Source organism: Methylobacterium pseudosasicola, assembly GCF_900114535.1.
GTDB classification, from domain to species: Bacteria; Pseudomonadota; Alphaproteobacteria; order Rhizobiales; family Beijerinckiaceae; genus Methylobacterium; species Methylobacterium pseudosasicola.
Genome location: NZ_FOTK01000033.1, coordinates 1 through 57671, shown reverse-complemented (window position 1 = coordinate 57671; position 57671 = coordinate 1). Strand labels below are relative to the sequence as shown.

Genomic DNA, 57671 nt, shown 5'->3' with positions numbered 1-57671 from the left:
TGGCCTTCACCCGGCGGCAAACGCTATGGCGCATCATCCTGCCCCAGTGCGTGAAGCGCATGCTGCCGCCCTGGATGAATGTCTATTCGCTGATCGCGATGGCCACCGTGCAGGCATCGATCGTCGGGGTCACCGAGATGCTGACGCTGACCGGGCAGGTGCACGCCGCCGAGGGCGGGCGCCCGGAGCTGTTCGCCCCGCTCTACGGCTTCGCCCTGCTCTGCTTCTTCCTCTACTGCTACCCGATCGACCGGCTGACCGCCGGCCTGGAACGCCGCTTCGAGACCCGCTGAGCAGGATGCGCGCGACCATGGCCGGCACACCGTCCCAGGGCTGGACGCCCGATCAGCCGATCGTCCGCCTCGTCGACGTGCACAAGTCCTTCGGGACGTTCGAGGTGCTGAAGGGGATCAGCTTCGATGTGCGCAAGGGCGAGGTGGTCTGCATCATCGGCCCCTCGGGGTCCGGCAAGTCCACGCTGATCCGCTGCGTCAACGCGCTGGTGCCGGTCACGGCGGGCTCGATCCGGGTCGAGGGGATCGAGGTGACAGATCCGCGCCTCGACAAGCTGGCGCTGCGCCGCAAGGTCGGGATGGTGTTCCAGCAGTACAATCTGTTCCCGCACAAGACCGCGCTGCAGAACGTGATGATGGCCCCCATCCACGTCCTCGGGCAGGACAGGCGCGAGGTCGAGGCCCGGGCTCGCGCCCTGCTCGCCAAGGTCCGGCTGGCCGGCAAGGAGGACGCCTATCCGGGCGAGCTCTCCGGCGGCCAGCAGCAGCGCGTCGCCATCGCCCGCTCGCTCGCGATGCGGCCCGACGTGATGCTGTTCGACGAGGTCACCGCCGCCCTGGATCCGGAGACGGTCAAGGAGGTGCTGGTGACGATCCGGGAACTCGCCGAGGAGGGCATGACGTGCATGCTCGTCACCCACGAGATGAACTTCGCCCGCGACGTGGCCGACCACATCTACTTCACCGACCGCGGCGTCATCGTCGAGCACGGGCCGCCCGCGACCTTCTTCGCCTCCGCGAAGGACGAGCGGACGCGCCGCTTCCTCTCGCAGGTACTCTGACTGATCTTTGAGGAGGCGCCTGCGCCGAGAGGACAGACCAGGAGCGCATCGCCGCGGACATCGCGTCAGATATCGAGAGTCGTCTCGCGCTCCCAGGCGGTGAAATGGGCGCAGAAGCTGTCCCACTCGCTTCGCTTCAGCTTGAGATAGGCGGAGGAGAAGGCGTCCCCCAGGTTCGTGCGGAGGGACTCGTCGGCCTCGAAGGCGCGCAGGGCGTCCAGCAGGTTGAGCGGCAGGCGCGGGGCGCCGGTGATGGCGTGGCCCTCCCGGTACATGTCGACATCACTGTGCGGCCCGGGATCGGCCGCGTGCGCCAGACCGTCGAGGCCCGCGGCCAGGATCGCCGCCTGAAGCAGGTAGGGATTGGCCGCGCCGTCGGGCAGGCGCAGCTCGAACCGCCCGGGTCCCGGTACCCGCACCATGTGGGTGCGGTTGTTGCCGGACCAGGTCACGGCGTTCGGCGCCCAGGTCGCCCCCGAGATCGTACGGGGTGCGTTGATGCGCTTGTACGAATTGACCGTGGGGTTGGTGATCGCGGCGAGTGCCGGGGCGTGCCGCATGATCCCGCCGAGGAAGTGCCGTCCCCGGGCCGACAGGCCGAACGGCATCTCGGGATCCGCGAAGGCGTTCTCGGTCCCGGCCGCGTTCCACACCGAGACGTGGCAGTGGCAGCCGTTGCCGGTGAGGCCGGGGAACGGCTTCGGCATGAAGGTCGCCCGCAATCCGTGCCGCTCGGCCACCGACCGGACCATGAACTTGAAGAAGGCGTGCTTGTCGGCGGTGGCCAGGGCGTCGTCGTATTCCCAGTTCATCTCGAACTGGCCGTTCGCGTCCTCGTGGTCGTTCTGGTAGGGCTTCCAGCCGAGCGCGAGCATGTGGTCGCAGATTTCGGCGATCACGTCGTAGCGGCGCATCAGCGCCTGCTGATCGTAGCAGGACTTCTCCGCACGATCGTGGTGGTCGGAGATCGCCGCGCCGTCCGGCGCGAGCAGGAAGAACTCCGCCTCGACGCCGGTCTTGACCCGCAGACCCTCGGCGGCGGCCCGCGCCACGAGTTGCTTGAGCACCACCCGGGGCGCCTGGTCGACGGGGGCGTCCGCCATGGTGCAATCGGCCGCGACCCAGGCCACGTCCGGCTTCCAGGGCAGGCGGATCACCGAGGCGGCGTCCGGCATCGCGAACAGGTCGGGATGGGCCGGGGTCAGATCGAGCCATGTGGCGAAGCCCGCGAAGCCCGCACCGTCGCGCTGCATGTCGCCGATCGCCTGCGCCGGCACCAGCTTGGCGCGCTGGCAGCCGAACAGGTCCGTGTAGGAGATCATGAAGTAGCGTACGCCGTGTTCGGCGGCATAGGCGGAAAGGTCGGTCGTCACGGCAGCCCCCCTGAGCGCGGATCGGTAGGTGCCGACCGCGCCCGAACCGGCGCGACCGGCGGGGTTGAAGGGCCTTAGAAGCCCGCTTTGCCCGGGTACCAGTCGGTGCCGGCGAGGGGCACGCGGGCCATGGCGGCGGCCTCGAGGGTCAGCGCCACGAGGTCTTCCGGCTCCAGATTGTGCAGGTGGTTGTGGCCGCAGGCGCGCGCGATCGTCTGCGCCTCCAGGGTCATGACCTTCAGGTAGTTGGCCAGCCGCCGGCCGGCGCGCACCGGGTCGAGGCGGGCCATCAGCTCGGGATCCTGTGTGGTGATGCCCGCGGGGTCGCGGCCCTCGTGCCAGTCGTCGTAGGCGCCCGCGGTCGAGCCGAGCTTGCGGTATTCCTCCTCGTAGGCCGGGTCGTTGTCGCCGATGGCGACCAGCGCGGCGGTGCCGATCGAGACCGCGTCCGCCCCCAGCGCGATGGCCTTGGCGACGTCGGCGCCTGAGCGGATGCCCCCGGAGATCACGAGCTGCACCGTCCGGTGCAGGCCGAGATCCTGCAGCGCCTGCACGGCGGGCCGGATGCAGGCCAGCGTCGGCTGGCCGACATGCTCGATGAACACGTCCTGGGTCGCGGCCGTGCCGCCCTGCATGCCGTCGAGAACGACCACGTCGGCGCCGGCCTTCACGGCGAGGGCGGTATCGTAATAGGGCCGCGCGCCGCCGACCTTGACGTAGATCGGCTTCTCCCAGTCGGTGATCTCGCGCAGCTCGCCGATCTTGATCTTCAGATCGTCGGGGCCAGTCCAGTCCGGGTGGCGGCAGGCGGAGCGCTGGTCGATTCCCTTGGGCAGGTCGCGCATGGCGGCGACCCGGTCGGAGATCTTCTGGCCGAGCAGCATGCCGCCGCCGCCGGGCTTGGCACCCTGGCCAACCACCACCTCGATGGCGTCGGCGCGCCGGAGGTCGCGCGGGTTCATGCCGTAGCGGGAGGGCAGGTACTGGTAGACGAGGATCTCGGAATGGCCGCGCTCCTCGTCGGTCATGCCGCCGTCGCCGGTCGTGGTGGAGGTGCCGGCCAGCGTCGCGCCGCGGCCGAGAGCCTCCTTGGCGTTGGCGGACAGGGATCCGAAGCTCATGCCGGCGATAGTGATCGGGATCTTCAGCGCGATCGGCTTCTTCGCAAAGCGTGTGCCGAGGGTGACCCCGGTTCCGCAGGTCTCCCGGTAGCCCTCCAGCGGATAACGCGACATCGAGGCGCCGAGGAACAAGAGGTCATCGAGATGGGGGAGCTTGCGCTTCGTGCCGCCGCCGCGGATGTCGTAGATGCCGGTGGCCGCAGCCCGGCGGATCTCCGCCATCGTGTGGTCGTCGAAGGTCGCCGACTTGCGCGGCGGCATCGGCGGGTTCTGGTAAGTCATACCCGGTCTCCCGCTCAGTAGGCGTCGGCGTTGTCGATGTTGAAGCTGTAGAGCTGGCGGGCCGAGCCATAGCGCCGGAACTCCTCGGGCCGGGCGTCCGTGACCCCGGCCCGGTCCAGCAGGAGCGCCAAGTGCTCCAGATGCTCGGGGCGCATCGGCTTCTCGATGCAGTCGGCCCCGAGGCTCTTCACGCTGCCGCGCACGAACAGCTTCGCCTCGTAGAGCGAGTCGCCCAGCGCCTCGCCGGCATCGCCGAGCACCACGAGGGAGCCGGACTGGCCCATGAAGGCCGACATGTGCCCGATCGAGCCGTGCACGACGATGTCGATTCCCTTCATCGAGATGCCGCAGCGCGAGGCCGCGTTGCCCTTGATGACGAGGAGGCCGCCGCGTCCGGTCGCCCCGGCATATTGCGAGGCGTCGCCCTCGATCACGACGGTGCCGGCCATCATGTTCTGGGCCACACCCGGGCCGGCCGAGCCCTGCACGGTCACGATGCCGCCGTCGTTCATGCCGGCGCAGTAATAGCCTACCGAGCCGCGCACCGTGACGGTGACGGGGCCGTCGATGCCGACCGCTACCGCGTGCTGGCCGCGAGGGTTGAGGACTTCGAAGGCGGTGTCGTTGGCGCCGGCGGCGACGCCGTGAAGGGCCTGATTCAGGTCGCGCAGCGGCGTCGTCGCCAAATCGAAGACGGGCATGGACGAGATCCGTGATGAGAGGGCGGCGGCGCGGCTCAGGCGGCCTGCCGCTGGTCCCAGAAGTAGACGGTCGCCGGCTCGGGCTCCCAGACGCGGGCGGATTCGATCCCCGGCAGGCCGACCAGCGCCCGGTATTCCGAGCCGAAGGCGACGTAGCGCTCGGTCTCGGCCATGATCGCGGGCTTGCAGGCGATCGGGTCGCGCAGTACCCCGAAGCCGGATTTGGTGCCGACCACGAAGGTGAAGAACCCGTCCAGATCCTCCAGCGCCCCGGCGAGCGCTGCGCCGAGGTCTCGGCCCCGCGCCATCGCGGTGGTGAGGTAGGCGGCTGCCACCTCGGAATCGTTCTGGGTCTCGAAGGCCATGCCGTTGCGGGCGAGGCTCCGGCGCAAGTTGTTGTGGTTCGACAGCGAGCCGTTATGGACGAGGCACTGGTCGGCGCCCGTCGAGAACGGGTGCGCGCCCATCGTGGTCACGGCCGATTCCGTCGCCATCCGGGTATGGCCGATGCCATGGGTGCCGGACATGCCGGCGATGCCGAAGCGCGCGACCACATCTCTTGGCAGGCCGACTTCCTTGTAGATTTCGACGCTCTCGCCCGCGCCCATCACGCGCAAGTCGGGGGAGAGGTCCTTGAGGGCCGCGCGCGTCGCCCCGAGCCGGTCAGTCCCGACTGTGATCACCGCGTGCGTGCTCTTCACGGCAACGCGCGCGCTGCCGCCGGAGATCTCCGCGAGACGCTGCTCCAGCCCGGCGAAATCCGCCTCGGGCCGGGCCGACTGCACGGTGATCTTCGACTGGCCGGAAACCGGCGCCCCGTAGATCGCGAGACCCGCCGAATCCGGCCCACGGTCCGTCATCGTGACGAGCATGTCGGCGAGCAGCGCGCCCAGCCGCGGCTCCAGGGTGGGGTCCTTCAGGAACAATCCGACGATGCCGCACATGGCACCACCTCCGTCGCGGGTACGCCCGAACCATAGGCGCGCTTCGCAGCAAAAATCAACCTTCAAGAAATAAAATTTCTTCCTGGGAATGGTATCAGTGAGGTCAGGCCGTGGTGCCGGATTGCGGATAGGCGATCACCGAGAGGTAGCGGGCTGGCAGCACGAGCAACTCCGCCGGGCCGTGCGGCGCGTCGGCATCGAAGAACAGGCTGTCGCCCGGCTGCATGTGGAAGTGCCGGTCCCCATGCCGGTACAAGACCTCGCCCTCCAGCATGTACAGAAACTCCATCCCGGTGTGCTGGAAGGTCGGGAACACGTCCGAATCGGTCGTCAGTGTGATCAGGTACGGCTCGACCGTCACGCCGCTGGTGTTCTCGTGAATATGGCCGAGCAGGTTGTACTGGTGCCCGGCTCGCGTGCCGCGCCGCTCCAGCTCGATCCCCTCTCCGGCCTTGACGAAGACCGCGTTGCGGACCTCCTCGAAACCGCGGAAGAAGCCGGTGATCGGCATCCCGAGGGATCGCGCGAGCAGTTGCAGCGTCGTCAGCGACGGCGAGATGTTGCCGTTCTCGATCTTGGACAACATCCCGGGCGACAAGCCCGTGGTCGCAGCGAGGTCGGCGGAGGTAATGCCCAGCCGTTTCCGGCGCTCGCGCACCGCGTGGCCGATCGCCCGTTCGAGGTTGTTCTCCCGCGGCTCGCGGAGAGCGTGCGGATCCTGCGACAGGACCGGCTCGCGCGTCGGCTGGTTGGTATCACCCGCCGTCCGGTTCGAAGAGCCTGACGGCATGACGGAACCTTCTCCGGTGATGCGGGCTCCCGCCACGCGGCCTTGAGGGCGCCGTGCCGCGGCGTCAGACGCCTGTCAACGGCACGATCTTCGAGCCGTCCGAGAATCGCGAGAACCGGAAGGCTTTCGGATCGACCACTGGATGGGAACCGGTCACGAGGTCGGCGGCGAGGCGTCCGGCGCCGGGCCCGAGGCCGAAGCCGTGCCCGGAGAAGCCCGTGGCGACGACGAGACCGGGCCGCTTCTCCACCGGCGAGATCACCGGGACGGCATCCGGGGTCACGTCGATGAGTCCAGCCCAGTGCTGGGCGACCCGCGCCCCGGCGAAGACTGGTAAGGCCTTGGCGAGCTGGGCCAGCGCCCGGTCGGCCATGGCGGCGTCCGGCTGGGGATCGAGGATCCGGGTCTTCTCGAAGGGGCTGAGCTCGCCCGCCCGCGGACGCTGCGACTCGCGCCATTCCTGGACGAACCGGCCGCTGATCCGCGGCCGCAGGGCCGACCATTCCATCTTCAGGGCCGGCAGGAACTGGCGCAGGAACCGGAAGCTGTCCGGCGTCAGGTCGTAGATGTTCGCCGCGAGCGTCGAGATCGTGTAGCCGCCGTCGGCACGCTTGCGCACCGAGAAGTCGGGCCCGCGCACGGTCACCTCCGGGCCACCGGCGAGGGGCTCGGTGCGCAGGACGGAGTTCAGCACCTTGAGCTGCGGCAGGGTCACGCCGATGCCGCGCAGGAGGAGCCGCGACCACGCTCCGCCCGCCACCACCACCGCGCCCGCCGCGATCCGCCCGCGCTCGGTGATCACGCCGCTGACCGTTCCGCCGGTCGTCTCGATGGCGCGCACCGCACAGTGCGTGAGGATCGTCGCGCCCCGGGCCTGGGCGGCGCGCGCGATGGCCGGCGCGGCGCACTGCGGCTCGGCCCGGCCGTCCGTTGGCGAGTACAGGGCGCCGTCGTAGGCGAGATCCATATCGGGCACGAGGTCGCGCACGCTGGCATTCTCGATGGCCGAGACGCGCAATTGCGTCCCCTTGAGGTATTCGAGCCAGGCGAGGTTCTTGTCTCGGAAAGCGGCGCTGTGAAACGGCACGACGATGCCGCATTGCCGGTAGCCGACGTCATGGCCCACCCGCTCGGCCAGCCCCTTCCAGAGGCGGATCGAGGCCGCCATCAGGTCGATCTCGCGGGGATCGCGGCGGGACAGGCGCACCCAGCCCCAGTTACGGCTCGACTGCTCCCCGGCGACGACGCCCTTCTCACAGAGGACGACGGACAGGCCACGCTCGGCGAGCTCGAGGGCAGTCGAGACGCCGATAATGCCGCCGCCGACAACAACGACGTCGGCGCGCTTCCGCCATTCCGGCGACGGCTCCACGGGATCGACGACAGGTCCGGGCATGTGGGGCTCACTTCAGAACGTACCGGAAAGCGACCGCGAGGATGGAGCTGCCGACCCTGCGTGCCTACGCCCAAAGAGACGCTTTTTTGTCCCGATAGGACATCGCGAGTCATTCAGCAGCCGATAGGAGTTCGCTGGATCCCACGCTTCGAGATGTCGGAGTCGCGGAAAAGCAGGGAGGCCGGCTAGCCAAATCGAGGAGTTCGGCCGATCCACATTGGCCTGTCCTGGAGCGTGCCGTATCCACTCTCTCTGAAACCGCTAGGCCTCAGCCGAGCCATCGCTCTGGACACCGGGACGACGAGCTTAGTGGGCATTGTCCACACAAGCTAATAAATTTAGGCAAACCAGCTCATCGGTGCCGAGCGCGGCTGCCAAACGCGTTACGAACCTCCATCCCTGCCGCTGTTCGACCACGACTCTCGGGGTGTGCCTGCCGAGACCGGTTCGGCATTTATCCTACGCGCGGGAAAGCCTGCCGTCGTCGGTATCATCCCGGCCCCGGGATCGCTCGTCGGCGTGCTCACGGTACGGGATGAATTGGCCGATACGATCGCCATAGGTCTCCTCCAGGATCAGCTCTTACGGTCAAGCATGATGGCAGGATGAAGCTGCGCATTCCGGTCTCAAGCAGGAAGCCGGCGGAGAGTGATAACAGCTCGGTGCATTCGTGAGCTGCTGCCGCTAAGGGAGCCGGGGCGGTGGTCGTCCCGACCCCTGACGCACGCGCCGCACGGATCCGCACCCCCGGCCCGAGATGGATCGCGGAGGTCCGGCGATCGACTAGTCTTCACGCCATCTCTTCGCCGAGGGACGAATTTTCGCCACGATGAACACAATTCCACCGGTGTAACCGCCCCGTCTGTCGCACTGTTCGCGCGCCACTACTCTGATCGCAACACCACGGAACCGGGCGCCGGCCCGGCGGACCGTGGGCAGGACAAAGGGAGGCGGCCCGGTGGCGTTGAACCTGACGCAGAAGCTGGTCCAATCGCACCTCGCCGAGGGCGACCTCACGCCGGGCGGCGAGATCGCCCTTCGGATCGATCAAACGCTCCTGCAGGACGTGCTCGGCGGTCTCGTCATGCTCGAGCTGGAGGCGATGGGCGTCGAGCGCGTCAAGGTCGGGCTCGCGGCGCAGTACATCGATCACAACCTCGTCCAGAACGACCAGCTCAATGCCGACGAGCACATGTTCCTGCGCTCGGCCTGCCGCCGCTTCGGCGTATGGTACTCGCGGCCCGGCAACGGCATCAGCCATCCCGTCCACATGCAGAGCTTCGGCAAGCCGGGGCAGACTTTGGTGGGCTCGGACAGCCATACGCCCGCGGCCGGGTCGCTCGGCATGCTCGCCTTCGGAGCGGGAGGCGTCGAGGTGGCGCTCGCTATGGCCGGTGAGCCGCTGCAGCTGCGCATGCCCCGGGTGTGGGGGGTCAAACTCACCGGGACGCTGCCCGACTGGGTGAGCGCCAAGGACGTGATCCTGACGCTGCTCGGCCGCCACGGTGTAGAAGGCGGGTTCGGGCGGATCATCGAATATTACGGGCCGGGCCTGGATGGCCTGACCGCGATGGACCGGCACGTCATCGCCAATATGGGCGCCGAGATGGGCGCAACGACGAGCGTATTCCCCTCCGATGCTGCGACGAAGGCCTTCCTCGACGGCGTCGGGCGCGGCGGCGACTGGACGCCGCTGGCGGCTGACGAGGGCTGCGCCTACGACGACCACGAGGAGCTCGACCTGTCATCCCTCGTGCCGATGATCGCCAAGCCGTCCAGCCCGGGCCACGTCGTCCCGGTCTCGGAAGTCGCCGGCACCGAGATCTACCAGGCTTATATCGGCTCCTCGGCCAATCCGGGATTCCGAGACTTCGCCGTGGCGGCCGCGATCGTGAAGGGCCGCAACACCCACGACCGGGTGTCCTTCGACATCAATCCCTCGACGCGAGACGTGCTAGAGACGCTGATCCGAGACGGCCAGCTCTCCGACCTGATCCACGCCGGTGCGCGGGTTCACCAGGCCGGGTGCAACGGCTGTATCGGCATGGGCCAGGCCCCGGCCTCGGGGCGCAATTCCCTGCGGACGGTGCCGCGCAACTTTCCTGGCCGCTCGGGAACCCGCGAGGACAGCGTGTTCCTGTGCAGCCCGGAGACGGCCGCGGCCTCGGCGCTCACCGGCGTCATCACCGATCCGCGCACGCTCGACATGCCCTACCCGCGGATCATGCCGCCCGCGATGGTGCCGGGCAACACCACGATGCTGGTGGCGCCCTTGGCCGAGGCGGAGGCCCGGGCGGTGCGGCTGGAGAAATCCGAAAATATCACGACGCTGCCCGACCTCGGTAAGCTTGGCGCCGACATCCGCGTGCCGGTGATGCTGAAGACCGGCGACGATATCTCCACCGACGACATCATGCCGGCGGGCGCCCGGGTGATGCCCTACTGGTCGAACATCCCGAAGACGAGCGAGTTCACCTTCGAGCCGATCGACTATACCTACCCGAAGCGGGCGAAGCAGGGCGGCAAGGAGCGCGCCGGCCACGCCATCGTCGGCGGCCTGAACTACGGCCAGGGCTCGAGCCGCGAGAACGCCGCGCTCGCGCCGCGCTACCTCGGCCTGGAGACGGTGCTGGCCAAGAGCTTCGCCCGGATCCACTGGCAGAACCTCGTGAATTTCGGCGTCCTGCCGCTGACTTTCCAGGATCCGACCGACTACGACCGGCTGGAGCTCGGCGATACGGTCGCGATCGCCGGAATCGCCGACGCGCTGGCGGCCGGAAAAGAGGTCACGGCGACCGTCCGCGGGGGCAAGGAGACGATCCGGCTGCGCCACGACCTGTCGCCGCGCCAGATCGAGATCCTGCTCGCCGGCGGGGTCATCAACTGGCTGCGCGGGCGCATCCAGTCCGAGCCCACCCGCACTGTCGCCTGATGTTCGCGGTTCCCATTCGGGGCGGGGCGGCCCTTCGCGTCAGGCGCCGGCGGTGGTCGCGCCGAAGGCTATGTGCGGGACGTGGTGAACACGGGTGGCACCTGTGGGCCCGCGACATGACAATTCAGGCTAAGGGCTGCCCCGAGGGCGGTTCGGAAGCACCACGCCGTAGGAGGAGAACGGTATGAGGGCGGGCGAGGTGCTGCTGCGCGAGGACGCTGACGCGCCATGGTATGCGGGACTGACCCCGCGCCACTGGCGCATCCTCTGGGGCAGCTATCTCGGCTGGATCTTCGACGGCTACGAGGCCGTGGCCCTGGTCTACGCCCTGCGGCCGGCGCTGAACACCATTCTCACCCCCGAGCAGGCCCAGACGCCGGCCTTCTACGTGGGCGCGGCCATCGGCATCACCCTCCTGGGATGGGGCCTGGGCGGACTGCTTGGCGGGATTGCGGCCGACTATATCGGCCGCAAGCGCATGATGATGTTTTCCATCCTGGGCTATGCGATCTTCACCGGACTGACCGCGTTCGCGGAGAGCTTCACGCAGCTCGCGATCCTGCGGTTCATCACCGGGCTCGCCATCGGCTCCGAATGGTCCACCGGCATCGCCCTCGTGGCCGAGACCTGGCCGAACCGGGCGCGACCGAAGGGCTGCGGCTTCCTGCAATCGGGCTTCGGCGGGGGCGCGGTGCTCGCCGCCATCGTCTGGGCGGTGCTCGCCGCGACCAACCCGATGGGCGACCAGTCCTGGCGGATCATGTTCGCGTTGGGGGCACTCCCGGCCTTCGTCTGCCTGTACCTGCGAAGGGCTCTCGAGGAATCGGAGCAGTGGCTGCAGGCGCTCAAGGCCCAGCGCTGGGCGGCCACCACCGAGGATGCCGGCACCACGGCCAAGACCGCGCGACGTCCGTTCACGCTGGCGGAGATCTTCCGGGAGCGGGAGAGCCGCCGGCGGGTGCTCCTGGCAACCGCCATGTCCTTCGCGACCACGGTCGGCTGGTGGGCGGTGTCCTCGTGGCTGCCCGCCTATACCGAGGGGCTGGCCAAGCTCGCTGGCGAGCCGGCCAATGTCTGGGGCCCGCGCATGGGCATCATCTACAATGTCGGGGCGATCACGGCCTATCTGATCTCGGGCTTCGTCGCCGACGCGCTCGGACGGCGGGCGTTCCTGCTCGTCACCTATGTCGGCTGCATCGTCACCTCGCTCGCCTGCTATCTCTGGACCGGCGGCCTGGTGCCGTTCATGGGACTGGCCTTCCTCAACGGGTTCTTCACCCTGGGCTTCGCCTTCTCGTGGATGGCAATCTACCTCGTGGAGCTGTTCACGCCGGCGGTTCGGGCGACGGCGGCGAGCTTCGTGTTCAACGGCGCCCGGCTGATCGCCTGGATCTTCCCGATCATCGCCGGTCAGATCGTGACCTCATTCGGCGGCGTGGCCGCGGCGGCGCTGACGATGTCAAGCGTCTACCTCCTCGGCCTGATCATCCCCTGGTTCATGCCGGAGACCACCGGACAGCCGCTGCCGGAATAGTGCGGCGGCTCGCGGGCTCCCGACGAAGACGGGGCGCACCCAAAAATGCCGAGCGCTCCCGCGTCGGACATCCGAAGGGCGAAGCCCTGGCTGCCGTCCCTCCGCGCAAGCTCAGCGACGGCAGCCAGCGTATGACTACCGCGTGCGGCCAGGCGGAAGGATGATTGCCGTGTCCGGGTCGGAGACGTCGCCCTCCTGCTGCTGATCGAGGGTCAGCTTGGCTGCCAAATCCGGCGTTTGCCCGTTCTGCAGTTGCTGCTCCGCTGCGACCTGCTTCTCGCGCGCCTGCTCCGGCGTCAACTCGCCGCGCATAACGGCCCGGGCCAGGTTCAGGCTCAGCACGTTCTCGGCTTCGCTCGCACCGAAAGCGCTGAGCGTCCCCGCGTCCGGTCGGGGAACACGCTGCCGTTGAAGGTCGCAACTGCGCTGTAGAGGTTGAGCGGCACCCGGTAGGGCAGGCTCTGTTCCAGGACGTCGCTGTGCTTGGCCGGGAAGCGCTGGGTGTACGAAAGCGTCCTCGACGCGACGCAGGGCCGACTCGACCGGATGCCGGACGCGATGAAGGTCCGTCGGCAGGCCGTGGAACACCCGTTCGGGACCTTGAAGGCCTGGATCGGAGCGACCCAATTCCTGACCCGGACCCTGGCAAAGGTCAGAACCGACATGAGCCTCCACATTCCGGCCTACAACAGGAAGCGGATGATTTAGATCTTCCGTGTCGGCCCGCTGATCGCGGCCATCCCGGCTTGAAGGCCAACGCTTCGATCCGTGACGCTCCCACGCGTTTGCGACCGGTGTCGGTAGAGCCTCCGTCCTCACACGGCCTCCACCCCGAACGGTCATTCCGGTATCGACCCCTATAAGCCCTCCCGATGGCCCTCGCCGTTACCCGAAAGTGGCCATTCGTCGGCAACTTCGGCTCAGAGTGGCTTCCTACCAGTCCGGTTTTGAGTAGCAAAACTGGAAAAAGACGCTTGCTGCGAGAGCGACGCTTGGCGGCTTCGCGGTCGTTCTACCAATTCGAGGGCTTTAGAGCATTTTTAAGCCCGGACCTTGGAAAGAAGCGCTGCTCCTCCGTGCAACAAGAATCTCGACTATGTTGCGGTACGCGTTCCCGCGATCCGGGTACCACCGGGGTCTCATCCTCAGCGATACTCTTCCGAGTTCCAAGGCCCCTCGTCGGCGAGAGTGCGGCTGTTCGGCGAACCCTATCTGCAGTCTTGTCATTCGATGGAGCATATTGCATTCGCGCATCCGGCACGGCCGATGCGCGTGATATTGTGGTCGCCGAACTTTCGTTCCAGGGTGGTTTTTTCAGATCTCGCCTCAGTTATATCAACAGATGACGCTGGCTCATGTCCGAGAGAGACCCGAGCTTCGAGCGTCAGATGCGCGAGGCGGCAGGGCACGAGATGGTAGCCTTCGATACGGAGATGGCGCTGGGTGACGGCGAGCGTCAGCGCCTGATCGAGGCGATCGAGAGTAGTTCGGACGGTTTCGCTCTGTTCGATGCCGAAGAGCGCCTCCTGCTCTGCAACACTCATTTTCGCCAGCTTCATCCCGGCCTCATGGGCAAAATCGCTCCGGGCGCATCGTTCTCCGCGATCGCCCGAGCGGCCGCGGAACGCTGCATCGTCCGGGATGAGGGCGTCACCATCGAAGCGTGGCTCGAAGCTCGGCTCTCCCGCTACCGCAATCCCCGCGGCCCGATCCTCCAGCAGCAGATCGATGGGCGCTGGATACAGATCAACGAGCGCAGGACCCGGGACGGCGGGACTGTCGCGGTCTATACGGACGTCACCGGGATCATGCGCACCGAGCAGGCTCTGCTCGCGACGCAGGGGCGGCTGACCTACCTGCTAACCGCGTCGCCCTCGATGATCTGCAGCTTCGAGGTGGGCGGCCGGAACGCTCCGACCTTCATCAGCGAAAACGTGCGCGACCTCCTCGGTTACGAGCCGAGCGATTATCTCGCGGGCCCGGAATTCTGGCTGGACCGGCTTCACCCCGAGGACCGCGACCGGGTCCTGGCTGAATTCCCTCGCCTGCTGGCCATGGGCCACAACGTTATCGAGTACCGGTTCCTGCGGAAGGACGGGACCTATCGGTGGGTCCGGGACGAGCAGCGCCTCGTCCGCGGCCCGGACGGCGAACCCGTCGAGGTCGTCGAATCCTGGAGCGACATCACCGAGCGCAAGGCGTCCGAGTTCGCGCTTCGCGAGCAGACGGCCTTCGTCGAATTGCTGCAGGTGACCGCGGCCGCAGCCAACGAGGCCCTCACCGTCGAGGACGCCGTACGGTTCTGCCTGGATCGGGTCGCTGCCCATACCGGGTGGCCGCTTGGGCACGCCTACGCCCTGGCCGAGGACGGGAGCGGAACCCTGGTGCCCACCGGCCTCTGGCACGCAGATGCGCCGGAGCGCTTCGCACGCTTCCGGACCGTCACGGCCGACACGCGGCTTTCCGCCGGCATCGGGCTGCCGGGGCGCGTCCTGACCTCCGGCGCGCCGGTCTGGGCCCTCGATGCCGCACCGGAGCCCGGCCTGCCCCGGGCCGAGGCCGCCGCCGCGGACGGCATCCGGGCCGCGTACGCCTTCCCGGTCACGATCGGGCGCGAGGTCGTCGCGGTGTTGGAGTACTTTGCGTGTGAGGCGCAGGCACCGGATCCGGCGCTGCTCAAGGTCATGGTCAATATCGGCGCGCAACTCGGGCGGGTGATCGAGCGCAAACGCGCGGAGGAGAACCTGCGTCAGGCCAAGGTGGCCGCGGAGAACGCGAGCCGGGCCAAGAGCAGCTTCCTCGCCAACATGAGCCACGAGCTACGGACGCCGCTCAACGCCATCATCGGCTTCACCCGGCTGGTGATGCGCCGGGCCAAGGACGTCCTGCCGCAGAAGCAGTTCGAGAACCTGGAAAAAATCCTGACGAGTTCCGAGCACCTGCTGTCGCTGATCAATACCATCCTCGACCTCGCCAAGGTCGAGGCGGGCCGGATGGAGGTGAAGGCGTCGACATTCGCGCTCGAGCCCACCCTCGATCTCTGCCTCCGCACGGTCGAGCCCCTGGTCAAAAGCGAGCGCGTGCGGCTGGTGAAGGACGTGCAAGGCTTGCCGGAAACGGTCTTCACCGACCAGGAGAAGCTCAAGCAGATCCTCATCAACCTCCTCAGCAACGCCATCAAGTTCACCGAGGCCGGCTCGGTCACGCTCCGGGCTCGCGCCGTCGAAGACCGGATCACGCTCGCGGTGTCGGATACGGGTATCGGCATCCCGGATGCGGCGTTGACCGTGATCTTCGAGGAATTCCAGCAGGTCGATAACTCCGCGAGCCGCGCCCACAGTGGCACCGGGCTCGGCCTCGCCATCAGCCACCGCCTGGCCCGGATGCTCGGCGGCGACGTCGCCGTGGAGAGCCGGGAGGGCGAGGGCTCGACCTTCACGCTTACGATCCCGCAGCGGGTCGAGGGGGCCATTGAAGTCCAGCCTGGCCTACAAGCGCCGGCGCCCGCGGCGGACCCTGCGCCCCGGACCGGGTCCCGACTCGTGCTGGCGATCGACGACGACCCGAACGTCGTCTACCTGCTGAAGGAGAACCTGTCCGACGCGGGCTACGACGTGGTCGGCGCGCCAAACGGCGAGGACGGCCTGCGAAAGGCGCGCGAGCTCCAGCCCCGCGCCATCACCCTCGACATCATGATGCCGGGCACGGACGGGTGGCAGGTGCTGCACGCGCTCAAGACCGATCCGCTGACACGCGAGATCCCGGTCATTCTGATTTCGATCGTCGACCAGAAGGAACTCGGCTACCGTCTCGGCGCCAGCGATTACATCGTGAAGCCGTTCGAGCGGGAATCGCTGATCGGCGCCCTCGGGCGCGCAGCGCCTAACAGCGAGCGCATCCTCGTGGTCGACGACGACCCGAACGTGGTCGACCTCGTCCGCCAATTGATGGACACCGAGCGCTGCACGATCGACTGGGCCCCCGACGGCGTCGCAGGTCTCGAGCGCATCGCCCAGGCCTGCCCGAGCGTGATCCTCCTCGATCTCCTCATGCCGGTCATGGACGGCCTCACTTTCCTCGACCGTCTTCAGGCCGACCCCGTCGGCCGCACGATCCCCGTCGTCGTCCTGACGGCGGCGTCACTGAACGCGGCCGATCAGGGCATGCTCCGCGAGCGCGTGCGCGGGCTGATCGACAAGCAGGGCCTCGACCGCGATGCCCTGGTCCGAGAGGTCCGGCGGGCATTGCCGCTGACAGAGAGCCCGGTGGCCGAGGCGGTCCGATGAGCGCCGCCGCAGCCTTCGAAGGGGTGGCCGGATGAAGACCATCCTGATCGTCGAAGACGTCGAGCTGAATCGCGATCTGCTGACGCAGCTTCTGGAGGACGACTACACGCTGGTGATCGCGGTCGACGGCGGTGCCGGCGTCGCGATGGCCGCCAGCCACGCTCCGGATCTTATTCTGATGGACCTCTCGCTGCCGGTGATCGACGGCTGGGAGGCGACGCGGCGCATCAAGTCCGATCCGGCGACAGCGCGCATTCCCATCATCGCGATCACCGCCAACGCCATGAGCGGCGACGCGGACAAGGCCAGGGCGGCGGGCTGCGACGACTTCATGACGAAACCCGTCGACGAAGATCTGCTGTTCGCCAAGCTGCGGCATTGGCTCGACTGAGCGCGGGCGACCCCAAAGCGGCTTCGGCCCGGAGAGAGCGAGACCCGTGGACCCAGCGCGCATCCTCATCGTCGACGACGAAGCCTTCAACCTCGACCTGCTGGAGCAGGAACTGGAGCTTCTCGGGCACGCGAGCGTCCGAGCGGCGAACGGGCGCGTGGCCCTGGATCTTCTCAACGCCGAGCCGTTCGACCTAGTCCTGCTGGACGTGATGATGCCGATCCTCGACGGCTACGCCGTGCTGGACCGCATCAAGGCGCATGATCGGCTGCGTCATACCCCGGTGGTCATGATCTCGGCGCTGACAGAGATCAGCAGCGTCGTGCGCTGCATCGAGATGGGCGCTGAGGATTATCTGCCGAAGCCGTTCGAGCCGGTGCTGCTCGAAGCCCGGGTCCGCGCGTGCCTCGACAGGAAGCGCCTCCACGATCGGGAGATGGCGCATCTCGACGCCATCGAGCACCAAAGGAAGCGCGCCGACGAATTGCTCCACGCGATCCTGCCCGTTGCGGCCGTAAGCGAGTTGATGACGACCGGGCAGGTCAAGCCCCGGCTCTTCGACGATGTCGCGGTGCTGTTCATCGATCTCGTCGGGTTCACGGCTTGGTGCCATGCCCAGAGCCCCGAAGCGGTCGTGGCCGAAGTCCAGCGTCTTGCCGAAGCCTTCGAGGTGGTGGCACACCGGCACGGCATGGAGAAAATCAAAACGATCGGTGATGCCTTCATGGCGACCGCTAACCTCTTGTCACCCCATGCCGACCCGGTGACCGCGGCCGTCCGCTGCGCGGAGGACATGGTCGCCATCGCAGCGGATGGCTCCACCGGCTGGCGGATCCGGGCCGGTATCCATATCGGCTCGGTCGTCGGCGGCATCGTCGGCCGATCCAAATTTACCTTCGATCTCTGGGGCGACACAGTGAACGTCGCCGCGCGTCTCTGCACGCTCGGGGACGGATGTGCCGTTCACCTATCGGAGGAGGCCTCCAGTCGCGTGCAGGACGGCGGCGCGATCCGCTCCGTCGGCAAAATCGCTCTCAAGGGCAAAGGCGAGTGCGAGGTCTATTGTTGCGATTTGTAACAAAGTTCTCGTTGATGGAATAAGGCAATTAATACTTGAAATCGACATGCGAACGAAGGAGTTAAACATCACCAAGGAATAATATTATACCGTCGATTATGGATCTATCATCACGTTCCATTTCGGATATTGATCGTTGTCGTTAGTACGGCTATGGTGATTTAGATTTCGATTTTCCGCGGCGGCCTGAAATTTCAAAGTCCACTTTCCATACTGAGTCGCAATTTTGGACGGCTTCGGATCGGCGTCGAACGATGCTCCCTCCTACAGATCTGATGAAGTCATCGTGGCTTCGGTCAAAATGCCCTGAGAGGTGGGGCGCGATCAGCGCCAATCATGACCCCACTCAAAGTTAAATTTTTGTCCTTCCATAAAATGATTATCGACAGTTATGCCAAGATTTTGGATCGACACCGATCCACAATTCTCGCTTCATCTCCAACTCCTCTAGTCCCAGTTGGTCCTCCCGATCAGCCCGGTCCAACGTTAGCTGGTCAGGCCAGTCAACCGGTCTCGAAGCGTTGCCAAGCCTGCGGCCTCCGATCGTTGCTTGAGGAGGGAGCCTTTGCCGTCGCTGGGGGCACCTCAGACGCCTCTTGATCTCCGGCGGGAGCTACTCAACGCCACCCTCGTGGAGCGGACCGATCCGGCCCTTCTTGAGGACACCGATCATCAGCGCGGTGATGACGGTGCCGGCGGTCAGCGCCAGGATCGCGGCGCCGAGATGGGTGACCGCGTTCGGGATCGGCAGGATGAACAGTCCGCCATGAGGCACCTTCAGGGTGACTCCGAGGGTGAGCGCCAGCGCCCCGGCCACGGACGAGCCGGCCACCAGGGCCGGGATCACCCGCAGCGGATCGGCTGCCGCAAACGGGATTGCCCCCTCGGTGATGAAGGCCGCGCCGAGCACGGCGGCGGCGCCTCCGGCCTCGCGCTCCGGGGCCGTGAAGCGACCCGGGAACAGGCGGGTCGCCAGGGCGAGGCCGAGCGGGGGCGTCATGCCGCCGAGCATCACCGCCGCCATGGGCGCGTCGACCCCTGAGGAGAGCAGGGCCGCGGCCGAGGCGTAGGCGGCCTTATTGATCGGGCCGCCCATGTCGATCGCCATCATCCCGCCGAGCACGAGGCCGAGGACGAGCGCGCTCGCCCCCTGCATGCCCTTGAGCCAGCCGGTCAGCGCCGCGAGCGCCGCCGCCACGGGCACACCGACCACGTAGATCATCAGCAGGCCGGTGATCGTGGTCGCGAGCAGCGGCAGGATCAGGACCGGCTTCAGCCCCTCCAAGGTGCGGGGCAGCCGGATATACCGGTTGAGAAAGCGCGCCGTGTAGCCGGCGATGAAACCCGCCGCGATGCCGCCGAGGAAGCCGGCCTGGAGGTTCGCCGCCAGCATGCCGCCGATCATGCCGGGGGCGATGCCCGGGCGGTCGGCGATCGAGTAGGCGATGTAGCCGGCCAGCGCCGGCACGATCAGCGCAAAGGCGCCCTTCGCGCCGATCTGGCCGAGCGCGTAGCCCAGCGTGCCGGCATTGCCGGGCGCCATGGCGTCGATGCCGCCGACCGCGAAGGCGAGCGCGATGAGCAGGCCGCCCGCCACTACGAAGGGCAGCATGAACGAGACGCCGGTCATCAGGTGCTTATAGGCGCCGGCCTGCCGCTCGGCCGCCTCAGGGCGTGCCGGCGCGGAGCCGGCCTCTGCCCCTTCTGCCGGCTGAACCTTGGCCTCTGCCAGGGCCGTCGCGATCAAGCCCTTGCCGTCGCGGATCGCCGCCTTGGTGGTGGCGGCATAGACCCGCTTGCCGGCAAAACGCGCCCGGTCGACACCGGTATCGGCGGCGATCAGCACCAAATCGGCGTTCGCGATCTCGGCTTCCGTCAGGGTATCGCGGGCGCCGACCGAGCCTTGGGTCTCCACCCGGATCGCGTGGCCGAGCGCCTCGGCCGCCGCCTGGAGACCCTCGGCCGCCATGAAGGTGTGGGCGATGCCGGTCGGGCAGGAGGTCACCGCCACGATTTTCTTGGGATTGGCCGAAGCCGCCAGACCGGCCGGCGCAGCGGCCGTGTCGGCCAGGGCCCGGTCGAGCACGCCGTCCACGTCGGTGAGCACCTCCTCAATCGCCGCATGTGCCTTCCGGAGCGCGCCGAAGCGGCCGGCACCGAGATCGCCGGCGCCGACCAGCAGCACCGCCCCGGCGTCGCGGATCGCATCCTCCGGCAGCGGGTTGGCGCCCGGGGCGCCGCGCAGTTCCAGGGCGACCGGCTGGTCGCGCCGGGCCGCCGCTTTGCGGAGCGTCTCCACCGCCAGGACGGCAAGGGTCGAGCGTTCGCCGCCTTCGACCACCGCCAGCAACCGCGCCATGGTTTCCTCCCTATTTTTGAGTCGCTTACGCTGATCCGGGACCGCGCTCAGTTCAGCGGCTCGACCCGGATCGTCCGGGCGATGGCCTCGACAGCGTCGCGCGGGGGCAGGCTGGCGCCCTCCTGGGTGAGCTTCCCAGCCGCGAAAGCGAGGGCGAGCCGGGCGGTGCCAGTGAGATCCAGGCCGGCCTCGAGAGCGGCCACGAGTCCGGCCACCAGGGCGTCGCCCGCTCCGACCGTGCTCGTCACCTGCGTCGCGGGCGGATGGGCGTGAACGACGCCGTGCTCAGTGAGGAACAGCGCCCCCTCAGCCCCGAGGGACACCGCCACCATCGGGATGCCACGCGCCCGCAGGAGAGAGGCCGCCTCCCGCACGTCGCCGATCCCGGGAAGCGGCCGGCCGGCCCAGTCCTCCAGCTCATGCCGGTTCGGCTTGACTGCGTAAGGCAGCGGATCCGCCGCCAGCGCGGCGGTGAGGGCGTCGCCGGAGGCATCTAGGATCACCCATGCGCCCCGGGTCTTCAGGAGTCGGGTGAGATCCGCATAGGTCCCCGGCGGCAATGATCCTGGCAGGCTTCCGGCCAGCACCACCAGGGTGCCGGGCTTCACCCGCTCAAGCAAAGCGGCCTGAGCCTTCGCGAAAGCCTCACCCATCACCGCGAGGCCAGGCTGGTTGATGTCGGTGGTGTCGCCGGAGTGCCGGTCCAGGAGCTTCAGGTTGGTCCGGGTCTCGCCCGGGATCCGGATGAAGCCGTCGGCGATGCCCTTCGCGACGAGCACCTGGTCGAACGGGCCGGCATTGTCGGCGCCCAGAATTCCGGCCGCCATGACCGATAGCCCCCAATCCGCCAAGCAGCACGCGACGTTGACGCCCTTGCCGCCGGCATGGGCTGTCACGGCACGCGCCCGGTGGACAGTGCCGGGCACCAGGGCGTCGAGGATGACAGTCTGGTCGATCGCCGGGTTCAGGGTGAGGGTGATGATCGCGCTCATGCGGCTTCCCCCGGATCCAGGGCGCGCACCGCGGCGGCGTCTTCCTGGTCGCAGGCGCGGGTCGCGAGCGCCTTGAGCGCATCCATCTCCGCCGCGCGCAGGCGTGCCTTGACGCCGGGCAGGTCGCGCGGGGTCATCGACAATTCGTGCACGCCGAGCCCCGCCAGTAGGCAGGCGCCGAACGGATCGCCGGCGATGCCCCCGCAGACGCCGACGAAGCGCCCGTGGCGCGCGGCGCCTTCGCAGGTCATGCGGATCAGCCGCAGCACCGCCGGGTGCAGGGAATCGGCCTCCGGGGCCAGCTCGGTGTTCTGGCGGTCGATGGCCAGGGCGTATTGCGTAAGGTCGTTGGTGCCGATCGAGAAGAAGTCGCAGTGGCGGGCCAACGCGTCGGCTTGGATCGCGGCGGCCGGTACCTCGATCATGATGCCGAGCGGCACCGGCGGCGCGCCGATCTCGGCCCGGATGCCCTCGGTGATCGCCCGCAGCCGTAGCACCTCCGGCACCGAGGTGATCATCGGCATCATGATCAAGAGCGGCGCCTCCTGCCCGGCCGGGGCGCCGGGGCCGATATGGTCCCGGGCGGCCCGGTACAGGGCGCGCAGCTGCGGCTCCAGCAGGTCCGGCCGGCGCAGGAGCAGGCGGGCGCCCCGCACGCCCAGGAAGGGGTTCTCCTCCTTGGGCAGCCGCAGGTGCGAAACCTGCTTGTCGCCGCCGATATCGAGGGTGCGCACGATCAGCGGGCGCCCGTCGAGGGCCTTCAGCATTGCCCGGTAGGTAGCGTACTGGTCGTCCTCGCCGGGCGTCTCGCCCCGCTCCAGGAACAGGAACTCGGTGCGCATCAGGCCGACGCCCTCGGCACCCTGGTCGAGGGCGAAGGGTACCTGCTCGGGATTGTTCACGTTCGCGCCGATCGCGACAACGTGGCCATCCCGGATGCGGGCAGGCAAGGCGCGCTCACGCGATTCGGCCTCGGCCTGGGCGGGCTGCCGCTCCCGCCAGGCTTGCGCCGAGGCGATGTCGGCCGCGCTCGGGTCGAGGTAGAGACGACCGGTGGCGCCGTCGAGGATCGCGTCCGAGCGGTTGGCGAGGGCCAGCAGGCCGGGGCCGCCGGCCACGATCGCTGGAATCCCAAGGGTGCGCGCCAGGATGGCGGTGTGGGAAGTCGGACCGCCCTGGGCCGTGGCGAGCCCTAGCACCCGCGCCGGCTCGAGCCCGGCCGTGTCGGAGGGGGCGAGGTCGGGGGCGATCAGGATGCAGGGGCGGTCCGGCAGGTCGTGACCGCTCTTCAGGGCCGGATCGATCTGCGCCAGCACCCGGCGGCCGACGTCGCGCAGGTCCGCGGCGCGCCCGGCGAGCACCGGATTGCCCAGAGCTGCGAGCTGGTTGGCGATGCGGTCGACCGCCGTATTCCAGGCATAGGCGACGCCGTGCCCCTCCACCATCAGCTGGCAGGCCAGGGTGATCAGGTCCGTGTCGGCGATCAGCTCGGCCTGCGCCCGGAAAATGCCGGCATCGGCCTTGCCGAGGCGCCGCTCGGTGTCGTCGGCCAGCGCCTTCAGCTGGTCGGCGGTGGCCCCCAGCGCCCGGTGCAGGCGGTCGCCCCCGGTGGTCAAGGGCTCGGGCTCATCCGGGACGACGATCTCCGCGCCGGCCAGGACGTGGATCGGCCCGATGGCGATGCCGGGGCTGGCCCCGATCCCGGCAATGATTTTGGGCGCATCGGACGGGTTCCAGCCGGCGACCGGCCCCGCGGCCTTCGCGGCGGCCTCGGTCGCCCGCTGCGCTGCCGCCTTCTCGCCGGCGCTCAGGCCCGTGATCGCGGCGCAAACCCTGGCGAGAGCCCCAGCCTCGTCGTCACCTTCAGCGGAGATCGTGACCGTATCGCCGCAGCGCAGGCCGAGCTGGAGCAGGCCGATCAGACTCTTGGCGTCGGCGACCTGCGCCTCGTGGCGGACCTGGATCCGGGCCGGACAGGCTTTTGCCACCTCGACCCAGCGTGCGGCAGGCCGGGCATGCAGGCCGGCGGGATAATCGACGGTCCAGTCGAAGCGCTGGCGCAGGTCCGTCACCGGGCCGGAGACGCCGGTGGCGGCGTCCTCGGTGAGCGCCGCGACGAGGTCGGCCTCGCGCTTCGTGGTGCGCAGCCGCTCCAGCCGCGCCTCGTCCTGGATCAGGCGGGTGAGGCGGCGCAGCACCGTGATGTGGGTATCGGACTGGGCCGCGATGGCAACAACGAGATAGGCCACCTGTCCGTGGTGCCAGAAGACGCCCTCCGGCACCTGCAGTACCGCCAGCCCGCTCTCCCGGACGAAGTGCCGGTCGTCGACCATTCCGTGCGGGATGACGACGCCGTGGCCGAGATAGGTATTCGCCACCGCCTCCCGGCGCAGCATGCTCTCGCCGTAGGCCGCCTCGATGCAGCCGGAAGCGGCGAGGAGCTGCGCCGCTTCGCGGATCGCCGCCTCCTTGGTGGCCGGCTTGGCCGCCATCCGCACCAGGAGGCGCGGCTCACGGTTCGGTGTCGGTGCGAGCATGGCGCGCTCTCCTCCCGGCGGGGCATCGGCCTGTAGGCCGGCTCATCGTTGCCGTGACTGAAAACGTTTTCACAAAAGTTGTCAACGGCAGCACCGATGAGACGAGTGGAACGACTTGCGAACGCAAGCGACCGGTGGCACCCCAAGCTGTATGCTGCTGAGAACGTTTTCTGTAGAAGGCCCGGGATCATGACGGTCGGCATCCGCGACGTGGCCCGAGCGGCGGGCGTCTCGACCGCCACGGTCTCGCGCGCCCTGGGGCGCGGGCCGGTGAGCGACGCTCTGCGTGAGCAGGTCGAGGCGGCGGTGCGGGCGACGGGCTACCGGCCGAACCTCTCGGCCCGGCGTCTGCGCTCGCAGGCGGCCCGGACCATCGGGTTGATCGTGGCCGACATCCGCAACCCGTTCTTCACCGCAGTGAGCCGGGCCGTGGAGGATGCAGCCTTCGCCTCCGGCATGCGGGTGATCCTGTGCAACACCGACGAGGATCCGGCCCGCGAGGCGATGTATCTGCGCCTGATGGAGGAGGAGCGGGTTACCGGCGTGATCTTCGCCCCGACCCGGGTCACCCTGGAGAGCCTCGACACATGTCCTCTGGGCTTCCCGGTGGTGCTGATCGACCGGTCGGGGCCGCCGGGCACCCATGACAGCGTGGTCCTCGACAACGTGTCCGCGGGCGCCGCCCTGGTCGACCACCTCGTGGCCCGGGGCTACGCGCGGATCGGCGGCCTGTTCGGCGCGACGAGCACCACCGCCCAGGAGCGCCAGGCTGGCTACGCGGCGGCGATGCGGCGCCACGGCCTCGCCCTCAGCATCCGGACCGTCGCGCCGAACGCGGCCGCCGGAGAGGCCGAAGCCATGCGCTGGCTCGCCGACTCCGACCGCCCGGAGGCCCTCGTCCTGTCGAACGGCCTGATCCTGATGGGAACGGTACGGGCGGCCCGGAATCTCGGCCTCGCGATTCCGGGCGATCTGGCGTTGGCCGGCTTCGACAACGAGCCCTGGACCGACCTGATCGAGCCCGGCCTCACCGTGATCGAACAGCCCGTCGCCGAGATCGGCGCCCAGGCGATGCAGCGACTGTTCGAGCGGATCGCGAGCCCGGACCAGCCGGTACGCAAAATCATTCTCAGCGGTCGTTTGGTGGTGCGGGGCTCGACCGCACAGGCTAAGCGGCCGGAAAACCGGGGACCGAATTAGGAGTTGCCGCTCGACTTCGGTTGTTCGTCTTTAGAAGATCGGGGGGTGTTTTGGGCGCGCAGATTGATTACGTCCTTGTCGACCAGCAGCAGGCAGGCTTATACCACGTCGGGGTGGCGCCCCATGACCAGCTCGACCTCACTGACAAAGATGTTCTTGTCGGCCGAAACGAGTATGTCGTCGGTCTGGAACGGGAAAATGTGGAAGCTGAGTCGGTTCTGCCGAAAGAGATCGTTGGCCTGCACTGTGATGTGCGTGAACAGTGCTTGGTGGGTGATGCCGTAAGCGACAACGACCGAGGCGGCGTCCCGGTTAGTTGGCTTGCCGAGACGCGGTAATGCTGGGCGCTGCCGTGGTTGGGCCTCCTGCCCATAAATTGAAGAACCAGCCCCGACGAGTTCTACTGGTGCCGAGATCGGCCGCGGACCTCCGAGCTTGAAGCACGCTCACTTGCTACGCGGCAAGCACCGGTCCGATCGAGGCCAAGCGATACAGGAGCGTGCCACTGAGGGCGCGCACGATACCGGCTCTCGGGCGGCGCGGCACCGCGTCGGGATTGGGGCGTAACAGGGTCCGGAACTCGGCCGGAGCCCTCCGCGTTGCACCCAAATACGATCTGAACGCCACGCTTCGCCCGGCCAGAATCCCGGGGATTGCGTGTCGTCCCGGAGATCGCATTGTCACTCTGCCGATCGAGCGCGTTGATCGGCACATTCACCGCCCCGACGATGATCGCGCCAGCAACAGTCATGCGAAAAAATCGGAGGCCGATCTGCTTGGCTACGAGGATGCTGTCGACAGAAACATCGTTTTATTTCGAATGCAGAACGTAGGAGACAATACTAAAATTTAATGTTGCTTGAAAACGTGATTACCGTACTGACGGCACGCGCGGGCATTTCGATCGTGCACACGCGAGGTCCGATCGGCCGATCGGGCTGATCCGGCTTTGCGCGCGTCTCCATGCCTCGTATGGAGGAGCTCGCCCTGCGTATTGCACCGGAGCCATCATGGCGCCCACTCCGTCGTTGAAGTTCCGCCTCGGTGCGTTAGCCCTGGCATCCCTTGGCCTCGTCGCGGCCACAGCCTCCCGCGCGGACGCGACGCTCGACCGGATCAAGGGCCGACAGAAACTCACGGTCGGCATCATCCTCTCGGGCGCCCCGTTCGGGTACATCGACCCGCAGACCCGCGCCGAGAAGGGCTTCAACATCGACCTCGCCCGGGCGCTGGCCGAGAAGCTCGGCGTCAAGGTCGAGCTCGTGACCGTCACGCCGCCCAACCGCGTGCAGTTCCTGCAACAGGGCAAGGTCGATATTCTGATCGCCAACATGCAGTACACGGAGGATCGCGCGAAGATCCTCGATCACGTGCCGACCCCATATGACCGCGCCGGGGGCGCAGCGCTGGGCCGGAAGGACAGCGGCATCCGGGATTGGACGGACCTCAAGGGCAAACCGGTCTGCATCTCGCAGGGCTCGAATTACGCACAGCCCCTGGCCGACACCTACGGCGCTGTGGTCAAGGGCATCCCGAGCCAGCCCGAGTCGATGTTGGCGCTCCAGGGCGGCAACTGCGTGGTCGCCGTCCACGTGGCCCCGACGCTCAAGCTCCTGCTCGCCGACCGCCCGGACGAATGGAAGGACTACGCCATCGTCATCCCCACCGAGCTGGAACCGGCCGACTCAGTGATCTGGCTGCGCAAGGGCGAGCGCGACACCAGCGCGGCCCTTGATGCGGCGGTTCGCGACCTGCACGCCTCCGGCGCCATGCTGGACATGGCCAAGGCAAACCGGCTGGTCGACCCGACCTTCCTGGAAGAGGAGCGGCGCAAATTCGTCGCGCAGGCCAAGCCCTGACGCGGTCGCATCAAGCATGATCGACGAGGCCCTGCAGCGCTTCATCGCCCTCGCGGGCAGGGTTGGCCTGCACTATGACTTTCTGCTCAGCGGCAGCGAGGTCCGGCAATGGGCCGCCGGGATGGGTACGACGCTGTTGCTCGTCGTGCTGGCGATCCCCCTCAGCCTCGCGGCCGGGATCGCCTTCGCGGCGGCCCTGACCTCCGGCCGCCCATGGCTCGCCCTGCCGGTGCGGGCCTATGTGGAGCTGACGCGCAACACGCCGACGCTCGTCCAGCTCATGTTCGCGTTTTTTGCCCTCAACATGCTCCTGTCCCGGGCGCTGGGCGGTGCGGCGCACAACCCGTTCACGCCCTTCTTCTGGGTGGTGGCGGTCACAGGGCTCCACATTGCGGCCTTCCACGCAGAGGCTCTGCGTGGCGGGATCGAGGCCGTGCCGGCGCCCCTGGTGGAGGCAGCCCAGGCAACCGGTTTCTCAGCCTTCGAGATCCTGCGCTTCGTGACTCTCCCCCTCGCGCTGCGCACCGCGCTGCCGGCCCTGATGAACAACCTCGTCAACCTGGTGAAACTGACGACTATCGGCTCGGCGATCGCGGTCGGCGAGGTAACCTATGCGTCGATCATGATCTGGACGCAGCGTGACAACGTACTCGAACTGATGATCGTCATCCTGCTGTTCTTCGGGCTCATCAACCTGACCGTGTCGCGGATCGGCCATTTCGTGGAGCGCCGCCTCGCCATACCGGGATACGGCGTGTGAGCGCCGCCGCGCTCCCCGCGCGCGGCGCCCTGCGCGCGGCTTGGCCCTGGCTGGCTCTGGCTGCCGGGAGCGGCCTCTTCTGGTCGTTCCTCGACGCCCGACTCACGCGGGATCTGCTGGATTGGCTGCCTTACCTCGCGTCGGGCTTCGTCATGAACGTCCTGATCAGCGTGCTTGCCATGGCGTTAGGCACGCTGGGCGGGGTTGTGCTCGGGGCGATGGAACTCTCCAACGCCCGGGTCGTGCGCGCGCCGGCCGTGGCCTACGTGCAGTTGTTCCGCAACGCGCCGCACCTCGTGTTGATCTTCGCCACGACCTACATATTCCCCTTCGAGATCGTCGTGGCCGGCAGCTACCTGCCGTTCCCGGACTGGCTCAAAGCGGTGCTCGGGCTCGCCGTCCCGGCCTGCGCCTACGTGGCCGAGATCGTGCGCGGTGCGATCCTGTCCGTCCCGACAAGCCAATGGGATGCCGCCAGGGGCAGCGGCCTGTCGCGAGGCCAGACCCTGCGCTGGATCATCCTGCCCCAGTGCCTGCGCCGGGCGCTCCCGCCCTGGATGAACCTCTACGCCTCGATCACCATGAGCACGGCGCTGGCCTCCCTGGTCGGCGTCCATGAGCTCTTGCACGCCGCCACCGATGCCAGCACCGCCGTGCGCCGCGACGACTTCACCATCGCGGTCTACCTCACGGTGCTCGCGGCCTTCTTCCTCTTCTGCTTCCCGATCTCGCGCCTGACGCGGCGTCTCGAACGCCGCTTCGCCCCGCGCTGAAAGCTGAACGCCGCACCATGGCACAGGACCACACCCCTCGGCCGATCCTCGTCGAACTCCGGGACGTCCACCTGTCCTTCGGGGCGGCCGAGGTGCTCAAGGGCATCGATCTGACGGTGGCGAAGGGGGATGCGGTCTCGATCATCGGCCCTTCGGGATCGGGCAAGTCCACGATCCTGCGCTGCATCAACGGGCTCGCCCAGCCGCACACGGGCCGGATCACGGTGGCCGGCACCCGGGTCGACACCCTGCGCACCGAGGCCGAGCGGATCGCCCTGCGCAAGCGCGTCGGCATCGTGTTCCAGCAATACAACCTGTTCCCACACCTCACGGTGCTGGAGAATATCACGCTCGCCCCGACTCGCATCCTCAAGGTGCCGCGGGCCGAGGCCGAGGCGCTGGCGCGCGACCTGCTCGCCCGGGTCCGCCTGGCCGACAAGGTCTCGGCCTACCCGGGCGAATTGTCCGGCGGCCAGCAGCAGCGCGTCGCCATCGCGAGGGCGCTGGCCATGCGGCCGGAGCTCGTCCTGTTCGACGAGGTCACGTCCGCCCTGGACCCTGAGATGGTCGGCGAGGTCCTGGCCGTCATCCGCGAGCTGGTCCGAGACGGGCTGACCAGCATCCTCGTCACCCACGAGATGCGCTTTGCCGAGGAGATCAGCGACACGATCGCGTTCACCGAGAACGGCCGGATCGTCGCCCAAGCCCCGCCGGCCGAGCTGTTCTACCGGTCCGGCAATCCGCGCATCCGCCAATTCATCGGCGGCTTTCAGGGCTACCGGGACGCCGTGCAGCATCGGGAGGGAATCTGATGCCGAACCGGCGCACCGCCGCCCTCGCCGAGGCGATCGCCGCCTCCCGACCGGATAAGGATCCCGCCGCGATGCGTGCGGCGCGGATCGCCCTCGTGGACTTCCTCGCCTGCGCGCTGGCCGGCAGCACCGACCCGTCGCTCGCGATCGTGCGCGGCGTGTTCGGCAATGCGCCCGGCCGCGCCCTGGTGATCGGCTCCGCGCAGCCGGCAGACCCGTTCCTGGCGGCCCTTCTCAACGGCCATGCCGGCCACGTGCTCGATTACGACGACGTGCATGCCAGCGTGCGCGGCCACCCGACCACGGTGATCGTCCCGGCGCTGCTCGCGGCCCTCGACTCGGACGCGCTCCCAACCGCGGATGCGTTCCTGGCCGCCTACCTGGTCGGGCTGGAGACCATGGCGCACCTCGGGCGCGCGATCGGACCCGCCCATTACGAGCGCGGCTTCCACGCCACCGCCACACTCGGGCCCCTTGGGGCCGCGGCGGCGATCGCGCATATGCGCGGCTTCAGCGCCAGAACGACCGCAATCGCCCTGGGGCTAGGCGCGACGCAAGCCGCCGGGCTGCGGCTGCAATTCGGATCCGATGCGAAGCCGCTCCATGCCGGGCTCGCGGCCCGCAACGGCCTGGTGGCGGCGCGCCTCGCCGAAGCCGGCCTATCCGGCGCCGACGATTGCCTCGATGGTGAAAACGGGTTCCTGCAGGCCTACGGCTTCGGCGAAGCGGCACCCGAGCGGGTGCTGGAGGGTTGGGCGGCGCCCTGGCAGATCGTTCGCCCCGGCCTCACCCTGAAGGCGTTCCCCTGCTGCACGGCGGCTCACCCCGTGGCGGTGGCCGGCCTCGCCTTCCATCGCGAGGGCATCCGCGACCTAGCGCGAGCGACGATCACCTTCCCGCCGGGGGGCGACGCCGCCCTGGTGGTCCGGACGCCGCGCACCGGCATCGAGGCCCGGTTCAGCCCGGAATACATCCTGGCCGCCGCCCTCGTGGATGGTGCCGTCCGGATCGACCATTTCGACGAACGCCCGGTCCGCCCCGACCTCGCCGCGCTGGCGGTGCGGGTCGAGCGCCGGCACGACCAGGCCGCCCGCCGCCTCTCCTCGGACCCGAGCACGCGCTTCGTCGTGGTGGAACTGACGGACGGGCAGGGCCGGACGCACGAGCGGCGCATCGACGGCCTGCCCGGGCTCGCCGTTGCCGACGACAAGTTCCGGGACGCGACCGCCGGATCCGAGGCGTTGCGCCCCGTGCCCGACCTCGTGCGCACCATGCACGACGCGATGGATCTCGCCCGCCTCCTCGCCTGCCTCGCGCAACCGCGGCAGCCGTAAGCACCCCGGCCGCCCCCGAACCCCAGCCGTGAGCCCGCCCATGACGACGACCCCGCGACAGATGCATCTCGGCCTGTTCCTGCAGGGAGCCGGCCATCACGTCGCGGGCTGGCGCCACCCGCGCGCTGAGGCCGGCAGCGAGAACTTCGATCTCCTGCGCCGGGTGACGCAGATGGCCGAGGATGCCAAGTTCGACATGGTGTTCCTGGCCGACGGCCTCACCAGCGCGGTGGATGCCCACCCGTCGATGATCGCCCGCTTCGAGCCGCTGACGCTGCTGAGCGCGCTCGCCATGGTGACGACCCGCATCGGCCTCGCGGCGACCTCCTCGACCACCTACGGCGAGCCTTACCACACCGCCCGGGCCTTCGCGTCGCTCGACCATTTGAGCGGCGGACGCGCAGCCTGGAACATCGTCACCACCTCCTACGGACGCACCGCCAACAACTTCTCCAAGGAGCATCCGGCGCATGATGAGCGCTACGCGGTCGCCGAGGAATTCGTCGACGTGGTCTGCGGCCTCTGGGACAGCTGGGACGACGACGCCTTCGTGAAGGACAAGGCGCGCGGCGTCTACGCCGACCCCGCGAAGGTGCGGGTGCTGGACCATGTCGGCCGCTACTTCCGCGCCAAGGGCCCGCTCAACATCCCGCGCTCGCCGCAGGGCCACCCAATCCTGATCCAGGCCGGCTCGTCCGGGCCGGGCCAGGATCTCGCCGCCCGCCGGGCCGACGTGGTGTTCACCGCCCAGCAGACCATAGAGGAGGCGCAGAAATTCTACGCCAGCCTCCGCCAGCGCGTCGCCGGCTTCGGCCGCGATCCGTCCACGGTGGCGGTCATGCCGGGCATCCTGCCGGTCATCGGCCGGACGCGCGAGGAGGCGAGCGCCAAGCTGATCGAGCTGGACCAGTGGACCGACATCGCCAGCGCGATGCCGCTCCTCGAGGAACGTGTCGGCCATTCGCTGGCACCCTACGACCTCGACGGCCCGCTCCCGGACCTGCCGCTCTCGGATCAGCTGCGCAGCCGGGCCGAGCTCCTCACCGAGCTGGCCCGCCGGGAGAACCTGACCATCCGCCAGCTCGCCTTGCGGGTGGCGGCCGGACGCGGGCACCACATGATCGTTGGCACGGCAGCTAACATCGCCGACCGCATGCAAGCCTGGTTCGAGGGCGGCGCGGCGGACGGCTTCAACGTGATGCCGCCGTTCTTTCCAGACGGCCTCAGCGACTTCGTCCGCGAGGTTGTGCCGCTGCTTCAGGAGCGCGGGCTGTTCCGGACCGAGTACACGGGCACGACCCTGCGCGCGCATCTGGGCCTTCCGCGTCCGCTTCCGGGATGCTGATGGCTTCGGCTCAATGACGGCTATGGGCGCAAATTGGTCGACCGGAGTTGGCCGATAGCAAAAGGGCCGCTTGCCGGCGCGGACGCAGCGAAGCGGACAGGAACAGCGGTCGGCTCCTGATGAAGGGCGGCCTTTACGTTCAAGCGCACTCCGGCGCCATGCGATGCTGTCAGAGCTGCGCGCCGAGCTCGGACGATAACCGCTCCCCGGCCTCGCGCAGCGGAGCTTTCAGGGCTGCGGCGCGGTCCGCGCTGAGACGCGACGAGGGCCCGGAGAGCGCGAGGGCGCCGATGAGCCGTCGCTCTGTGCCGAACACCGGCATGGCGAGCGAGGCGACGTGCGGGTCGGTGATGCCCGACGTGTAGAGGGGAAGCTGGATCGCGATCCTGTCCGAGGCGCGCCGATCGCCGAATGTTCTCAAGACTTGGGCGATGGCGGATTCATCCATCGGCCGCATGTCGCCCGGACGGACGTTCATGCGCAGCGGCGACGGCGAGTCCGCCCGGAAGAGGCAGAGCCGCTGGTTGCCGCGGCGGATGTAGAACGAGGCCGTCTCCAGGGACTCGGCGGCAAGCCGCTCCAGAACGGGGACGATCCGCTCCTCCAGCGCGAAGGATTGCTGATAGACCGAGCCGATGCGGGCGGCCTCGACGCCGAGACGGTAGCGGCCGTCGTCCAGGCGCTCGATCAGATCGAACTTCTCCAGCGAGATGCAGAGCCGCATGATCGTGCTCTTCACGAGCGCCGTGCGGTTGGCCAGTTCGGAGAGTTCCAGGGCGTCATCGCCCCGCCGGAACGCGGTCAGCACCGTCAGCACCCGGTCGGCCGAGGCAACGCCTTCGAGCTTCGGCCTCGTTCGAGCCTCCTTCGGCATGGGGTCGCGCTCGCTCGATCGTCACGATGACGGGGACGCGCGATCCATACTGATGACACCGCCGCTCACCAAGCCGTGACGCGGGATCGTCGTTCATGGGGGGGGGGCCGCGTTGACACGTCCGACGCTTTGAGCGATTTAAAATGAAACGCCGTTTCAAAATGGCAATACGGGAGTAGACGCGATGATGCGAGGGCAATCGGCCGAGCCGACCCGCGCTTCGGCCCCCGCGGTCGATGAGCGGCGCCTCTACGGAAAGATGATGCGGCGAATCCTGCCGTTCCTCTTCGTATGCTACGTCGTCAGCTATCTGGACCGCGTGAATGTCGGCTTCGCCGCGCTCACGATGAACGCGCATATTGGGCTGACCGCGACGTCGTTCGGCATCGGTGCCGGATTGTTCTTCCTCGGCTATTTCATCGCCGAGATCCCGAGCAACCTGATCATGATGCGGGTCGGGGCGCGGCTCTGGATTGCCCGGATCATGATCACCTGGGGCATGGTCTCGGCCGCGACGGCCTTCGTGACCGGTCCCATTCAGTTCGGCATCGCGCGGTTCCTGCTCGGCCTCGGTGAGGCGGGCTTCGTACCCGGCGTCTTCCTCTACCTGAGCCTGTGGTTTCCCTCCGCGGTCCGGGCGCGGGCCACCGCCCTGTTCCTGCTCGGCATTCCGGTGGCCAACATCATCGGGTCGCCGATCTCCGGGGCGCTGGTGCAGCTCGAAGGCCTCGGCCTCGCGGGCTGGCAGTGGCTGCTCATCCTCGAAGCTGTGCCGGCCATCGTCCTCGGCGTCGTCTGCCTGTTCGTGCTGACCGACCGGCCCGAGAAGGCGACGTGGCTGTCGGCCGCCGAGCGCGAGGTCCTTGTCGCAAGGCTCGCCGCCGAGAAGGCGGAGATCGAGAAGAAGCATCCGCTCACCCTGGCCCAGGCGCTACGCAATCCGCGAGTCCTGTTGCTGGCGGCCATCAATTTCTGCGCGATCATCGGCTCGCTCGGCATCGGTCTCTGGCTGCCGCAGATCATCAAGCAGCTCGGCCTCGCGACCTCCGCGGTCGGGTTCGTGACCGCGATCCCCTACCTCTGCGGCGCGGTGGCGATGGTGGTGTGGGGCCGACTGTCGGACCGGGGCAGCGACCGCACGGTCTATCCGGCCATCTCGCTGTTCGTCGGCGCCGCCGCGCTGGTGGCGAGCGCGCTCACGCCCACGCCGCTCCTCACCATCGCGGCGCTCTGCGTCGCCGTGATGGGCATCAACTCGTTCGTGGCGACCTTCTGGGCGGTGCCTTCGGGCTTCCTCACCGGCCGCGCGGCGGCGGGCGGGATCGCGATGATCGTCTCGGTCGGCAATCTCGGCGGCTTCGCCGGTCCCTATCTGATCGGCCTCGTGCGCGACCTCTCGGGCGGGTTCACGGCGCCGCTGCTGGCGGTCGGCGGAATTCTCCTCCTCGGCGCGATGCTGATGCTGGCCTTCGGCCGGCAGGTCCGCCGGGACGGACTCCTCGCGGCGGTTCCGGCCTGACCGCCGTGATCGCGCGTCCCGCACCCGCACCGCTTCATCACGACCCCTTGGCCGCCGGCCCGATGCCGGCCCCCATCCAAGCCTAGCCCGGACAGGAGTTTTCCATGGCAGACCGCACGCAGTTCAGGCTGGGCCTCGTCGGCTACGGCGAAATCGGCAGCACGCTCGGCGCCGGCCTGCGCGGGGCCGGTCTCGACGCCATCGCCTGCTACGACAAGTACGCGTTCGACGGACCGTTCGCGGATCTCATCCAGGCGCGGGCGAAGGAGGCCGGTGTCACCCTCGTCCGCTCGAACGGCGAGCTCGCCGAGGCGGCCGACCTGATCGTCAGCGTCACCCCGGGGGCCGCCTCGCTGGAGAGCGCGGACGCCTTCGCCCCGGTTCTGACACGCCGACACAACTTCCTCGACTTCGCCTCCGCGACCCCGAAAATCAAGCAGGGCGTCGCGCGGACGCTCGAGGCGAGCGGCGCGCTGCTGGGCGACGGGTCGATCGAAGGCACGCCGCTGCACGGCTACGCGATGCGCATGCTGTCGAGCGGCCCGGCCGGCGAGCGGGTGCGCGACCTCCTCGTACCCTGGGGGATGCAGATCGAGTTCACCGGTCCGGTGCTGGGCACGGCCTCGGGCATCAAGATCATCCGCTCGGTCCTCATCAAGGGGATCGAGGCCCTCACCGACGAGATGCTGCTCGCGGCCCGGCAATACGGAATCGACGAGGTCGTTCTCGCCTCCGCGTCCAAGACCCTGGCCCGGCCGTGGATGGACACGGTCCAAAGCCTGACCCCGTCCGGGGTGATCCACGCCAAGCGCCGCGCCGAGGAACTGGAGATGTCGGCGGATGCGGTCGCCGATGCCGGCGTCGAGCCGATCATGGCGCGTGCCGTCGCTCAGCGCCTGCGCTGGAAGGAGAGCCTCGGCCTCAAGGACCACTTCAAGGGCGTGGTGCCCCGGACCTACCAGGAGGCTCTCGACGCCATGGTGCTCAAGGCCGGCCTGAAGCCCGTCGGGCAGGGCTGACCGTTTCCCGCCATTCCGCCGATCGCAGGAGCAGAATGACCATGACCATCGGATTCAAGATCCACCCGCGCGCCCGCACGGTCGACGCCGCCACCGTCGAGAGGTTCAAGGGCATCGCGGTCGCCAATATCAGCGATTCCATGAACCGCATGGCGCATGGCGGCCCGCGCCTGCGGCCGCTCCATGCCGGCGGCGTGATGTGCGGCGTCGCCCTCACCGTCCGGTCGCGCCCCGGCGACAACCTGATGGTGCATGCCGCCCTCAACCGCGCGCAGGCCGGCGACGTCCTCGTCATCGATGCCGGCGGCGACCTGACCAACGCCATCATCGGCGAGCTGATGCTGTCGCAGGCGCAGCATGTCGGCGTCGCCGGCGTCGTCGTGAACGGGGCCGTGCGCGATTACGGCTGGATCCGGTCCGGCCCGTTCCCGGTCTACGCCGCCGGCATCACTCATCGGGGCCCCTACAAGAACGGACCGGGCGAGGTGAACGCCACCATCGCCATCGACGGCATGGTCATCGAGCCGGGCGACCTGATCGTCGGCGACGACGACGGCTTCATCTGCGTGCCCTTCGACCAGACCGAGGGAGTCTGCGCCGCCGCCGACAAGAAGCAGCAGGGCGAGGCCAAGACCATGGCGGCCATCAAGGCCGGCACCGTGGACCGCTCTTGGGTCGAGCGCGCCCTCAAGGAGGCGGGCTGCGAGGGGGCCTGATCCTCCGCAGAACCGCACCACAAAGGCTCGGGGGCGCGGGACGTCGCGCGAGCCGCATCTCACAGCACCGGGAGGTCTGGACGTGAGCGTCTCCGAGCACACCGCGCATCCGCTGGAACAGGCGACGATGCGCCGGGTCATTCTGCGGCTCGTGCCGTTCCTGATGATCTGCTACTTCTGCGCCCTGCTCGACCGGGTGAATGTCGGCTTCGCTGCCCTGCAGATGAACCACGACCTCGGCCTGACGCCGGCGATGTTCGGGTTCGCGGCGAGCCTGTTCTTCGTCTCGTATTTTTTGGTCGAAGTCCCGAGCAATCTCGCCCTGCAACGAGTCGGCGCCCGGCGCTGGATCGCCCGAATCATGATCACCTGGGGCTTCGTCACCATGGGCATGGCGCTCGTGACCGGCCCGTATTCCCTCTACGCGATGCGCTTCGTCCTCGGCGCGGCGGAGGCCGGGTTCTTCCCCGGCGCGATTCTGTACCTCACCTACTGGCTGCCGAGCGCCTACCGCGCCCGGATCATGGCGACCTTCACGGTCTCGATCCCGCTCGCGACCTTTTTCGGCTCGCCCCTCTCGGTGATGCTGCTCGAACTCGACGGCGCGCTGGGCCTCAAGGGCTGGCAATGGCTGTTCGTGCTGGAGGGCGTGCCCACCGTCCTGCTGGGCATCGCTTGCCTGTTCGTGCTGACCGACAGGCCGCGCGACGCCCGCTGGCTCGGCGATGCCGAGCGCGCCTGGCTGGTCGGGCGGCTCGACGAGGAGGCGGCGCGCAAGAAGCCGATCGGCCACATCTCCCTGTGGCAGCTCGCGCGCAACAAGTACTTCCTGACCATGGCGCTGGTCTGCTCGGGCGCCTCCGCGACGGGCAGCGTCCTGTCGGTGTGGCAGCCGCAGATGATTAAGGCGTTCGGGCTGACCAACCTGCAGACCGGCTTCGTCAACGCGATCCCCTACGGCATCGCCACGATCCTGATGGTGCTGTGGGGCCGCCACTCGGACCGCCAGGGCGAGCGCCGCTGGCACACCGCCATCCCGTTGCTGCTGGCGGCGGGCGGCCTGTCGTATCTCAACCTGACCGGCGGCGTCGTGACCGCGGTCATGGCCGTGTCCTTCGCCCTCGTCGGCGCCTACGCCTTCAAGGGGCCGTTCTGGGCGCTATCGGCCGGATGGCTGTCGCCGGGGACGCTGGCGGCCGGGCTCGCCGGGATCAACGCCATCTCGAACCTGATCGGCGGCGGCCTGATGGTGAACGTCGTCGGCCTCGTGCGGGATGCGACGGGCAGCTTCCCCCTCGGCATGCTCCCGGTCGCGGCGCTCGACGCCGCCGCCGCGATCAGCGTGCTCGTGATCAGCCGCACCTATGCCCGCGAGGCCCGGGCGGCGGCGGTGCCTGCCTGAACACCAGCCGCCAAGCCCCCATCGAGGACGAACGATGTCATTCTTCGCGCCCCCGCCGACCGTGACGGCTGAGATCTTCACCCGGCTGCCCGACCGCTTCCGCAACCCCCGGCCGACCGCCTGGGCCAATGCCAACCGCGGCGGCCACGCGATCGATTCCTTCCTCGAAGGACCGGTCTTCGACCGCGCCGGCCGGCTCTACGTGACGGACATCCCGTACGGCCGGATCTTCCGCATCGACACAGCCGGAGAATGGGAGCTCGTCGCCGAGTACGACGGCTGGCCGAACGGGATGAAGATCCACTGGGACGGGCGGATCTTCATCACCTGCTACAAGCGCGGCCTGATGCTGCTCGATCCCGACACGGGGGCGGTGACGCCGTTCCTGGAGCATGCGGGCTCGGAGGGATTTCGCGGGGTCAACGACCTCACCTTCGCGCAGAACGGCGACCTCTACTTCACCGACCAGGGCCAGACCGGCCTGCAGGACCCGACCGGCCGGGTCTATCGCCTGCGACCCTCCGGTGAGCTGACCTGCCTCGTCGACACCGTGCCGAGCCCGAACGGCATCGTGATCGACGATTCCATAGGCAGCCTGTTCGTCGCCGTGACCCGCGCCCAGCAGATCTGGCGCATCCCGCTCAACGCGAGCGGCCTCGTGGTCAAGGTCGGCGTGTTCGCGCAGCTCCACGGCGGCCTCGGCGGCCCGGACGGCATCGCGCTGGATGCCGAGGGCTGCCTGATCGTCGCCCATACCGGGTTCGGGTCGATCTGGCGCCTGTCGCCGGTGGCCGAGCCGCTCCTGCGGATCAGATCGCCTGCGGGTATCTCGACCACCAACGTCGCCTATGGCGGGCCGGACGGCGCCACCCTGTTCATCACCGAATCCCAGACGGGCAGCATCCTCACCGCGCGGATGCCGGCCCCCGGCCAGACCCTCTTCTCGCATCACTGAACGGGACCGGACGATGGCTCGATCGATGACCCGCCGCGACCATCTCGCGGCGCTGCTGTCCGGTGCCGCCCTCGGCGCCGGGATGCGGCCGGCCGCGGCGCAGTCGGTGCCCTGGTCGTCGGGGACCGAGCGTCCGACGCTCGCGGTACCGCCGGACGCCACCGATTGCCACCACCACATCTACGATGCGCGCTTCCCGGTCGCGCCCGGCGCCACCCTGCGGCCGCCGGACGCGACCGTCGAGGATTACCGCCAGCTCCAGCGCCGCCTGGGCCTGACGCGCCACGTGGTCGTGCAGCCCTCGACCTACGGCACCGACAACCGGCTCCTCGTCCAGTCGCTGAAAGAATTCGGCCCGACCGCCCGTGGCATCGCGATGCTCGACGCCTCCGTGACGGCCGACGAATTGAAGCGCCTCGACGCGGCCGGCATCCGCGGCGTGCGGTTCGGGACGCGGCTGCCCGGCGGCGCGCCGATCACCGACATGGTGCCGGTCGCTCGAAAGATCGCCGATCTCGGCTGGCACATTCAGCTCGTCTCCGACGGCGACAAGATCGTCGAGCTGGCCGACACGCTGAAGGGCATGCCGGTGCCGGTGGTGTTCGACCATATGGGCCACCTGCCGGAGCCCGCTGGCCCCGACCATCCGGGCTTTCGCGTGATCGCGGACCTGATCGAGAAGAACGGCGCCTGGGTGAAACTGACCGGCGCCTACATTCTCTCGAAGGTCGGGCCGCCGACCTATGCGGATCGCGGCCGGCTGGCACGCGCCTACGTAGCGCTCGCCCCCGAGCGCCTCGTCTGGGGCAGCGACTGGCCGCATCCCACTGCGCCGTCGGATGGAAAGCCCGATGACGCCGTGCTCCTCGACCTCCTCGCCGAATGGGCGCCCGATGAAGGCTCGCGAAAGCGGATCCTGGTCGACAATCCGGGCCGCCTCTACGGCTTCGCCTGACGGTCGCAAGCGATCGCTGGTTTCGCTCGTGGCGGCCGGATTGGCCCCGTGTCCGCTTATCGCGACCGTTGGGGGGCCATCGCGATGACTGATGTGGGCGCTAAGCCGAATGTCCGCTCTGGGATACCGCGAAACAGCCAATCCGGTTGGCGCCACGCCCGGACGGCGCATAGTGCGCCCGGGTAAACCGCCGCGCAGGATCCCGTGTGAACCCTGACGAGAACCACGACGACGATGAGGGCGAGGATTGGCGCTCCGTCAGCACGCGGCGGCCCGACCCGAAAAGCCTCACGCGCGCTCAGAGCCGGGCACGCGAACCCGGGCGCGGTCGGACCGCGGACGATCCAGCCCAAATCCCGGCCACGGGGTGGAAGGACGTCCTTTTGAGGGTCCTGTACTCCTTCCCGCGCGATCGCGTCCTCGCCACGGCCGGGGGCGTCGCCTTCTTCACCCTGTTGGCGACCTTCCCAGCCCTCGCGACCATCGTGTCGGTTTACAGTCTGTTTTCCGACCCACACGCCATCAGCCAGCATGTGGGCCTCCTCACGGGCGTGCTGCCGAGCGGCGTCCTCGACCTCCTGTCCGCCCAGCTCATACGCGTTGCCCAGCAGAGCACCGGTGCGCTCAGCACGGCCTCGTTGGTGAGCGTCGTGATCGCTTTCTGGAGCGCGAATTCGGGCGTGAGCGCCCTCTTCGATGCGCTCAACGTCATCTACAGGGAGCGCGAAAAGCGTTCGCTGGTGCGCTTCTACGCCACGACCTTCCTGTTCACGATCAGCGGCATCCTGTTTGCCCTGACGGCCACCAGCTTGGTCGTCGTTCTGCCCATCGCGCTTAATCAGCTCGGTCTGGGCGTGTTGACGGACGTCGCGCTGCGCCTCGTGCGCTGGCCAGGACTGCTCATCCTCGTCAGCCTCGGCCTTGCCGTGACGTATCGGTACGGACCCAGCCGGCGCGAGGCCAAGTGGCGGTGGGTGAGTTGGGGCGGCGTCGCCGCGGCCGTCTCCTGGGTTTGTGCCTCGGTCTCGTTCTCCTGGTACGTGGCGAGCTTCGACAGCTACAACAGGATCTACGGTTCGCTCGGTGCGGGCGTCGGGTTCATGACGTGGATCTGGTTCTCGGTCGTGATCGTGCTTCTCGGGGCCAAATTGAACGCCGAGATCGAACGTCAGACGGCGCGCGATAGCACGACCGGGGAGCCGAAGCCGCTCGGGTCCCGCGAGGCCCATGCGGCCGACACCATTGGACCGCCAGAGGGCTGACCGGGGTCCCAGCAAAGCGAAGACGATCGCTGCCGAGGCTTTGCCCCAATCCGGCATCCCAAAGGAGGGGCGCCGGGGTGGTGTCCGGAAGAATTGCCGATCTTGGTGCCTCTCATCCCTCCCGGCTAACGGTGAGGCTGGAACATGCGGCGGGACCGAGCCGAACGGGGGATCTCGCGGTCGGTTCAGGTCCCGGCCCATGCGGCGTGGACCGAGCCGTCGGCCGTATCCGGCTTCGCGGCGCCGATGAAGATGACCACCGGGCCGTGGGTGTCGCGCCGGGGATCGTAGAAATCGAGCAGGCCCGGATGGATTCGTTGGATGAAATCCGGAGACTGGCCGGTCCGGCGGAGAAGATGGTCGATGACCACCTGATCGCCGTGCACCGCGTTCGGCACGGGGCCGCAGGCGCCGGGCGTCATCCAGCGGTCCGGGTCGGCCGCGAAGGTCTCGTAGAGGCCGGCGAGTTCGTCCCCGTGCCAGCGCAGGAGGGCGCTGGAGACCCGGCCCCGGTGGAAATAATCCTCCATGGCGGCGAGGCCGGGCTCGGCCAGAGCGTCGGCCGGGCCGGTGAAGACGGTATCGAGGTCGCACAACAGGGTCGTGCCCGCCGCGAGGCCGGGGCGGAACGCCTCCATCTTGGCCCACCAAGCCGGCCAGTCGTGCCGGAGGGGCAGCCGCTCGACGCCGGGCACGGCCAAAGGCAGGTCGGTCAGGCAGAGGATCCGGTCGAAGGCCGGTGCGTGGCGGCGTACGCCCCGGGCGAGGCGCTCGACCCAGGTCGCGTCGTAGCGGCCGCCGCTCTTCAGGACGGTGATCAGCGTGGTCATGGCGCGTCCGTCGCGGCGGGTGGGTGCAGACGCAGGCGTCCGGCCGCTTCGGCCTCGGCGAACCAGGCCCGCTCGGCCGCCCAGGGATGGCCGGGCCAGCCGGCGAAGCCGAAGCCGTGGATCTCGACCGGGCCGGAGTCCGCCGGGCGGTCGCGCAGCAGCGCGAGGCTCACCAGGAATCCGGTGCTTGGGTTGGGTCGCTCCGCCGTGTCGGATCCGAGGCGGCGTCGCGCCTCTGCGTGCAGGGCCTCGGGCAGGAGATGGACCGGCTTGCCGAGGGGGCGCAGCAACGCCAGCGCCTCGCGGGTCCAGCAGATCGGCTCCGGTGTGTTCGCCTCCGCGGGCAGCATCGGGAACGGCAGGATGAAGGCTTCGGTCTGCCGGACCACCGGGCGGTCCAGGAACCCGGGGTCGGCCAGCCATTCGCGCATCTGGCCGCCGCGATTGACCAGGGCGAGATGCGTCACCCGCGAGCCGGTGGGGCCGCCGAAGCCGGGGGCGTTGTTGAAGCGCACCACATGCGTGGCCGCGTCGATGGCGCGCGCCGCCGGGCGAATCCCGGGCGCGTTGCCGACGATGGCGAGGGAGGCGCGCGGGTCTGCACGCGCCGCGCTTAAGGGATCGATGGCGATGGACATGGACGGCGGGGTCGCGAGGAACAGCCAAGGTATGGCGCCGGCTCCGCGCCACCAGGGCGCCGCGACAAACCGGAACGGGCGGTGACCGGTCCGCGCCGCTGCTTCGTCTGCGCCGCCGCCATGCTGGCGCCCAGCACGCGCCGGCTCGACTTTCCGGGTGGGCGCCGGCGGGCGTTCCCGGTCGGCTGCGGCTCCTGCGGCGTCCTGATCGAGCCGGATGCGGACCCGGACCGATGCTGGCGGGATCTCGCCGGGCGCTTGGCTGCACCGGTCTTCATCCCCGACCCGGAGGCGGGCTACGGCCTCGACCTCTACACGCTGCGCAGCGCCGCGACCCGCCTCGGCCGCGGCATCCGCCCCCTCGGCCCGGAGGATCGCGCCGCCCTGATGCAGCCCCACAGCCTGCGCGCCGCGGAAGGGGCCCTGTACGATCTCGACGGCGCGGAACGGCGTGCGGTCTCGCTCGGTGTGATCTGCCGCCCCGACGAGCGGGATTCCGTTCTGGCGGCCCTGCCGGCGCAGGCGGCCTTGGCTGCGGATGTCGCGATCCTGCTCGACGCGCCGGCCGTCACGGCCAGGGCCGTGACGGTTCCGGGCTTCGCCCCCGGCGCCGTGCGGGTGGCGGCTCGGCCGCTGGCCGGCGACTTCGCCGCCCAGCGCAACGCCCTGCAGGATCTCGCCCGCAACCCCTGGATGCTGCAACTCGACGCCGACGAGAGCCTCGATACGGCGACCGGCGCGCTTCTCCCCGCGCTGGCGGCGCTCGCCGAAGCTGGCGACGTCGTTTCGGTCGGGCTTGCCCGGCGCAACCGCGTCGACGGCATCCTGTCGGATGTCTACCCGGACGTGCAGTACCGGCTGAACCGTACGGGGGTCCGCTATGCCGGCCGGGTGCACGAGCGGCCGGTGCTGCCCGGGGGCTGGAAGCAGAGCTTCATCGCGCTCCACGGGGGGATCGACCACGCGCTCACCGGCGCGCATGTCCGGGCGCGCTCGCAGCGTTACGAGGCGCTGGATCCGGGGCGCGGGCGGATCGAGGAGCGGGACGCGCTGTTGCAGCCCTACCGCGCCTGAGCGATCGCCCGGCGGTAGAGGGCGAGGGTCTCGCGCCCGAGGCTCGCCCGGTCGAACCGCCCGGCGGCCTCCAGGGCCCGAGCCCGATAGGCCGAGCGCAGGGCGCGATCGTGCAGGAGCGGGCGCAGCGCTTCGGCCAAGGCCGGGCCGGTGGCCGAGGGCGCCAGCGGCCCCGCCCCAGGGACGCCCACGAAGGCCCGGGCGCTGGCATCCTCGGCGCAGGCCACCACCGGCCGGCCATAAGCCAGGGCCTCCTGGTAGACGAGGCCGAAGCTCTCGTAGCGCGACGGCGCCAGCACGACATGCGCCGCCGTATAGGCCTCGGCCAGGCCCTGCGCGTCGATCCGGCCCCGGGCCCGGATACGGCTCCGGGCGGCCTCGGGGAGGTCCGCCGGCAGGTCGCCCGGGGGCACCCCGACGAGGTCGAGCGCGAAGGGCGGCAGCGCGCCCCGCGCCTGTTCCCCGGCCAGGATCGCCACCGCGTCGAGCAGGGCGTCGAACCCCTTGCGCGCCTCGGCCCGGCCGACGAACAGCAGGCGTACCGGCCCCGCCCCGTCCGGGTAAGGCGCCGCTCGGGCGGCGGCGGCGATCTCCGGCGGCAGGCTCAGGCCGATCACCGCCTCCGGCCTCCGGCCCGGCAGCCCGTAGGCCCGGGCGATCACCTCCGCATGGGCCAGCGTGTTGGCGATCAACCCGGCGCTGCCCCGTGCCTGCCGGCGCTCCATGCGATCGGCGGCGGTGCCGTCGAGGCGGTCGCGCAGGTTGGGTGTGCCGTCGCGGGTGAAGGCGGCGGGCGTCGAGCTGCGGGTCACCAGGGGCAGGTCCCGGCGTCCGGCGAGGAGCACCGCCGGGGCGTACCAGTTCGTCGCCTCGACCACGGCGAACGCCGCCCGGGCATGCTCGGCCAGGACCGCCCGCCGGAAGGCCAGCGGCGCCGCGAGATGGCCGGCCGTCCCCCAAAGGCGCAGCCGCGCCAGAGGCCCCCCCGGCGGCAGGGCAAGGCCGACCACGGTGACACAGCCGACCCGCTCCCGGCCGGTCCGGTCGAGGGTGAACACGGTGACGTCCGCCCCCGCTTCGGTCAGGCTCTCGGCGATTTCTCGAGCTGCTGTGGAGAGCCCGCTGGGGGACGGTGGGTAATCCCAGGCCAGGAGCGCGGTGCGCATCAGCGGCCGAGCAGGCGGTGGTAGAGCGCGAGGTAATCCCGCGCCATGCGCTCGGCGGTGAAGCGCTCTTCGAAACGCCGTCGAACGGCCGCCCGGTCCAGCGTCGCGACGCTTCGCAAGGCCGTCGCCGCCTCGTCCTCGGACGCGACGACGAAACCCGTCACACCATCCTCGACGATCTCCGGGACCGAGCCGCGATTCCAGGCGATCACGGGCGTGCCGGAGGCCATCGCCTCGATCATCACGAGGCCGAACGGCTCGGGCCAGTCGATCGGGAACAGCAGCGCCCGGGCGCTGCCCAGGAGCGCCCCCTTCTGTCTGTCGTCGACCGGCCCGAGATAGGTCGCGTCGGGGCCGAGCAGCGGGCGCACCTGCCGGTCGAAATAGTCCGGGTTGCCGACATCGATCGTGCCGCCCAGCCGGATCGGCATCCCGGCCGCCCGGGCGACGCGGATCGCCACGTCCGGCCGCTTCTGGTCGGTCATGCGCCCGACGAAGGCGACATGCGCCTCCGGCTCGGCGTGGAAGGCGTAGCGGTCCCGCGCGATGCCGTGATGCACGATCCCGGCGCGGTTGACTTCTGGAATGCCGGCTTCCTGTGCGGCCGAGATCGCCGCCACTGGCAGGTCGGGGAAGCCGGCGAAGAACAGCGCCCGGTCGAGCTCGTCCACCCGCCAGTGCACTGTGGTCAGGCTGCGCCCTCGGGCCGCACCGAGCAAAGCTGCATGGGCGAACTCCCCGTGGCAATGCACGATGTCGAACTCGGGCAGCCGCAGCCGCAGCGCCTCCAGCTGCAGGGCGTCGAGGGCGGCCGGAACCCCCGCCGCGACCCGGCCGTGGCGCTGTTCCAGGGCGGCGAGGCTCGGGTAATCGCCGACACGCGGCAAGTCTGTCGCACTGTCAGAGGGGGCGAATAGCGTTACTTCCACGCCCAAGCTTCGCAGCGCCGTGCTGAGATCATGCACAACCCGCTCGGTGCCGCCGTGATGGTTTGGGGGAACGGGAAAAATGTTCGGTGCGACCTGGGCAACACGGATCACGGCGCTCTCTTCACATAAGTTAGTTTTCGGGGAGCGCCGGACAGCTTCAGCAAACGCCTGATGTTCGTCCTGCACGTCGCCCTGCAGGGCTGCCTGCGCGGACGCGATGTCGTCTACGGCCTCACCGCCGATACCGGCGGCCATATCCGCTACCTGCTGGATCTCGTCGCCGCCTCGGCCCAGGATTTTAGCGTCGCCGAGATCGTGGTGGCGACGCGCCTGTTCCAAGGAGCGCCCGGCCCGGACTACGCCGTGCCCGAAGAGCGGATCTCCGACAAGGTCAGGCTGGTGCGGCTCCCGAGCGCGGCGCCGGGCTACCGAACCAAGGAGGCGATGCACGAGGAGGTCGCGAGCTTCGCCGAGAACCTCGTCGCCTGGATCGCTGCACAGAAGCGCGCCCCCGATCTGATCCACGCCCACTACGCCGACGCCGCCGCGGTGGCGGCGATCGTCGAGGCGCGGCTCGGGATCCCGTTCGTGTTCACCGCCCACTCGCTCGGGCGGGTCAAGGCGGCGATGCTGGGCGGAGACGCCGCCGGCGCCCCGGACCTCGCCCGCCGGATCGCCACCGAGGAGGCAGCCCTCGCCCAGGCGACCCTGGTCATCGCGTCCTCCCGGGACGAGGCCGAGGTCCAGTATGCCGGCTACGAATCCTACAATCCCGGCCGCGTGCGCGTCATCCCACCGGGCAGCGATCTCGCGCGCTTCGCCGCCGCCTGCCCGCATCCCCGGGTCGACGCCCTGATCGACCGGTTCCTGGATGATCCCGGCAAGCCGCCGCTGCTGGCGATGGCCCGGCCGGTGGCGCGCAAGAACCTCGCGGCCCTGATCCAGGCCTACGGCGAGAGCCCCGAGCTGCGGGCCCGGGCCAACCTGGTGATCGTGGCCGGCACCCGCGACGACATCGACGCCCTCGACGGCGACATGGCCGCGACGATGCGCGATCTCCTGGTGCTGATCGATCGCTACGACCTCTACGGGTCCGTGGCCTATCCGAAGACGCACCGGCCCGACGACGCACCGGCGATCTACGCCTATGCCCGGGAGCGCGGCGGTCTCTTCGTCAATCCGGCCCTCAACGAGCCCTTCGGTCTGACCCTGCTGGAAGCCTCGGCCGCCGGCCTGCCGCTCGTCGCCACCGACAGCGGCGGCCCCAACGACATCGTCGAGACCTGCGGCAACGGGCTGCTCGTCGATCCCCGCGACCCGGAGGCGATCGCCCAGGCCTGCCTGCGCATCCTGGCCGATCCCGCGCTGCGCGCCCGCTACGTGGCGGGCGGGGCGCGGGCTGCGGCGGCCTATGACTGGGACCGACACGCCGCGCGCTACCACGCTCTGCTGCGGGCGCTGCTCGCCCCCGAGCCGCCCCTGCGGACGCCCTGGCAGCTCCTGGTCTGCGATATCGACAACACCCTGGTCGGCTGCGAGGCCGCGCTCGGCATCTTCCGGCGCTGGCGCAGCCAGCAGGCGGGCCTGGCCTTCGGGGTCGCCACCGGCCGCTCGTTCCACAGCGCCATGGCGGTGCTGGAGCAGCAGATGAGCCCGAGGCCGCAGGTGATGATCACCTCGGTCGGCTCCGAGATCTACCATCTCGACGCCAACGGCGTGACCTACACGGCGGATGGCGCTTGGCGCGCCGTGATCGAGGCCGGCTGGGACCGGGGGGCGCTCGGCGCGGCGCTCGCCGGCATCGACGGCCTCCTGCCGCAGGGCCCTTTGGAGCAGCGCCCGTACAAGCTCAGCTATTTCGGCGATGCCGCCGCCGCCCGCCGGGTACGCGCGCATCTGGCCGAGGCCGGCCTCGCCGCCGGGGTGATCCACAGTCACGACCGCTATCTCGACGTCCTGCCGGCGGCGGCTTCGAAGGGCACGGCGGTGGACCATGTCCGCGCCCTCTACGGCCTGCCGGAGCGGGCCGTGTTCGTGGCCGGGGATTCCGGCAACGACGTCGAGATGCTGCGCGCCCGGGTCCAGGCGATCATCGTGGCGAACTATTCCGACGACCTCGCCAGCAACGCGGCGCTGAAGCACTCCTACGTCGCCCGGGCCTCGCATGCCCGCGGCATCATCGAGGGCGTCGCGCATTTCCGCCGGATGCTGGCCCATGCCTCCTGACATTCGGCCTCCTGACATGCGGCCCGCTGGGGCCCCCTCGACGAGCGTGCTCACCCTGGTGCGCGGCCGGGCGGCGAGCCTGCGCAACCTGATGCACGGCCTCGCCCGCCAGAGCGCGCCCCCCGGCGAGCTGGTGATCGCCTGGATGCAGCCCGAGCCGACCCCGGACCTGCCCGATCCCGGCTGCCCGGTGCGCCATGTCCATGTCCCGGGCGAGCCGCTGCCGCTGGCCGCCGCGCGCAACCGCGCCGCCGAGGCCGCCGCCGGCGACCTGCTGATCTTCCTCGACGTCGATTGCATCCCGGCCTCCGGCCTGGTCGGCGCCTACGCCGCGGCCGCCGCTGGTGCGGAGGGCCTGCTCCTCGGCGAGGTCCTGTACCTGCCGCCCGAGGCCGGTCCCGCTCGCGACGACGCGGCCCTCGACCGCCTCGGACGCCCGCACCCGGCCCGGCCGCCGGTGCCGGAGACGGGCCTGCGCCGGGAGCCCGATCCGGGTCAGCTCTGGGGCCTGTCCTTCGCGTTGTCCGCCCGGGCCTGGCGCTCGGTCGGCGGCATGGACGAGAGCTTTACCGGCTATGGAGGCGAGGAGACCGACTTCGCCGCCCGCCTCGCGGCCACGGGGCTGCCGATCGACTGGGTCGCGGGTGCCCGGGCCTACCACCAGCACCACCCGGTCCACATCCCGCCGCTGCAGCATTTCACGCCGATCCTGGCCAACGCCGCGCGCTTCCGCGCCCGGCACGGGTGCTGGTGCATGACCTACTGGCTCGGCCAGTTCCGTGCCGCCGGGCTGATCGACTGGGACGACGCCGCCCCGGCGATCCGCGTGATCCGCCCGCCGACCGCCCCGGAGATCGCCGCGTCCCGGCGGCCCGACGCCCTGTTCTCGTGAAGCAGACCATGAAGAAGCCGATCGCGTTCTTCGTCCACCACCAGGGCCGGGGGCACGCCAACCGCACCATGGCGGTCGCCGCCGAATTCGCCCGCGACCGTCCGGTCTCGGTGCTGACCGCCGGCCCGCACCTGTTCGAGGGCTTCGCCCGCGATATCGAGATCGTGCCCCTGCCCGACATGATCGGCGCCGCCGTGCCGACCCCGCGCCTCTACGCCGAGCCGACCCCGCAGGTGATGCATTGCGTGCCCCTGGGGCTCGCCCCGATGCGCCGGACCATGCGGACCATCCTCGACCATCTCGACGCGCGCGAGGTCGGCCTGTTCGTGGTCGACGTCTCGGCCGAGATCGCGCTGCTCGCCCGGATCGCCAGCGTGCCGGCGGTGCAGATCCGCATGCACGGCGACCGGTCCGACATCGGCCATGTCGGCGCCTACGAGGCCTGCGTCGGGATGCTGGCGCCCTTCGATGCCCGGCTGGAGCAGGCCGATTATCCCGCGTCCCTGCGCGCCAAGACCTTCTACAGCGGCGGCCTGTGCACCAGCCTCGACCGCGTCCTCGACCGGGCCGAAGCGCGGGCGAAGCTCGGCCTCGATCCGCAGCGCGAGATCATCGTCGCGGTGACCGGCGGCGGCGGCAGCGGCACCCCCTACGCCCCGCTCACCGTGGCGGCCCGCGCCGAGCCCGACGCCCTGTGGCTGACCCTCGGGCCGACCCACCGGGAGGGCCACGAGACCGACTTCGCCAACCTGTGCGAGCTGGGCTGGGTGCCCTCTGTGACCGACTACCTCGCGGCCGCCGACATCGTGATCGCCTCGGCCGGCGACAACACGGTCCACGAGGTCGCCCGGGTCGGCGGCCGCCTGATCGTGATGCCGGAATGGCGCTACTTCGCCGAGCAAACCCGCAAGGCCGAGGCCCTGGTCCGCCTCGGCGCCGCCGTCCAGGCCCCCGTCTGGCCCGGCGACCTCCAGGGCTGGCGCGACCTCCTGGCCCGCGCCCGGATGCTCGACGGCGCCGAGCTGCGCGGCCTCTACGCCCCGGACGCCGCCGCCCGCGCCGCCGGCTGGCTCGAAGGCCTCACCGACGAGCTGTGGCAGGGCGCTGAGGAGCCCGGCCCGCTACGCGTCGTCGCGGCCGGCTGATCGCCCGCCGCCATCCCGTCCCCAACCCGCTGGAGCCCGACCGTCGCATGTCCACCGTTTCCGTCGTGACCCTGGCCAAGGGCCGGCCGGCGCATCTGCGCAACGTGCTGCGCGGCCTGGAGCGCCAGACGCAGGCCCCCGCCGAGTTCATCGTCGCGGTGATGCAGGACGAGCCCTACGACCTGCCAGAGACGCCGTTTCCGGTCCGCCAGATTCGGGTTCCGGGCCGCGAGTTGCCGCTGGCGGCCGCCCGCAACCGCGGCGTGGACGCAGCGAGCGGCGACGGCATCGTCTTCCTGGATGTCGATTGCATCCCGGCCCCCGGCCTCGTGGCCGATTACGCGCGCGGGCTCGCCGAGCTCGACGGCCTGCTGATGGGCGAGGTGCTGCATCTGCCCGAGCACGCCACCGCGGGCGCCTGGCGCTACGCCGACCTCGCGGCGAGCGCGGAGCGGCATTCCGACCGCCGCGGGCCTCCGGCCTCCGGCATCGAATTGTGCAACGATTACCGGTGCTTCTGGTCGCTCAACTTCGCGATCCGGCGGGCCACCTTCCGGGCGCTCGGTGGCTTCGACGAGCGCTACACCGGCTATGGCGGCGAGGACACCGATTTCGGCAAGATCCTCGACCAGAGCGGCACCCCGATCGCCTGGATCAAGGGCGCGCTGGCCTATCACCAGTACCACCCGCACCACATGCCGCCGATCCACCACCTCGACAGCGTCGTGCGCAACGCCGAGCTGTTCGAGGCCAAGTGGGGCTACCGGACCATGGGCCACTGGCTCTACGCCTTCCGGGTCATGGGCCTGATCGACGACACGCCCGACCGGCCGATCCGGATCCTGCGCCGGCCCGACGCCGACGACCTCGCGCTGACCGGGCAGCAGAGCCACCAGCCCTACACCAACTCCGCCTCCGTCATCCGGTATCTCGAATCCCGGGTCGGCGCGGCGGCGACCGCGTGAGGATCGCGCTCCTCGCTCATATCCGCCACCCGGTCGCACCGCCCTTCACGGGGGGCATGGAGGCCCATAGCTGGCACCTCGCCGAGGGGCTCGTGGCCCGCGGCCACGACGTCGTGCTGTTCGCCGCCGGCGACAGCGACCCGCGCTTCGCGATCAATGCCGTGGTGCCGGAGCATCACGAGCGTCGCTTCCCGGGCCTCGAGCATCGCGGCGATCCGGGGCTGCGGGCCTACGTCGATGACGGCTACGCCGCCGCCTGCGACCGGATCGCGGCGGGCGAGTTCGACGTGCTCCACAACAACAGCCTGAGCCGGCTGCCCCTGGAGCGCCAGCGGACCGCGTGGATCCCCACCGTCACATCCCTGCACGTGCCGCCCTACGACGCCCTGCGCGGGTTCGTGCACGCCAGCCCCGCGCCCGGGCACTGGATCACCGTGACCTCGCAGGCGCAGCTCCGGACCTGGTGGCCGGCGAGCGCACCGCCCGAGGTCTCGGTGCTCCACAACGGCGTCGACCCGACCGCCTGGCCGTTCCAGGACCGGGGCGACGGCAGCGCCGCCTGGTGCGGCCGGTTGGCCGCGATCAAGGGCGCGCACCACGCGATCGCGGCGGCCCGGCGCGCCGGCATCCCGCTGACCCTGTACGGCCCGATCGAGGAGCCGGATTACTGGGTGGCCCGGATCGCCCCGCAGCTCGGCGGCCCGATCCGCTACGGCGGCCATCTCGACGGCCGGACGCTCGCCGCCGAGATCGGCCGCGCCTCCGTCTTCCTGTTCACCCCGTGCTGGGACGAGCCGTTCGGCCTCGTGGCGATCGAGGCGATGGCCTGCGGCCTCCCGGTGGCGGGCTTCGACAGCGGCGCGGCCCGGGAGGTGGTCGGCGAGGCCGGACACTTGGCACCCGCCGGGGACGCGGCCGCCCTGGCCCAGGCGATCGGTGCGGCCCTCGCCATCCCCCGAATAATCCCGCAGGCCCGGGTCCTGCGCCTGTTCACCCGCGACCGCTGGCTCGACCGCTGCGAGGGGCTCTATGCGCAGGCCTGCGCCGGAGCCGCTCCGGATGCACACGTCGGCTGAAGCTGCCCGGCAAGCGTGACAATGGGCGACTGCTTTCGGGCATCAGGGAGGATCGTCAGGATTGTCCGCCGTCGGCATTTGTCGGGCAGTTTGAGGGTGTTCACGAACGGAGGATGGCTGGTTCACCTCGTGGCCGTCACCGACGCGATGGGGGGGAGGTCTCCTTGGCGTGGTGGCATCTCAAGACAGCTTCGCCGCGAGCACGTCGAGCTGTTCGATTCGGGGAGGCGCGGCGAAAAGCTCGGGTGTTCGCTCTCTCAAGGCCGCCGCCAGCAGGCCGGAGAGATGCGCTTGCCGCCCCGCTTCATCGGGAAACGCGTCGAAGATTCCGAAGGTCGAGGGGCCCACGCGGACGCCGAACCACGCGATGGTTCCCGGCTCGTCTTGAACGATGGGCAGGCCGCTTTTCAGAAACGCCTCGACCTCTGCTTCCTTCCCCGGCTTGGCATCCAAGATGACCAGAAGTGCAACCTTGACCATGTGCGTATTCCTTCCGGGTGGGCCGGGGGAAAGCGGGCGTGCACGCCGTTCCGGTCCCGTGTCGCGGCTGCGAGATAGGTTTGGATTACCGGATACCGTGTATCGCGGCCCTGACGCCGGTCAGTTTGACTTCAGGTTCGACTACGCGCCGCACAGTCATCAGCGATCTGCCGGCGGATGGCGTCGGGCTGTGCCCGCAGGGCTCGCAGAACCGCCTGCAGCACGTGCCGCAAGCCGCCGACTTGGTCGACGAGGTCGAGCACCACCGCGATGCCCTCGTCGTTGATCCCGAGATCGTCCTGCAGATCCCGGATCAGTCGGGCCCTGGCTAGATCGATCTCGCAGTAATGCCAGACGCCCTCGCGGAACGACGGGGCGAGCGAGCCGGTCTCGAGCCAGATCCGAAGTCGATCGGGTCGAAGATCCGCCCGGGCCAGGAATTCACGCTCGTCCATACCGTCCCCTCCTCACACACGCCGAGGCCACGCGGCGACCACGCGTTCGAGCTCGGGGTCGGGCCTGTCCGGCAGCTTGATCAGCAGCTTGACGTAGGCGTCGCCCGCTGTGCCGTCCGGCCTTGGGACGCCCTTGCCCTTGAGGCGCAGCACTTTTCCGGACGTGCTCCATTTCGGAACCGTCACGGTCACCGGCCCGGCCGGGGCCGACACCTCGATCCGGCCACCGAGCACCGCCTCGCGCAGCGGAACGCCCTGTTCGAAATGGATGTCGTCGCCCTCGCGCCGGAAGACCGGGTGCGGAAGGACGCCGATCTCGATCAGGGCATCGCCAGGCGGCGCGCCGCCCTGACCCGGTTCCCCCTTGGCGCGCAGGCGGAGCGTCTGTCCATCGCGTATGCCCGGCGGGATGCGGACGTCGAGCGTCGACCCGTCCGGCAGGGTCACTAGGCGGGTGGCGCCGTTGACCGCATCGAGAAAATCGAGGCTCAGCTGATAGCGCACATCGGCGCCACGGCGCTTGAGTGTCGACCGACCCCGGCGTCCGAAGATCTCGGAGAGGATGTCGTCGGCATCGAAATCCGCGAAGCCCGCGTCGCTCGTGTAGGCCTGGTCGGCCGATGGCTCGGCGAAATCGCGATAGTAACGCTGGCGAGGCCGCTCGACGCCCGAGATGTCGATCTCGCCGCGATCGAAGCGCGCGCGCTTCTCCGGATCGTTCAACAGATCATAGGCGCGCGACACGTTCTTGAACTGCTCTTCCGCCTCCGTATTGCCGGGGTTCAGGTCGGGATGCAGCTTGCGCGCGAGCTTGCGGTAGGTTTTCCGGATCGCCTCCGGAGAGGCATCGGTCTTCACGCCGAGAATCGCATAGGGATCGTCGCTCAAGGCTTCCTCCCTGCGCCGTCTTGCGGCGAAGCGCACGACCCGTTGGGGACGGCGCCTTATCAATGCTGCTTCGACGTCGCGTTCTCCCGGTGATCGCCCCAGGACGCTCCGCGGCGGGTCACGATCACGCGGGCCGGTCGCAGCAGCCGGTCGTGAAGGACGTAGCCCTCCTCCATGACGTCAGCGACGGCCCCGGGCGCAGTCGATGGGTCGTCGACCTCCATCATGGCCTCATGCCGCGACGGGTCGAACGGGGCGCCGAGGGCATCGACCCGCTGTACGCCGACGCGCTGCAGGACACCCATGAGCAGCCGCTCCGTGGCCCGCACCCCATCAATGAGCGACGCGCCCTGAGACGAGGGCTGCTCCGATGCGACGATGGCCCGACGCAGATTGTCCAGAACCGGCAGAAGCTCGCGAGCGAGGCCTGTCACCGCGAATTGCCGCTCATCCTCCAGATCGCGCTTGGCTCGACGCCGCGTATTCTCGGCTTCAGCCAAGGCTCGCAAGGCGCGGTCCTGAAGCGCGGCGTTCTCGGCCTGCAGCGCTGTGGTCTCGCCGGCGCCCGACTCGGGTGCCGCGCTCGCCTCGGGAGCATCCGGGGGTGAGGGCTGCTGAGCGGATGCGGTCGGAGAACCCGCGTGATCCAACGGTTGCTCGGCCATACCGTGCCTCCTTCCGAAGCGGTTGATGTCAGGCTGCCTGAGCCAGGCTCGAGCCGTTGACGGTGAGCTGACCGTTCAGGATCAGGACCGGGACCGTGACGCCGTCCTTGATCGCGCCGGTGAGCAGCATCTTGGCCAGCGGGTTCTGCAGATGGCGCTGGATCACGCGCTTGAGGGGACGCGCGCCGTAGACCGGATCGTAGCCGGCATTGGCGAGCCAGTCCTTGGCCCCCCCCTCAATCTGCAAGGTGATTTTCCGCTCGGCCAAACGGCCTTCGAGGCCCTGGAGCTGGATGTCGACGATCCGGCGCATGTCGCTGCGGCCCAATCGGTTGAATAGGATGATCTCGTCGAGCCGGTTGAGAAATTCCGGCCGGAACGCCCTGCGCACGACCTCCATGACCTGCTCGCGGGCCGCCTCGGCCGGCTGGCCCTCCATCAGGGCGGCCAGGAACTCGGCGCCGAGGTTCGAGGTCAGGACGATGATGGTGTTCCGAAAGTCGACCGTGTTGCCCTGCCCGTCCATCAGCCGCCCGTCGTCGAGCACCTGCAGCAGGATATTGAAGACATCCGGGTGGGCTTTCTCGACCTCGTCGAAGAGGATCACCTGATAGGGGCGCCGCCGGACCGCCTCCGTCAGAACGCCGCCCTCCTCATAACCGACATAGCCGGGCGGTGCGCCGACGAGCCGGGAGACCGCGTGCTTCTCCATAAACTCGGACATGTCGACACGCAGCATCGCCCGCTCGTCATCGAACAGGAACTCAGCCAGTGCCTTGCACAATTCGGTCTTGCCGACCCCGGTCGGCCCGAGAAACAGGAAGGAGCCGATCGGCCGGCCCGGGTCCTGCAGGCCCGCGCGGGCCCGCCGCACCGCATCGGACACGGCGACGACCGCCGGTTCCTGGCCCACGACACGCTGCGTGAGCTTGCTCTCCATCGCGATCAGTTTGTCGCGCTCGCCTTCGAGCATCCGCGTGACGGGAATGCCCGTCCAGCGCGAGACGACGGCGGCGATATCGTCGGCCGTGACCTCCTGCTTGATCAGCCGGCCCTGGCTCGCCTGCATGGCCTCCGCGAGACGCTGCTCCAATTGCGGGATTACGGCGTAGAGGAGTTCGCCTGCGCGGGTCAGGTCGCCGCGGCGTTCCACCTGCTCAAGCTCGATCCTGGCCTGCTCGGCGTGCTCCTTCAGCTGTTTCATCTCGCCGAGCTTCGCCTTCTCGGCCTGCCATTGAGCGGTCAGCTCAGCCTGCTTCGTCTCCAGTGTGCCGAGCTCGTCCTCAACCTTGGTCAGGCGCTCCCGTGCGCCCGGATCCGTCTCCTTCTTCAGGGCTTCCCGCTCGATCTTCAACTGAATCACCCGGCGGTCGATCTCGTCGAGCTCCCGGGGCTTGGATTCCGCTGCGATCCGGAGCCGGCTCGCGGCTTCGTCGACCAAGTCGATCGCCTTGTCGGGGAGGAACCGGTCCGCGATGTAGCGGTGGGACAGCGTGCTGGCCGCGACGATCGCGCTGTCGGTGATGCGCACGCCGTGATGGAGCTCGTACTTCTCCTTGAGCCCGCGCAGGATGGAGATCGTCTCCGCGACCGAGGGTTCGCCCACGAACACCGGCTGGAAGCGGCGGGCGAGCGCGGCATCCTTCTCGATGTTCTTCCGATACTCATCCAGGGTGGTGGCTCCGATGCAGTGCAGCTCGCCGCGGGCCAGGGCGGGTTTGAGCATGTTGGAGGCATCCATTGCCCCCTCGGCCTTTCCGGCGCCGACCAGGGTGTGCAGTTCGTCGATGAAGAGGATCACGTCCGCCGAAGCCGTGACCTCCTGGAGGACAGCCTTCAACCGCTCTTCGAACTCGCCCCGGTACTTCGCGCCGGCCAGGAGAGCTCCGAGATCGAGGGACAGGAGACGCCGATCCTTCAAGGTGTCGGGGACGTCGCCGTTGACCATGCGCTGGGCAAGCCCTTCGACGATCGCGGTCTTGCCGACGCCCGGCTCGCCGATCAGTACGGGATTGTTCTTCGTCCGGCGTGAGAGAACCTCGATGGTTCGCCGGATCTCCTCGTCGCGTCCGATGACCGGATCGAGCTTGCCCTGGCGGGCATCCTCCGTGAAATCGCGCGTGTACTTCCTAAGCGCATCGTAGCCCTCTTCGGCCGACGCGCTGTCGGCCCGGCGCCCTTTGCGGAGTTCGGCGATGGCGCCATTGAGGGTCGCCGGCGTCACGCCAGCTTCCCGAAGCAGTTCGCCGGGCCTGTCCGAGGCCTCCGCCAAGGCGAGGAGCAGGTATTCGACCGTGACGAAGCTGTCCCCGGCCGCGCGCGCGCGCTCCTCGGCCCTGTCGAACAGGCGCGCGGTTTCGGGCGCCATGAAGATCTGACCGGCACCCCCGCCCTCGACGCTCGGAAGCTTTGCAAGGTCGCGGTCCAGCGCCGTCGCGAGCGCATCCGGGCGGCCGCCCGCAGCCTGGATCAACTGCTTGACCAAGCCGTCTTCGTCATTGAGCAGCGCCTTCAGGAGGTGCAGCGGCGTGAGTCGCTGGTGGCCGTTGCGCTGAGCCAAGCTCTGCGCAGCCTGGATCGAGCCCTTGAGGTGATCGGTGTACGTGTCGATCTGCATCGCTGACCCTCGAAGATTGTCGCTCGCGGTGTGGCAAAGCCTCCCATCCGGCTCAGGCGCACGGAGCTCGCGCGCCGAGCCGGCATCCATGTCGGCCGAGAGCGCTCTAATGCGCCCCCTGGTCCCGGCGACCGTGCTCTTCGAACTCCGCGTCGACCACCTCAGACTGCGGGGCGTTTCCACCGCCACTCGCGGCGGCTCCTTCGGGTGGAGCGCTCACGAACTGCGCCAGTTGCTGGGCCAGTTGCGACAACCGCTCGGTCGCCTGCTTGATGCGATCGGCGACCTCGCTGCCGATCGCCTCACGCACAGCCGCAATCGCTTGCTGCAGCTCCGTCCTCAGGCCGCTCGGTACGCGCTCGCCAGCCTCTTCTTGGCTGCGCTCGGCAGTATAGATCGCCGCGTCGGCTTGGTTGCTCGCATCGGCCAATTCTCGGCGCCGCTTGTCTTCCTCCGCGTGGGCCTCGGCCTCCCGCACCATGCGCTGGATCTCGCTCTGTTCCAGGCCGCCCGAGGCCTGGATCCGGATCTGCTGTTCCTTGCCGCTGGCTTTGTCCTTGGCCGCCACGTTGACGATGCCGTTGGCGTCGATGTCGAAGGTTACCTCGATCTGCGGCGTGCCACGCGGCGCCCGCGGGATGCCGACGAGGTCGAACTGGCCGAGCATCTTGTTGTCGGCCGCCATCTCGCGCTCGCCCTGGAAGACCCGGATCGTGACTGACCTGACCGGCTGGCTTTGGACCGGGCTGATTGAGAGGATCAGCCAGGACCAGAGGAGTTGGGGATGAAGCGAGGACAGAGGCCAAGTGCGGAGCAGGTCGTGCTGATGTTGCGCCAGATCGAGGTGCAGACGGCCCAGGGAAAGAGCATCGCCGTTGCATGCAAGGAAGCGAATGTCTCCGAGCAGAGTTACTACCGCTGGCGTAAGGAGTACGGCGGCCTGAAGGTCGATCAAGCTAAGAAGATGAAGGATCTGGAGCGCGAGAACGCTCGATTGCGGCGGCTGGTAGCCGACTTGTCCTTGGAGAAACAAGTTCTAGCGGACGTCG

Annotated in this window: 50 protein-coding genes and 1 pseudogene (1 of these 51 running past the window's edge); 30 read left to right on the top strand and 21 right to left on the bottom strand. The window is 69.1% G+C overall.

What is annotated here, in order from left to right; genetic code table 11:
• Both BM228_RS24980 and BM228_RS24975 read left to right on the top strand, forming a co-directional pair.
• On the top strand, window positions 1–293 hold the final stretch of the coding sequence (locus BM228_RS24980) for an amino acid ABC transporter permease (RefSeq protein WP_092044829.1). The gene continues 583 nt to the left of window position 1, outside the view; 293 of the gene's 876 nt are visible here — the last part of the coding sequence; the start codon falls outside the window, past its left edge; its stop codon occupies window positions 291–293.
• A gap of 17 nt (window positions 294–310) precedes the next feature.
• Window positions 311–1075: an amino acid ABC transporter ATP-binding protein gene (locus BM228_RS24975; protein ID WP_280142351.1), complete on the top strand. Its 765-nt coding sequence runs from the start codon at window positions 311–313 to the stop codon at window positions 1073–1075.
• 65 nt (window positions 1076–1140) lie between these two features.
• Here BM228_RS24975 and glnT read toward each other — a convergent pair whose 3' ends face one another.
• From glnT to BM228_RS24945, 6 genes are all read right to left on the bottom strand, one after another.
• On the bottom strand, window positions 1141–2448 hold the full coding sequence (glnT, locus tag BM228_RS24970) for a type III glutamate--ammonia ligase (RefSeq protein WP_092044826.1): 1308 nt from the start codon (window positions 2446–2448) through the stop codon (window positions 1141–1143).
• A gap of 74 nt (window positions 2449–2522) precedes the next feature.
• Window positions 2523–3851: an FMN-binding glutamate synthase family protein gene (locus BM228_RS24965; RefSeq protein ID WP_092044824.1), complete on the bottom strand. Its 1329-nt coding sequence runs from the start codon at window positions 3849–3851 to the stop codon at window positions 2523–2525.
• A 14-nt stretch (window positions 3852–3865) separates the two neighbouring features.
• Complete coding sequence (locus BM228_RS24960) at window positions 3866–4552, bottom strand: GltB/FmdC/FwdC-like GXGXG domain-containing protein (protein ID WP_092044823.1); 687 nt, start codon at window positions 4550–4552, stop codon at window positions 3866–3868.
• A gap of 35 nt (window positions 4553–4587) precedes the next feature.
• Window positions 4588–5496: a class II glutamine amidotransferase gene (locus BM228_RS24955; RefSeq protein WP_092044821.1), complete on the bottom strand. Its 909-nt coding sequence runs from the start codon at window positions 5494–5496 to the stop codon at window positions 4588–4590.
• Window positions 5497–5599: 103 nt separating this feature from the next.
• Window positions 5600–6286 (bottom strand): helix-turn-helix domain-containing protein, encoded by a 687-nt coding sequence (locus BM228_RS24950; RefSeq protein ID WP_092044820.1) that lies wholly within the window; start codon window positions 6284–6286, stop codon window positions 5600–5602.
• A gap of 64 nt (window positions 6287–6350) precedes the next feature.
• Window positions 6351–7682 (bottom strand): NAD(P)/FAD-dependent oxidoreductase, encoded by a 1332-nt coding sequence (locus BM228_RS24945; protein WP_092044818.1) that lies wholly within the window; start codon window positions 7680–7682, stop codon window positions 6351–6353.
• Between the two features lie 958 nt (window positions 7683–8640).
• On the opposite strand from BM228_RS24945, the gene BM228_RS24940 reads away from it, so the two are divergent.
• Both BM228_RS24940 and BM228_RS24935 read left to right on the top strand, forming a co-directional pair.
• On the top strand, window positions 8641–10614 hold the full coding sequence (locus BM228_RS24940; RefSeq protein WP_092044817.1) for an aconitate hydratase: 1974 nt from the start codon (window positions 8641–8643) through the stop codon (window positions 10612–10614).
• A 184-nt stretch (window positions 10615–10798) separates the two neighbouring features.
• Entirely contained in the window at window positions 10799–12148 is a 1350-nt protein-coding gene (locus tag BM228_RS24935) for an MFS transporter (protein ID WP_092044815.1), read from the top strand.
• A 135-nt stretch (window positions 12149–12283) separates the two neighbouring features.
• Here BM228_RS24935 and BM228_RS35520 read toward each other — a convergent pair whose 3' ends face one another.
• Window positions 12284–12490, bottom strand: a complete 207-nt coding sequence (locus BM228_RS35520) for a hypothetical protein (protein ID WP_244537300.1) — start codon at window positions 12488–12490, stop codon at window positions 12284–12286.
• A gap of 150 nt (window positions 12491–12640) precedes the next feature.
• On the opposite strand from BM228_RS35520, the pseudogene BM228_RS24925 reads away from it, so the two are divergent.
• The 4 genes and pseudogenes from BM228_RS24925 to BM228_RS24910 all read left to right on the top strand — a co-directional run.
• Window positions 12641–12856 (top strand): annotated as a pseudogene (locus tag BM228_RS24925) (IS5/IS1182 family transposase); the annotation flags it as partial.
• A 647-nt stretch (window positions 12857–13503) separates the two neighbouring features.
• A complete protein-coding gene (locus BM228_RS24920; protein WP_244537299.1) occupies window positions 13504–16434 on the top strand; it encodes a response regulator in 2931 nt (976 codons plus the stop codon).
• Window positions 16435–16465: 31 nt separating this feature from the next.
• Window positions 16466–16825, top strand: coding sequence for a response regulator (locus BM228_RS24915; RefSeq protein ID WP_092044812.1), 360 nt, complete (start codon window positions 16466–16468; stop codon window positions 16823–16825).
• 46 nt (window positions 16826–16871) lie between these two features.
• A complete protein-coding gene (locus tag BM228_RS24910; RefSeq protein ID WP_092044811.1) occupies window positions 16872–17903 on the top strand; it encodes an adenylate/guanylate cyclase domain-containing protein in 1032 nt (343 codons plus the stop codon).
• Window positions 17904–18516: 613 nt separating this feature from the next.
• Here BM228_RS24910 and BM228_RS24905 read toward each other — a convergent pair.
• From BM228_RS24905 to ptsP, 3 genes are read right to left on the bottom strand one after another with little or no spacing between them, the layout of a single operon-like run.
• A complete protein-coding gene (locus tag BM228_RS24905; protein WP_092044809.1) occupies window positions 18517–20262 on the bottom strand; it encodes a fructose-specific PTS transporter subunit EIIC in 1746 nt (581 codons plus the stop codon).
• 47 nt (window positions 20263–20309) lie between these two features.
• Window positions 20310–21254 carry a 1-phosphofructokinase gene (gene pfkB, locus BM228_RS24900; RefSeq protein WP_092044808.1) on the bottom strand — a complete coding sequence of 315 codons (945 nt, stop codon included), beginning with the start codon at window positions 21252–21254 and terminating at the stop codon, window positions 20310–20312.
• Entirely contained in the window at window positions 21251–23791 is a 2541-nt protein-coding gene (ptsP, locus tag BM228_RS24895; RefSeq protein ID WP_092044806.1) for a phosphoenolpyruvate--protein phosphotransferase, read from the bottom strand. The genes pfkB and ptsP overlap by 4 nt, the downstream gene beginning before the upstream one ends.
• A gap of 189 nt (window positions 23792–23980) precedes the next feature.
• Here ptsP and BM228_RS24890 point away from each other — a divergent pair, with 189 nt between their 5' ends.
• From BM228_RS24890 to BM228_RS24860, 8 genes are all read left to right on the top strand, one after another.
• Window positions 23981–24991 (top strand): LacI family DNA-binding transcriptional regulator, encoded by a 1011-nt coding sequence (locus BM228_RS24890; RefSeq protein WP_092044805.1) that lies wholly within the window; start codon window positions 23981–23983, stop codon window positions 24989–24991.
• A gap of 50 nt (window positions 24992–25041) precedes the next feature.
• Window positions 25042–25329: a hypothetical protein gene (locus BM228_RS34025; RefSeq protein ID WP_139234188.1), complete on the top strand. Its 288-nt coding sequence runs from the start codon at window positions 25042–25044 to the stop codon at window positions 25327–25329.
• A 672-nt stretch (window positions 25330–26001) separates the two neighbouring features.
• On the top strand, window positions 26002–26850 hold the full coding sequence (locus BM228_RS24885) for a transporter substrate-binding domain-containing protein (protein WP_092044803.1): 849 nt from the start codon (window positions 26002–26004) through the stop codon (window positions 26848–26850).
• 16 nt (window positions 26851–26866) lie between these two features.
• Window positions 26867–27610, top strand: a complete 744-nt coding sequence (locus BM228_RS24880; RefSeq protein WP_092044802.1) for an amino acid ABC transporter permease — start codon at window positions 26867–26869, stop codon at window positions 27608–27610.
• Window positions 27611–27660: 50 nt separating this feature from the next.
• Complete coding sequence (locus BM228_RS24875) at window positions 27661–28383, top strand: amino acid ABC transporter permease (RefSeq protein WP_425284991.1); 723 nt, start codon at window positions 27661–27663, stop codon at window positions 28381–28383.
• 17 nt (window positions 28384–28400) lie between these two features.
• On the top strand, window positions 28401–29195 hold the full coding sequence (locus BM228_RS24870; RefSeq protein WP_092044799.1) for an amino acid ABC transporter ATP-binding protein: 795 nt from the start codon (window positions 28401–28403) through the stop codon (window positions 29193–29195).
• Window positions 29195–30529, top strand: a complete 1335-nt coding sequence (locus tag BM228_RS24865; protein WP_092044797.1) for an MmgE/PrpD family protein — start codon at window positions 29195–29197, stop codon at window positions 30527–30529. The genes BM228_RS24870 and BM228_RS24865 overlap by 1 nt, the downstream gene beginning before the upstream one ends.
• A 40-nt stretch (window positions 30530–30569) precedes the next feature.
• Complete coding sequence (locus BM228_RS24860) at window positions 30570–31874, top strand: LLM class flavin-dependent oxidoreductase (RefSeq protein ID WP_092044796.1); 1305 nt, start codon at window positions 30570–30572, stop codon at window positions 31872–31874.
• Between the two features lie 169 nt (window positions 31875–32043).
• On the opposite strand, the gene BM228_RS24855 is transcribed toward BM228_RS24860, so the two are convergent.
• Window positions 32044–32748, bottom strand: a complete 705-nt coding sequence (locus BM228_RS24855) for an IclR family transcriptional regulator (protein WP_092044794.1) — start codon at window positions 32746–32748, stop codon at window positions 32044–32046.
• Between the two features lie 184 nt (window positions 32749–32932).
• On the opposite strand from BM228_RS24855, the gene BM228_RS24850 reads away from it, so the two are divergent.
• The 7 genes from BM228_RS24850 (at window position 32933) to BM228_RS24820 (ending at window position 40576) form a co-directional block, all read left to right on the top strand.
• A complete protein-coding gene (locus BM228_RS24850) occupies window positions 32933–34267 on the top strand; it encodes an MFS transporter (RefSeq protein WP_092044792.1) in 1335 nt (444 codons plus the stop codon).
• A gap of 104 nt (window positions 34268–34371) precedes the next feature.
• Window positions 34372–35286 carry a DUF1932 domain-containing protein gene (locus tag BM228_RS24845; RefSeq protein ID WP_092044791.1) on the top strand — a complete coding sequence of 305 codons (915 nt, stop codon included), beginning with the start codon at window positions 34372–34374 and terminating at the stop codon, window positions 35284–35286.
• A gap of 41 nt (window positions 35287–35327) precedes the next feature.
• Window positions 35328–36002, top strand: coding sequence for an RraA family protein (locus tag BM228_RS24840; protein WP_092044842.1), 675 nt, complete (start codon window positions 35328–35330; stop codon window positions 36000–36002).
• An 82-nt stretch (window positions 36003–36084) separates the two neighbouring features.
• Entirely contained in the window at window positions 36085–37404 is a 1320-nt protein-coding gene (locus tag BM228_RS24835) for an MFS transporter (protein WP_208612093.1), read from the top strand.
• 34 nt (window positions 37405–37438) lie between these two features.
• On the top strand, window positions 37439–38359 hold the full coding sequence (locus BM228_RS24830) for an SMP-30/gluconolactonase/LRE family protein (RefSeq protein WP_092044789.1): 921 nt from the start codon (window positions 37439–37441) through the stop codon (window positions 38357–38359).
• Window positions 38360–38372: 13 nt separating this feature from the next.
• A complete protein-coding gene (locus BM228_RS24825; protein ID WP_092044788.1) occupies window positions 38373–39314 on the top strand; it encodes an amidohydrolase family protein in 942 nt (313 codons plus the stop codon).
• Between the two features lie 206 nt (window positions 39315–39520).
• Window positions 39521–40576, top strand: a complete 1056-nt coding sequence (locus BM228_RS24820) for a YihY/virulence factor BrkB family protein (RefSeq protein WP_092044786.1) — start codon at window positions 39521–39523, stop codon at window positions 40574–40576.
• A 185-nt stretch (window positions 40577–40761) separates the two neighbouring features.
• On the opposite strand, the gene BM228_RS24815 is transcribed toward BM228_RS24820, so the two are convergent.
• Both BM228_RS24815 and BM228_RS24810 read right to left on the bottom strand, forming a co-directional pair.
• On the bottom strand, window positions 40762–41406 hold the full coding sequence (locus BM228_RS24815) for a hypothetical protein (RefSeq protein ID WP_092044785.1): 645 nt from the start codon (window positions 41404–41406) through the stop codon (window positions 40762–40764).
• The gene (locus BM228_RS24810; protein ID WP_092044783.1) at window positions 41403–42044 is read right to left on the bottom strand and encodes a glycosyltransferase family 29 protein; all 642 of its coding nucleotides are present in this window, start codon (window positions 42042–42044) and stop codon (window positions 41403–41405) included. Before BM228_RS24810 ends, BM228_RS24815 begins: the two co-directional genes overlap by 4 nt.
• A 120-nt stretch (window positions 42045–42164) precedes the next feature.
• Between BM228_RS24810 and BM228_RS24805 the strand changes: the two genes are divergently transcribed.
• Entirely contained in the window at window positions 42165–43118 is a 954-nt protein-coding gene (locus tag BM228_RS24805; RefSeq protein ID WP_092044839.1) for a glycosyltransferase family protein, read from the top strand.
• Here the strand turns inward: BM228_RS24805 and BM228_RS24800 are convergent.
• Both BM228_RS24800 and BM228_RS24795 read right to left on the bottom strand, forming a co-directional pair.
• Entirely contained in the window at window positions 43106–44284 is a 1179-nt protein-coding gene (locus BM228_RS24800; protein ID WP_092044782.1) for a glycosyltransferase family 4 protein, read from the bottom strand. The two genes, BM228_RS24805 and BM228_RS24800, sit on opposite strands and share 13 nt — an antisense overlap.
• Entirely contained in the window at window positions 44284–45324 is a 1041-nt protein-coding gene (locus BM228_RS24795; RefSeq protein WP_092044780.1) for a glycosyltransferase family 4 protein, read from the bottom strand. The genes BM228_RS24800 and BM228_RS24795 overlap by 1 nt, the downstream gene beginning before the upstream one ends.
• Before the next feature lie 60 nt (window positions 45325–45384).
• Between BM228_RS24795 and BM228_RS24790 the strand changes: the two genes are divergently transcribed.
• From BM228_RS24790 to BM228_RS24770, 5 genes are read left to right on the top strand one after another with little or no spacing between them, the layout of a single operon-like run.
• Complete coding sequence (locus BM228_RS24790) at window positions 45385–47439, top strand: HAD-IIB family hydrolase (protein WP_092044779.1); 2055 nt, start codon at window positions 45385–45387, stop codon at window positions 47437–47439.
• Window positions 47440–47455: 16 nt separating this feature from the next.
• The gene (locus tag BM228_RS24785; RefSeq protein ID WP_208612092.1) at window positions 47456–48331 is read left to right on the top strand and encodes a glycosyltransferase family 2 protein; all 876 of its coding nucleotides are present in this window, start codon (window positions 47456–47458) and stop codon (window positions 48329–48331) included.
• Window positions 48332–48339: 8 nt separating this feature from the next.
• Window positions 48340–49476, top strand: a complete 1137-nt coding sequence (locus tag BM228_RS24780) for a glycosyltransferase (RefSeq protein WP_092044838.1) — start codon at window positions 48340–48342, stop codon at window positions 49474–49476.
• A 47-nt stretch (window positions 49477–49523) separates the two neighbouring features.
• The gene (locus BM228_RS24775; RefSeq protein ID WP_092044775.1) at window positions 49524–50441 is read left to right on the top strand and encodes a glycosyltransferase family 2 protein; all 918 of its coding nucleotides are present in this window, start codon (window positions 49524–49526) and stop codon (window positions 50439–50441) included.
• Window positions 50438–51517, top strand: a complete 1080-nt coding sequence (locus tag BM228_RS24770; protein WP_092044774.1) for a glycosyltransferase — start codon at window positions 50438–50440, stop codon at window positions 51515–51517. Before BM228_RS24775 ends, BM228_RS24770 begins: the two co-directional genes overlap by 4 nt.
• Before the next feature lie 180 nt (window positions 51518–51697).
• On the opposite strand, the gene BM228_RS24765 is transcribed toward BM228_RS24770, so the two are convergent.
• The 6 genes from BM228_RS24765 to BM228_RS24740 form a co-directional block, all read right to left on the bottom strand.
• Window positions 51698–51997, bottom strand: coding sequence for a putative quinol monooxygenase (locus BM228_RS24765; RefSeq protein ID WP_092044772.1), 300 nt, complete (start codon window positions 51995–51997; stop codon window positions 51698–51700).
• Window positions 51998–52128: 131 nt separating this feature from the next.
• Complete coding sequence (locus BM228_RS24760) at window positions 52129–52452, bottom strand: MerR family transcriptional regulator (protein ID WP_092044771.1); 324 nt, start codon at window positions 52450–52452, stop codon at window positions 52129–52131.
• 12 nt (window positions 52453–52464) lie between these two features.
• On the bottom strand, window positions 52465–53340 hold the full coding sequence (locus tag BM228_RS24755) for a DnaJ C-terminal domain-containing protein (RefSeq protein WP_092044769.1): 876 nt from the start codon (window positions 53338–53340) through the stop codon (window positions 52465–52467).
• A gap of 59 nt (window positions 53341–53399) precedes the next feature.
• Window positions 53400–54005, bottom strand: coding sequence for a nucleotide exchange factor GrpE (locus BM228_RS24750; protein ID WP_092044768.1), 606 nt, complete (start codon window positions 54003–54005; stop codon window positions 53400–53402).
• Between the two features lie 28 nt (window positions 54006–54033).
• Entirely contained in the window at window positions 54034–56622 is a 2589-nt protein-coding gene (gene clpB / locus BM228_RS24745) for an ATP-dependent chaperone ClpB (RefSeq protein ID WP_092044766.1), read from the bottom strand.
• Between the two features lie 106 nt (window positions 56623–56728).
• The gene (locus BM228_RS24740; protein ID WP_092044765.1) at window positions 56729–57307 is read right to left on the bottom strand and encodes an Hsp70 family protein; all 579 of its coding nucleotides are present in this window, start codon (window positions 57305–57307) and stop codon (window positions 56729–56731) included.
• A gap of 99 nt (window positions 57308–57406) precedes the next feature.
• Between BM228_RS24740 and BM228_RS24735 the strand changes: the two genes are divergently transcribed.
• On the top strand, window positions 57407–57671 hold a 265-nt coding region (locus BM228_RS24735), incomplete at its 3' end, for a transposase (RefSeq protein ID WP_139234186.1).

What these genes read in the sequence shown, in the direction of transcription:
- BM228_RS24805 (WP_092044839.1), top strand. Translation starts at nt 42,165, where the DNA reads ATGCTGGCGCCCAGCACGCGCCGGCTCGACTTTCCGGGTGGGCGCCGG.
- BM228_RS24760 (WP_092044771.1), bottom strand. Translation starts at nt 52,452, where the DNA reads ATGGACGAGCGTGAATTCCTGGCCCGGGCGGATCTTCGACCCGATCGA.
- BM228_RS24825 (WP_092044788.1), top strand. Translation starts at nt 38,373, where the DNA reads ATGGCTCGATCGATGACCCGCCGCGACCATCTCGCGGCGCTGCTGTCC.
- BM228_RS24915 (WP_092044812.1), top strand. Translation starts at nt 16,466, where the DNA reads ATGAAGACCATCCTGATCGTCGAAGACGTCGAGCTGAATCGCGATCTG.
- BM228_RS24965 (WP_092044824.1), bottom strand. Translation starts at nt 3,851, where the DNA reads ATGACTTACCAGAACCCGCCGATGCCGCCGCGCAAGTCGGCGACCTTC.
- BM228_RS24890 (WP_092044805.1), top strand. Translation starts at nt 23,981, where the DNA reads ATGACGGTCGGCATCCGCGACGTGGCCCGAGCGGCGGGCGTCTCGACC.
- BM228_RS24960 (WP_092044823.1), bottom strand. Translation starts at nt 4,552, where the DNA reads ATGCCCGTCTTCGATTTGGCGACGACGCCGCTGCGCGACCTGAATCAG.
- ptsP (WP_092044806.1), bottom strand. Translation starts at nt 23,791, where the DNA reads ATGCTCGCACCGACACCGAACCGTGAGCCGCGCCTCCTGGTGCGGATG.
- BM228_RS24850 (WP_092044792.1), top strand. Translation starts at nt 32,933, where the DNA reads ATGATGCGAGGGCAATCGGCCGAGCCGACCCGCGCTTCGGCCCCCGCG.
- BM228_RS24775 (WP_092044775.1), top strand. Translation starts at nt 49,524, where the DNA reads ATGTCCACCGTTTCCGTCGTGACCCTGGCCAAGGGCCGGCCGGCGCAT.
- BM228_RS24780 (WP_092044838.1), top strand. Translation starts at nt 48,340, where the DNA reads ATGAAGAAGCCGATCGCGTTCTTCGTCCACCACCAGGGCCGGGGGCAC.
- BM228_RS24815 (WP_092044785.1), bottom strand. Translation starts at nt 41,406, where the DNA reads ATGACCACGCTGATCACCGTCCTGAAGAGCGGCGGCCGCTACGACGCG.
- BM228_RS24955 (WP_092044821.1), bottom strand. Translation starts at nt 5,496, where the DNA reads ATGTGCGGCATCGTCGGATTGTTCCTGAAGGACCCCACCCTGGAGCCG.
- BM228_RS24950 (WP_092044820.1), bottom strand. Translation starts at nt 6,286, where the DNA reads ATGCCGTCAGGCTCTTCGAACCGGACGGCGGGTGATACCAACCAGCCG.
- BM228_RS24800 (WP_092044782.1), bottom strand. Translation starts at nt 44,284, where the DNA reads ATGCGCACCGCGCTCCTGGCCTGGGATTACCCACCGTCCCCCAGCGGG.
- BM228_RS24865 (WP_092044797.1), top strand. Translation starts at nt 29,195, where the DNA reads ATGCCGAACCGGCGCACCGCCGCCCTCGCCGAGGCGATCGCCGCCTCC.
- BM228_RS24975 (WP_280142351.1), top strand. Translation starts at nt 311, where the DNA reads ATGGCCGGCACACCGTCCCAGGGCTGGACGCCCGATCAGCCGATCGTC.
- BM228_RS24885 (WP_092044803.1), top strand. Translation starts at nt 26,002, where the DNA reads ATGGCGCCCACTCCGTCGTTGAAGTTCCGCCTCGGTGCGTTAGCCCTG.
- BM228_RS24750 (WP_092044768.1), bottom strand. Translation starts at nt 54,005, where the DNA reads ATGGCCGAGCAACCGTTGGATCACGCGGGTTCTCCGACCGCATCCGCT.
- BM228_RS24785 (WP_208612092.1), top strand. Translation starts at nt 47,456, where the DNA reads ATGCGGCCCGCTGGGGCCCCCTCGACGAGCGTGCTCACCCTGGTGCGC.
- BM228_RS24845 (WP_092044791.1), top strand. Translation starts at nt 34,372, where the DNA reads ATGGCAGACCGCACGCAGTTCAGGCTGGGCCTCGTCGGCTACGGCGAA.
- BM228_RS24920 (WP_244537299.1), top strand. Translation starts at nt 13,504, where the DNA reads ATGTCCGAGAGAGACCCGAGCTTCGAGCGTCAGATGCGCGAGGCGGCA.
- BM228_RS24870 (WP_092044799.1), top strand. Translation starts at nt 28,401, where the DNA reads ATGGCACAGGACCACACCCCTCGGCCGATCCTCGTCGAACTCCGGGAC.
- BM228_RS24840 (WP_092044842.1), top strand. Translation starts at nt 35,328, where the DNA reads ATGACCATCGGATTCAAGATCCACCCGCGCGCCCGCACGGTCGACGCC.
- BM228_RS24740 (WP_092044765.1), bottom strand. Translation starts at nt 57,307, where the DNA reads ATGGCGGCCGACAACAAGATGCTCGGCCAGTTCGACCTCGTCGGCATC.
- BM228_RS24860 (WP_092044796.1), top strand. Translation starts at nt 30,570, where the DNA reads ATGACGACGACCCCGCGACAGATGCATCTCGGCCTGTTCCTGCAGGGA.
- BM228_RS24935 (WP_092044815.1), top strand. Translation starts at nt 10,799, where the DNA reads ATGAGGGCGGGCGAGGTGCTGCTGCGCGAGGACGCTGACGCGCCATGG.
- BM228_RS24905 (WP_092044809.1), bottom strand. Translation starts at nt 20,262, where the DNA reads ATGGCGCGGTTGCTGGCGGTGGTCGAAGGCGGCGAACGCTCGACCCTT.
- BM228_RS24790 (WP_092044779.1), top strand. Translation starts at nt 45,385, where the DNA reads ATGTTCGTCCTGCACGTCGCCCTGCAGGGCTGCCTGCGCGGACGCGAT.
- BM228_RS24880 (WP_092044802.1), top strand. Translation starts at nt 26,867, where the DNA reads ATGATCGACGAGGCCCTGCAGCGCTTCATCGCCCTCGCGGGCAGGGTT.
- BM228_RS24830 (WP_092044789.1), top strand. Translation starts at nt 37,439, where the DNA reads ATGTCATTCTTCGCGCCCCCGCCGACCGTGACGGCTGAGATCTTCACC.
- BM228_RS24810 (WP_092044783.1), bottom strand. Translation starts at nt 42,044, where the DNA reads ATGTCCATCGCCATCGATCCCTTAAGCGCGGCGCGTGCAGACCCGCGC.
- clpB (WP_092044766.1), bottom strand. Translation starts at nt 56,622, where the DNA reads ATGCAGATCGACACGTACACCGATCACCTCAAGGGCTCGATCCAGGCT.
- BM228_RS24855 (WP_092044794.1), bottom strand. Translation starts at nt 32,748, where the DNA reads ATGCCGAAGGAGGCTCGAACGAGGCCGAAGCTCGAAGGCGTTGCCTCG.
- BM228_RS24945 (WP_092044818.1), bottom strand. Translation starts at nt 7,682, where the DNA reads ATGCCCGGACCTGTCGTCGATCCCGTGGAGCCGTCGCCGGAATGGCGG.
- pfkB (WP_092044808.1), bottom strand. Translation starts at nt 21,254, where the DNA reads ATGAGCGCGATCATCACCCTCACCCTGAACCCGGCGATCGACCAGACT.
- BM228_RS24765 (WP_092044772.1), bottom strand. Translation starts at nt 51,997, where the DNA reads ATGGTCAAGGTTGCACTTCTGGTCATCTTGGATGCCAAGCCGGGGAAG.